31 protein-coding genes and 1 pseudogene are annotated in these 41100 nt (G+C 68.5%); 18 read left to right on the top strand and 14 right to left on the bottom strand.

The window, feature by feature from the left end; genetic code table 11:
- Positions 1-284: alpha-amylase family glycosyl hydrolase (locus tag ACYVKI_RS13310; protein ID WP_460690846.1), on the bottom strand; the 284-nt coding region annotated here is incomplete at its 3' end.
- 542 nt (positions 285-826) lie between these two features.
- Here ACYVKI_RS13310 and ACYVKI_RS13305 point away from each other — a divergent pair.
- From ACYVKI_RS13305 to ACYVKI_RS13280, 6 genes are all read left to right on the top strand, one after another.
- The gene (locus tag ACYVKI_RS13305; protein ID WP_460690845.1) at positions 827-1105 is read left to right on the top strand and encodes a LuxR C-terminal-related transcriptional regulator; all 279 of its coding nucleotides are present in this window, start codon (positions 827-829) and stop codon (positions 1103-1105) included.
- Between the two features lie 110 nt (positions 1106-1215).
- A complete protein-coding gene (gene gcvH / locus ACYVKI_RS13300; protein WP_460690842.1) occupies positions 1216-1602 on the top strand; it encodes a glycine cleavage system protein GcvH in 387 nt (128 codons plus the stop codon).
- A 31-nt stretch (positions 1603-1633) separates the two neighbouring features.
- Entirely contained in the window at positions 1634-2071 is a 438-nt protein-coding gene (locus ACYVKI_RS13295) for an FHA domain-containing protein (RefSeq protein ID WP_460690841.1), read from the top strand.
- Between the two features lie 89 nt (positions 2072-2160).
- Positions 2161-2904 (top strand): transcriptional regulator FtsR, encoded by a 744-nt coding sequence (gene ftsR / locus ACYVKI_RS13290; protein ID WP_460690840.1) that lies wholly within the window; start codon positions 2161-2163, stop codon positions 2902-2904.
- 220 nt (positions 2905-3124) lie between these two features.
- Entirely contained in the window at positions 3125-3745 is a 621-nt protein-coding gene (locus ACYVKI_RS13285; protein ID WP_460690839.1) for a bifunctional nuclease family protein, read from the top strand.
- 340 nt (positions 3746-4085) lie between these two features.
- Entirely contained in the window at positions 4086-4664 is a 579-nt protein-coding gene (locus tag ACYVKI_RS13280) for a MerR family transcriptional regulator (protein ID WP_460690844.1), read from the top strand.
- A 196-nt stretch (positions 4665-4860) separates the two neighbouring features.
- Here the strand turns inward: ACYVKI_RS13280 and ACYVKI_RS13275 are convergent, their stop codons facing one another.
- Complete coding sequence (locus tag ACYVKI_RS13275; RefSeq protein WP_460690838.1) at positions 4861-5646, bottom strand: ParA family protein; 786 nt, start codon at positions 5644-5646, stop codon at positions 4861-4863.
- 118 nt (positions 5647-5764) lie between these two features.
- Positions 5765-6094 (bottom strand): putative quinol monooxygenase, encoded by a 330-nt coding sequence (locus ACYVKI_RS13270; protein WP_460690837.1) that lies wholly within the window; start codon positions 6092-6094, stop codon positions 5765-5767.
- A gap of 210 nt (positions 6095-6304) precedes the next feature.
- On the opposite strand from ACYVKI_RS13270, the gene ACYVKI_RS13265 reads away from it, so the two are divergent.
- Entirely contained in the window at positions 6305-7777 is a 1473-nt protein-coding gene (locus ACYVKI_RS13265; protein ID WP_460690836.1) for a mycothione reductase, read from the top strand.
- A 142-nt stretch (positions 7778-7919) separates the two neighbouring features.
- A complete protein-coding gene (locus tag ACYVKI_RS13260; protein ID WP_460690835.1) occupies positions 7920-8522 on the top strand; it encodes a mycothiol-dependent nitroreductase Rv2466c family protein in 603 nt (200 codons plus the stop codon).
- A 67-nt stretch (positions 8523-8589) separates the two neighbouring features.
- Here ACYVKI_RS13260 and ACYVKI_RS13255 read toward each other — a convergent pair whose 3' ends face one another.
- Positions 8590-9357: an SDR family oxidoreductase gene (locus ACYVKI_RS13255; RefSeq protein ID WP_460690834.1), complete on the bottom strand. Its 768-nt coding sequence runs from the start codon at positions 9355-9357 to the stop codon at positions 8590-8592.
- A 117-nt stretch (positions 9358-9474) separates the two neighbouring features.
- On the opposite strand from ACYVKI_RS13255, the gene valS reads away from it, so the two are divergent.
- On the top strand, positions 9475-12174 hold the full coding sequence (valS, locus tag ACYVKI_RS13250) for a valine--tRNA ligase (protein WP_460690833.1): 2700 nt from the start codon (positions 9475-9477) through the stop codon (positions 12172-12174).
- A gap of 308 nt (positions 12175-12482) precedes the next feature.
- Here valS and ACYVKI_RS13245 read toward each other — a convergent pair whose 3' ends face one another.
- Positions 12483-13190 (bottom strand): MgtC/SapB family protein, encoded by a 708-nt coding sequence (locus tag ACYVKI_RS13245; protein ID WP_460690832.1) that lies wholly within the window; start codon positions 13188-13190, stop codon positions 12483-12485.
- A gap of 402 nt (positions 13191-13592) precedes the next feature.
- Here ACYVKI_RS13245 and ileS point away from each other — a divergent pair, with 402 nt between their 5' ends.
- From ileS to ACYVKI_RS13215, 6 genes are all read left to right on the top strand, one after another.
- A complete protein-coding gene (ileS, locus tag ACYVKI_RS13240) occupies positions 13593-16982 on the top strand; it encodes an isoleucine--tRNA ligase (RefSeq protein ID WP_460690831.1) in 3390 nt (1129 codons plus the stop codon).
- A 12-nt stretch (positions 16983-16994) separates the two neighbouring features.
- Positions 16995-18401: a bifunctional folylpolyglutamate synthase/dihydrofolate synthase gene (locus ACYVKI_RS13235; protein WP_460690830.1), complete on the top strand. Its 1407-nt coding sequence runs from the start codon at positions 16995-16997 to the stop codon at positions 18399-18401.
- Positions 18401-18907, top strand: coding sequence for a DUF4233 domain-containing protein (locus ACYVKI_RS13230; protein WP_460690829.1), 507 nt, complete (start codon positions 18401-18403; stop codon positions 18905-18907). The genes ACYVKI_RS13235 and ACYVKI_RS13230 overlap by 1 nt, the downstream gene beginning before the upstream one ends.
- A complete protein-coding gene (gene ndk / locus ACYVKI_RS13225) occupies positions 18908-19321 on the top strand; it encodes a nucleoside-diphosphate kinase (RefSeq protein ID WP_460690828.1) in 414 nt (137 codons plus the stop codon).
- Positions 19322-19521: 200 nt separating this feature from the next.
- On the top strand, positions 19522-21138 hold the full coding sequence (locus ACYVKI_RS13220) for a hypothetical protein (RefSeq protein ID WP_460690827.1): 1617 nt from the start codon (positions 19522-19524) through the stop codon (positions 21136-21138).
- Between the two features lie 76 nt (positions 21139-21214).
- On the top strand, positions 21215-21934 hold the full coding sequence (locus ACYVKI_RS13215; RefSeq protein ID WP_460690826.1) for a hypothetical protein: 720 nt from the start codon (positions 21215-21217) through the stop codon (positions 21932-21934).
- Positions 21935-21968: 34 nt separating this feature from the next.
- On the opposite strand, the gene ACYVKI_RS13210 is transcribed toward ACYVKI_RS13215, so the two are convergent.
- From ACYVKI_RS13210 to ACYVKI_RS13195, 4 genes are all read right to left on the bottom strand, one after another.
- Positions 21969-23024, bottom strand: a complete 1056-nt coding sequence (locus ACYVKI_RS13210; RefSeq protein WP_460690825.1) for an ABC transporter ATP-binding protein — start codon at positions 23022-23024, stop codon at positions 21969-21971.
- Positions 23021-23971 (bottom strand): ABC transporter permease, encoded by a 951-nt coding sequence (locus ACYVKI_RS13205; RefSeq protein WP_460690824.1) that lies wholly within the window; start codon positions 23969-23971, stop codon positions 23021-23023. Before ACYVKI_RS13205 ends, ACYVKI_RS13210 begins: the two co-directional genes overlap by 4 nt.
- 85 nt (positions 23972-24056) lie before the next feature.
- Positions 24057-26180 (bottom strand): acyltransferase family protein, encoded by a 2124-nt coding sequence (locus tag ACYVKI_RS13200; RefSeq protein WP_460690823.1) that lies wholly within the window; start codon positions 26178-26180, stop codon positions 24057-24059.
- 63 nt (positions 26181-26243) lie between these two features.
- Positions 26244-27371 carry a hypothetical protein gene (locus ACYVKI_RS13195; RefSeq protein WP_460690822.1) on the bottom strand — a complete coding sequence of 376 codons (1128 nt, stop codon included), beginning with the start codon at positions 27369-27371 and terminating at the stop codon, positions 26244-26246.
- Between the two features lie 140 nt (positions 27372-27511).
- Between ACYVKI_RS13195 and wecB the strand changes: the two genes are divergently transcribed.
- The 3 genes from wecB (at position 27512) to ACYVKI_RS13180 (ending at position 33809) form a co-directional block, all read left to right on the top strand.
- Complete coding sequence (gene wecB / locus ACYVKI_RS13190; RefSeq protein WP_460690821.1) at positions 27512-28660, top strand: non-hydrolyzing UDP-N-acetylglucosamine 2-epimerase; 1149 nt, start codon at positions 27512-27514, stop codon at positions 28658-28660.
- Positions 28661-28750: 90 nt separating this feature from the next.
- Positions 28751-32335 carry a chromosome segregation protein SMC gene (gene smc, locus ACYVKI_RS13185; protein WP_460690820.1) on the top strand — a complete coding sequence of 1195 codons (3585 nt, stop codon included), beginning with the start codon at positions 28751-28753 and terminating at the stop codon, positions 32333-32335.
- A 97-nt stretch (positions 32336-32432) separates the two neighbouring features.
- Complete coding sequence (locus tag ACYVKI_RS13180) at positions 32433-33809, top strand: MFS transporter (protein WP_460690819.1); 1377 nt, start codon at positions 32433-32435, stop codon at positions 33807-33809.
- Between the two features lie 40 nt (positions 33810-33849).
- On the opposite strand, the gene ACYVKI_RS13175 is transcribed toward ACYVKI_RS13180, so the two are convergent.
- The 5 genes and pseudogenes from ACYVKI_RS13175 to ACYVKI_RS13155 all read right to left on the bottom strand — a co-directional run.
- Positions 33850-35124, bottom strand: coding sequence for an ammonium transporter (locus ACYVKI_RS13175; RefSeq protein ID WP_460690818.1), 1275 nt, complete (start codon positions 35122-35124; stop codon positions 33850-33852).
- A 218-nt stretch (positions 35125-35342) separates the two neighbouring features.
- A complete protein-coding gene (ftsY, locus tag ACYVKI_RS13170) occupies positions 35343-36572 on the bottom strand; it encodes a signal recognition particle-docking protein FtsY (RefSeq protein ID WP_460690843.1) in 1230 nt (409 codons plus the stop codon).
- 61 nt (positions 36573-36633) lie between these two features.
- Positions 36634-37872, bottom strand: coding sequence for a UDP-N-acetyl-D-mannosamine dehydrogenase (gene wecC / locus ACYVKI_RS13165; protein ID WP_460690817.1), 1239 nt, complete (start codon positions 37870-37872; stop codon positions 36634-36636).
- Between the two features lie 214 nt (positions 37873-38086).
- On the bottom strand, positions 38087-40177 hold the full coding sequence (locus ACYVKI_RS13160) for an acyltransferase family protein (RefSeq protein WP_460690816.1): 2091 nt from the start codon (positions 40175-40177) through the stop codon (positions 38087-38089).
- 100 nt (positions 40178-40277) lie between these two features.
- Positions 40278-41100 (bottom strand): annotated as a pseudogene (locus tag ACYVKI_RS13155) (hypothetical protein); the annotation flags it as partial.

Genomic DNA, 41100 nt, shown 5'->3' with positions numbered 1-41100 from the left:
GGGCTGAGCCAGACGGCGTCGATGCCGAGGTTCTGCAGGTAGGGGACCCGGGAGGTGATGCCGGCCAGGTCGCCGATGCCGTTGCCGTCGGCGTCGGCGAAGCTGCGGGGGTAGATCTGGTAGACGGCGGCCTGACGCCACCACTCCGGGTCGACGCCGAGGACCTGAGTCTCTGGGGCGGTGGCGAGAGTGTCAGTGCTCAAGTGCTGGTCCTTTCCAGGGGAAGGTCGTGCAGGTGTGTCCCGGCGACGAGGGGAGTCGGCGGCCGACGCAGGCCACAGCATGGCTGTGAGCTGCGACACGATGAAGCCGCAGTAAAAATATAACTGATAAATAAACTCATGACAAGACGAGGGTCCCGCGGTGCGGAGACCTCAGCGATCCACCATGGGGGAGGACTCGCCATGAGTCCGCGAATCCCAGACGACGGGCCGCCGCCACGCTGTCGAACCGCCGTGAGGATGCCCGGCAGGTTCGCCATGCCGCCGAAGAGTTCGCCCAGTGCTCTCATCGCGAAGAAGGTGATCAGCCTGATCGCCCTGGCGGAGTTCGTCGACGGGGCCGAGGCGGCGATCACCTGGACCGGGGCCAGCGGCATGACCGGTCCGGGGTGTCCCGGACTGGTCATCCCGGCGTCGGCGTCACTGACGACCAGGCCTTGGTGCGGCACGGCATCCGCACACTGCTGGATCTGGCCGGGGTCATCGTGGTCGCCGAGGCGCCTGAGGTGTCCGACGGGGCCGAGGCGTCCGACGGGGCCCAGAGGCGGGAGGAGATCCTGCGGACCGCACCTGATGTGGTCCCCTGGACCTGCGCATGCCGCGTCATGACCGCCTGTGGCTGCTGCGTCGGCTGCTGGGGGCCCTCCGGAAGGGACATGGCCCTGACGGCGAGACCGCCGCCCCGATCCAGGAGCTGGCCCTGCGGGAGGTGGAGGTGCTCCGACTGGTCGCCGAGAGGAGGTGCGAACCGGCAGATCGCCGAGCCGGTGCACCTCGCCGAGGGCGCGGTGAAGGACCACATCACCACGGTCCTGCCGAAGCTCGACGCGCGGGACCGCACGAATGCCGTGCTGCGTGCTCGAATTGAGGGGATCCTCGGCTGACCTGGCCCGGAACAGGTGCTAAGTTGTCCATGGATCGTCTGCCTCGATCGTCTGCCTCGATCGCCGGTGAGGCGCCGAGGGGACCTGCCCGATGATGAGCGGAGTTGAACATGAGCACCATCCCAGCCGAGCTGAAGTACAGCGCCGAGCACGAATGGATCGCCACCACGGACACCGACGGTGTGGTCCGTGTCGGCATCACCGACTTCGCCCAGGACGCGCTGGGCGACGTCGTCTACGTGGAGCACCCCGAGACCGGCAGCATCGTCTCCGCCGGGGACGTCGTCGGTGAGGTCGAGTCCACCAAGTCGGTCTCGGACATCTACGCCCCGGTCTCCGGTGAGGTGGTCGCCGTCAACGAGGCGCTGGAGGCTGACCCCGGCGCGGTCAACAATGACCCGTACGGCGGAGGATGGCTGTTCGAGGTCAAGCTGGCGGACTCGGCGGATCTCGACGCGCTGCTCTCTGCCGAAGACTACGAAAGCCAGGTAGGCTGAGACGAGACCGCTGAAGGGAAGGGAGGTCGCCGTGTCCACGACGTCTGGCGCATCAGAAGAGCGCGAGAACATCGCCGAGACCACGAGCATCTCGCTGCCGCCGGCTGACGGACGGCCCGTGCCGCCGCGGCTGACGGAGGACGACCGCCAGGCCATCGCGGCCCTGCCACGCGGTTCGGCCCTGCTCGTGGCGCACTCCGGGGCGAACCAGGGTGCCCGCTTCCTCCTCGACAAGGACGTCACCACCGTGGGCCGTCATCCGGAGGCGGAGATCCTCCTCGACGACGTCACCGTCTCGCGTCGGCATCTGACCTTCACGAGGGCTGACGGCGGGTTCGAGCTGGAGGACCTGGGCAGCCTCAACGGTACCTATGTCAATCATGATCGGGTGGACCGCTATACGTTGAAGGCCGGCGACGAGGTGCAGATCGGCAAGTTCCGGCTCACGTACTACGCCGGAAGCAAATGAGCCGGGTTTGCTGCTGAACAGGTTATCCTGAGGCTGTTCTCTCTCCTTCCCCAGAACTCGAAAGAGGATGTGCCGTGAGTGTCTCACCCATGAGGAAGCCCAAGGCGTCTGCTGAGGACGTCGATCCGGCGACCACGCATGTCTTCACGATCTCCGAGGTCCTGCGGGAGCTGCAGAAGGACTTTCCGGATCTCACCGCCTCGAAACTCCGCTTCCTCGAGGAGCGAGATCTGGTCGAACCGGCACGGACACCCTCGGGGTACCGGAAGTACTGCGCCGCCGACGTCGAGCGCCTGCGCTTCATCCTGGCGCTCCAGCGCGACCGCTACATGCCGCTGGACGTCATCAAGAAGACGATGGACGCCCTCGACTCGGGCGAACAGCCCGAGGATCTGCCGGAGGCCGCCCCTGTGGGGCCTCGTGAGGTCACCACCGAGATGGCGGCGCAGATCACCGGGAGGATCCGCCCGCTGACACGGCAGGAGCTGCGAGCCCAGTCCGGCGCCACTCGAGGGATGCTCGACACGCTCGAGAAGTTTCGGATCATCCGCGCGGATGCGGACGGCACCTACAGTCATCACGACCTCAAAGCCGTGAAGGCCGTGCGCGTGCTGGCACGCTACGGACTTGAGCCCAAGCATCTGGTCAACATCCGACGCTCCGCGGACAACGAGCTCGATCTGATCGGTCGGGCGATGGCTCCCTACGCCGCCCGCAAGGATGCCGCGGCCCGGGCCCGCGTCGCGGAGTCCTCCAAGGAGATGCTGCAGTCTCTGAAGGACCTGCGCTCCTCGATGATGGATTCAGCCGTCGAGTCGCTCGACAAGGACTGAGGGCCGCACGCCCGGCGTGCGCTGTGCCCTCCGAGCCGCCCTGACCGGGATCGCCTGGGATCTTCAGGGATTCGCACGGATCGGCAGACTCTGACGTGCGGGCAGGTCTGGACAACAGCTCCCCGTGCCGGTGACTATGGAAGGGCACGGTCGTCGTGCGCGAGACCTCGCGCACGAACGAATAGGCGACGTGCACCGGAACTGGGGAGGTCGCAGTCCGATGACACAGCGGCAGATCCGACTCGACGTGGTGGGAGTTCGCATCGAGGTGCCCTCCCACCAGCCCGTGGTGATGCTCCGCGGTGCGGAGCCCGGCACCGAAGACCTCCACGTGGCCATCATGGTGGGCACCTCCGAGGCCACCGCGATCTCCATGGGGATGGACGGCCAGTCGCCGCCGCGGCCGATGACCCATGACCTGCTGGTGGACGCCCTCACCAGTCTCGCTGCCGGAGTGGAGTTCATCGAGATCGGGCTGCTCGACAGTTCCACCTACTACGGCACCATTCATCTGCACAGCGGTGAAGTATTGGACTCCCGGGCCTCGGACGCGATCGCCGTGGCTGTGCGGACCGGCTCCCGGATCACGATGGCCGAGTCCACCCTGCGCGCGGTGGCGGTGACACCGCGGTATCGCACCGCTGACGGCGGCGGTGACGCGCCTGGGGCCGCGGGCGGCGGTGGCGGAACCGGTGCCAAGCCCCCTGCTGCCCCCCTGGGCACCAGCCCGGAGGCCGCCGATGTGGCCAAACGGGGCCCGATCTCAGCGGATGAGATCAAGGAGTTCCAGAAGTTCCTCGACGGGGCAGAGCCCGAGGACTTCGGAGAGACCAATTCCTGAGTGACCAGGTCGTGCGCCCGGACACCGAGGGGAGTAGAGTGTGCGCGATGCCCGGTTGCGCTGACGATGGCGACAGGCTCATCCGGCGACACGCCAAGCGGCGGGACCGGATGTCTTTGACCCCCGGCTGTCGCCGTTCTACCGTCGAGGAAGAAGGTTTCCGCATGCGTCGTCCGGACTCGCTCGGCCCTCACCGTCAGGGGTGGTCCGGGGACGACGAACTTCCCCCGGCGGGGCCGCACCGAGGAGGGTATACGTGAGTCGTGAATCTCGCGCCGACGAGCAGCGGGCGCAGAGCAGAGCCCAGGAGGGTGCACACCGTGCTACCCCGCAGCCCGCGCTGCAGCAACGCCTGTTCGATGATGGTCTGCCGGACCTCGACGAGGAGCTGGGATATCGCGGCCCCATCGCCTGCGCGGCCGCCGGGATCACTTACCGGCAGCTGGACTACTGGGCGCGCACCAAGCTTGTGCAGCCGTCGTTGCGCAACGCCGCCGGCTCGGGGTCGGCGCGCCTCTATTCTTTCCGAGACATCCTGGTGCTCAAAGTCGTCAAACGACTCCTCGACACCGGTGTCTCCCTGCAGCAGATCCGCAGCGCCATCGAACATCTGCGTGAACGTGGTGTCGAGGACCTCGCCCAGATCACTCTGATGTCCGACGGTGCCTCCGTGTATGAATGCACCTCCGCCGACGAAGTCATCGACCTGGTCCAGGGCGGCCAGGGGGTGTTCGGCATCGCAGTCGGTCGGGTCTGGCGCGAAGTCGAGGGCAGCCTCGCGGAACTGCCGCGTGAGCGGTCCGACGCCGAGGAGGCCGTGCCGGCCGCCGATCAGCCGAACCAGCCGGAGCTGGCGGCCTTCAGCCAGCAGGACGAACTGGCCAAGATGCGAGCACGTCGGCGGTCCCAGGCGTCCTGAGCCGGCGGCGGCCAGGTCGAAGCGCCCCCTGGCACACGTCCAGGGTGCCATGCTGGCGGTGCTGATGTGCTGAGGGCGTCAGTTCACGGATGAGATGCCGAAGGGCCCGATGACCCGCGCGGGTCATCGGGCCCTTCGGCATCTCATCCTGCGGCACGCAGGACGCCCGAGAGGGGCGGCTGGGGACCGACGGGGATCAGATCAGCTGTTTGAGGAGCTCGTCGAAGGAGGTGGCCAGGTCTCGAGCCTGGTCTCCGGGCCACTGGTGCACCGGGTAGGCGGCCCCCTGGATCTGCTGCCAGAAGGCGTTCTCCTCCAGCACCGGGAGCATGAGCTTGTCCTGGTAGAGACGTTCCATCTCCAGCAGCCGGTACTCATGCTCAGTGGAATCGGCCCGGGCCCGGTTGACCACCACCCCGGCGGACTTCAGCTGCGGTGCGTACTCGTTCGAAAACAGGCGGATGGCCCGCATGGTACGTTCGGTGCCGGCTACGGAGAACAGGCTCGGCTCGGCGACCAGGAGGACCTGGTTCGACGCGGCCCAGGCGATGCGCGTCAGTCCGGCCAGCGAGGGCGGGCAGTCCACCAGGACCAAGTCGTAGCCGGTCAGGCCGGTCAGCAGAGTGCGCAGCCGCCGCATGTCCCGAGGGCGGATGTCCGGTCGGTCGAAAGTGGCCGAGAGGGCTGAGCCGACGACGACGTCGAGCCTGGCGTCGGCGCGCAGCTCCTCCGGCAGCAGGTCGAGCCAGCCCGAACGGACCACATGCTCGGAGACCCGCGTCCGGCGGGCGTCCTTGAGCAGCTGACCCGCCTCCGTGCCGGCCCCGCGGGAGACCGCAAGGCCTGTGGTGGAGTCAGCGTGCGGGTCGAGGTCGATGACCAGAGTCCTGACCCCTCGTTGCAGGGCGGCAGACGCCAACCCCATGGTGACCGAGGTCTTCCCGACCCCGCCTTTCAAGCTGGACACGCTCATGATCTGCACGCGTTCCATCATAGGGACTCCCTGCAGGTTTGTGGTGGCGACGTCCCGGGACGTCGGGGTATGTCGGGGCTCCGAGCATTCAGGCTGCGTCGCTGAGGTGCCGCTGAGGTGCCGCTGCTCAGTCGACGGCCATCTCGCCCATCTCGTCCCAGCCGTCGCCGTCGATCGTCCGCGAGATGATCTTCGGCGTCGACGCCAGGGCCTGGTGCATGGCGCCGCCCTCGGCGGTGGCCTCCTGGAAGTGGGCGCTGGTGACGTGGGCGGTGGCCGCGTCATCGTCGAAGGCCTCGACCAGCACATACTCGTTCGGGTCGTCGACGCTGCGGGACCACTCGAACCACTTGTTGCCGGGCTCGGCGCGGGTCGCCTCGGTGAACTCTCGGGTGATCTCCGGCCACTGGTCGGCCTTCTCCGGCTTGACCTGGAACTTCACGACGATGAAGATCATGGGCCTCTCCTTCGCAACGGGGCGGATCGGGGGACGAGGACGGCGGTCGGGCTGGGCCGACACCGTCGTGGCCCAGTATGGTCTGCCAGGGCCTATTCCTCAGAATCCGCCCTTCGGAATCCGCCGCGGAGGCATCTGTGCACTCCGCGGGCCACGACATCTCTGCCGCCAGCCGACGCTGACGACGAGTCGGCCGCCTAGGATGAGGGGATGACCGACTCCGCGCAGGGCTCCTCGCTCACCCCTGATCTCGCCATCATCGGCTCCGGCTCCGGAAACTCGCTCATCACTCCACATTGGGACTCACGCCCCGTAGTCCTGGCCGACCGGGGGGCCGGCGGCACCGCGGCCTTCGGCGGCACCTGTCTCAATGTCGGCTGCATCCCCACCAAGATGTTCGTCCGTCCCGCGGCCCTGGCGCACAGTCGTGACGAGGCCGGTCGCCTCGGTGTGGACCTGCGGGTCGAGAGCACGGACTGGCCCGCGATCCGAGACCGGGTCTTCGCCCGAGTGGACGCCATCTCCGCGGCCGGCCGCCACTATCGTGATGTCGAACTCGACCATGTGACCCTGCTCGAGGAGCAGGTGACTCTCACCGGGCCGAAGTCCTTCGTCTCGGCCGCCGGCACAGAGGTCACCGCCGACCAGCTGGTCATCGCCGCAGGATCACGCCCTGTGCTGCCAGACATCCCCGGTGTCGATCTGCCCCAGGTGCACACCTCGGACTCCGTGATGCGCCTCGAGGAGCTCCCGCGACGGGTGCTCATCGTCGGCGGCGGCTACATCGCCTGCGAGTTCGCGGGAATCTTCTCCGGGCTGGGCAGCGAGGTCATCCAGGTCAACCGCAGCGTGGGCCTGATGTCGGCACTGGACCCCGACTTGGCGAGCGCCTACTCCGCCGAGGCTGAGAGCAGCCGGACGGTGCTCTACGAACGCACCCTGGGCGCCGTCGTCGCCCGTGACCCGGAGGGACACGGCGGACCAGCAGGTGTCACGGCCCAGCTGGTCACCGCCGACGGCCGCCACGAGGACCACGAGGTCGACATCGTGCTCCTCGCCATCGGCCGGCGGCCCAACACCGACCTGCTCGGCGCGGCCGAGGCCGGGCTCGATCTGCACGAAGACGGTCGGATCGTGGTCGACCAGCACCAGCGGGTGCTCTCGTCGGGGAGCCCGGTCGAGGGTCTCTACGCGCTGGGGGACATCAGCTCGGAGCCCCAGCTGAAGCACGTCGCCAACCACGAGGCGAGGGTGGTGTCCCACAATCTGGAGAATCCGCAGGACCTGCGCTCCACCCGGCAGCATGCGATCCCCTCCGCCGTGTTCTCCCACCCGGAGCTGGCTCAGGTGGGACTCACCGAGCCGCAGGCCGCCGAACGCCTCGGTGCGGCTCACCTGACCGTGAAGGTGCAGAACTACGGCGACACCGCCTATGGCTGGGCCATGGAGGACTCGCACGGGATCTTCAAGATCATCGCCGACCGGCGCGACGGCGCCATCCTGGGGGCCCACGCGATGGGCTACCAGGCCTCCAACCTCATTCAGCCGATCATCCAGGCCATGAGCTTCGGACAGGATGCGCACACTGTGGCGCGTGGGCAGTACTGGGTCCATCCGGCCCTGATGGAGGTCGTCGAGAACGCGCTGCTCGGACTGGACGTCCCGGCCGGCCAGCGCCTCTGAACGGCCCGGTCCACAGTCCTGCGACCGGCGCAGCGCGGGGCCAGGAATTCCTCTGCGCCCGACCGGGTTGGGCATGGGTGGAAGTGGCGCTGCGGGCGGATCCGCCGCTCGCTGCAGACATCCCGACCGAGAGGAACCGACCATGGCTGAGCGTGTTGATTTCTGGTTCGACCCCCTGTGCCCCTTCGCCTGGGTGACGTCCCGCTGGATCCTGGAGGTCGCGCAGGTGCGTGACATCGAGGTGACGTGGAACGTGATGAGCCTGGGCGTGCTGAACGAAGCGAAGAACCCCTCGCCGGCCGAGGACGAGGAGCAGCTGGCCCGGTGGATCCCCTCGCGGGCGGCGACGGTCGTGCAACGCCTCCACGGTGACGAGGCGGTCGGTCGCTTCTACACGGCGGTGGGCACACAGATCCACGACCAGGACAACAAGGACTTCGCCGACGCGACCGCCACGGCATTGAGCGAGCTCTCCCTGGAGGAGTCGATCCTGGAGACCGCCAAGACCGACGCCGAGGACGAGGCGATGCGGGCCTCGCACGACAGGGGAATCGCCCTGGTGGGGCAGGACGTCGGCACCCCGATCGTGGCCTTCCAGGGCACGGCCTTCTTCGGCCCGGTGATCACGCGCATTCCGCGGGGGGAGGAGGCCGGCAAGCTGTTCGACGCCTCGGTGGCGCTGGCCAGCTATCCGCACTTCTTCGAACTCAAGCGCAGTCGCACGGAACGGCCCGTGTTCGACTGACCCGCATGTGAGGATTGGACCGAACCGCGGGGGAGGGGCCCCTGCGCCGGCATGGAAGCACGGGCCCTCAGCTGGTGCGGATGAGCTTGTGCTGGGCGGCCTGCGCGACCGGTCGCATCACGATCTGATCCAGGTTCACATGGTGGGGCAGGTTCACCGCATGGGCGATGACTTCGGCGACGTCCTCTGCGGTGAGCGGCTTCGCCACCCCCCGGTAGATCGCGTCGGCGGCGGCCGCGTCCCCACGCAGCCGTTTGGCGGCGAACTCTTCGGTCTGGACCAGTCCGGGCAGGACCTCGATGACCCGGATGTTGTGCTCGGCCTCCTCCAGGCGCAGGGCCGAGGTCACGGCATGCTGGCCGAACTTGGCGGCGTTGTATCCGGAGCCCCCCTCATAGGCGGTGATGCCGGCGGTGGAGGTGAGGTTCAGCACGGTCCCTTCACCGTGGGCGCGCAGCATCGGCAGGAAGGCCTGGGTCATCTGCAAGGTGCCGAGCACGTTGGTGCGGTACATCCACTCCCAGTCGTCCGCGCGGGCCTCCGCCACCGGCTCGACACCGAGCGCGCCGCCGGCGTTGTTGATGAGCGTGTCGATCCCGCCCTCGGCGCTGACCTGGGCCAGTGCCTCGGCGACCTGCTCACGGTCGGTGACGTCGCAGACGATCGGGACGATGCCTTCCTGCTCGGCGAGGTGCTCGAGCTTCTCCGCTCTGCGGGCCACTGCGAAGACCTGCCAGCCGTCGGTGGTGAGACGGTGAGCGGTGGCCGCTCCGATGCCGGAGGAGGCCCCGGTGACGAGGGCTCTGCGGGGCTCTGCGGACTGGGTCTGAATCATGACACCAGCCTAGTGAGGAGCCCGCTGGGTCACCATGGCCCTCCCGCATGCTGAGATGGTGGAGGTCGCCGCAGCGGGGTCCGCAGCGGGGTCCGCAGCCATGGAACAATGGGCGGCATGGCTGAACAGAACTTGGGCACAGACTCGCCCGTCATCGAGACCGGACGCACAGACACCCCCGAGGCGGCCACGGCTGCTCCGGAGGCCGCCTCGCCGGCGGTGAAGGTTCCGCAGGTGCCCGACCGGCCGGCATTGGAAGGGCTGGAGGCCAAGCTCTCCGCCGCCTGGGAGCGGGAGCAGGTGTACCGATTCCAGGAGGACACCGAGCGCTCTGCGGTCTATTCGATCGACACCCCGCCGCCCACCGCCTCCGGCTCGCTGCACGTGGGGCACATGTTCTCCTACACGCAGACCGATGTGCTGGCCCGGTTCCAGCGGATGCACGGAAAGAACGTCTTCTACCCGTTGGGCTGGGACGACAACGGCCTGCCCACCGAGCGTCGCGTGCAGAACTACTACGGGGTCCGATGCGATCCGTCCAAGCCCTACATCCCGGACTACACCCCGCCGGAGAAACCGGCGAAGAACCAGCGGGACTGGGACGTGATCTCCCGGCCCAACTTCATCGAGCTGTGCGAGAAGCTCACAGTGGAGGACGAGAAGGTCTTCGAGGACCTCTTCGCCCGTCTGGGACTCTCTGTGGACTGGACGCAGACCTACCGCACCATCGACGACAGCACCCGAGCGATCTCCCAACGGGCGTTCATCCGTGACGTGCGCAACGGCCATGCCTACACTGCCCTGGCCCCGACCATGTGGGACGTGACCTTTCGGACCGCCGTCGCGCAGGCGGAGCTGGAGGCCAAGGAACGGCCCGGAGCCTACCACCGCTATCCGTTCTTCACCGCCGACGGGGAGAAGGTCTTCATCGAGACCACCCGACCGGAGCTGCTGCCCTCCTGCGTCGCGCTCGTCGCCCATCCGGAGGACCAGCGGTACCAGCATCTCTTCGGCACCACGGTGACCTCACCGCTGTTCGACGTCGCCGTCGAGGTGAGGTCCCACCGCCTGGCCGATCCGGAGAAGGGCTCCGGGGCGGCGATGATCTGCACCTTCGGCGACATGACCGATGTCACCTGGTGGCGCGAGCTGCAGCTGCCCACCCGGGCTCTGATCGGCCGGGACGGCCGACTGTCCCGGGAGACTCCGGAGTGGATCACCTCGGAGCAGGGCCGGGCGAACTATGCGGAGCTTGCCGGCAAGACCGTCCACTCGGCGAAGGAAGCCGTGGTGGAGCTGCTGCGCGCGGCCGACCTGCTCGACGGTGAGCCGGAGAAGATCACCCATGCGGTGCACTTCTACGAGAAGGGTGACAAGCCCCTGGAGGTCGTCACTTCCCGACAGTGGTACATCCGCAACGGCGGGCGTGACGCGGACCGCCGGGATGCGCTGCTGCGCCGGGGAGCCCAGATCGACTGGCACCCGGGATTCATGCGGTCCCGCTTTGAGAACTGGGTCGAGGGCCTCAACGGCGATTGGCTGATCTCCCGTCAGCGGTTCTTCGGTGTGCCGATCCCCGTCTGGTACCCGCTCGACGCCGACGGCGAACCCGATTACGACAACCCGGTGCTGCCCGAGGAGTCGCAGCTTCCGGTGGATCCGACCACCGACACGGCTCCGGGATTCGAAGAGTCCCAGCGCGGACAGCCGGGAGGCTTCCTGGGCGAGGCGGACGTGTTCGACACCTGGGCCACCTCCTCCCTGACGCCGCACATCGCCGGTCGGTGGAGCCACGACGACGAGTTCTTCGCCAAGGTCTTCCCCTACGATCTGCGTCCGCAGGGCCATGACATCATCCGCACCTGGCTGTTCTCCTCCGTGGTGCGGGCCCACACGCTCAACGACGCCGCCCCATGGACCGACGCGGCGATCTCCGGCTGGATCCTGGATCCCGACCGGAAGAAGATGTCGAAGTCCAAGGGCAACGTGGTGGTCCCCGACGAGGTGCTTGACCAGTTCGGCTCCGACGCCGTCCGCTACTGGGCGGCCTCGGCCAAGCTCGGCGCGGACACCGCCTATGAGGTCGCGCAGATGAAGATCGGCCGACGACTGGCCATCAAGCTGCTCAACGCCTCGAAGTTCGCGCTGAACCTCGGGGTCACTGAGGAGCACATCGTCACCGGAGCTGAGGACGTCGAGGTGCTCACCGAGGCGTTGGACCGGGCGCTGATCGCCGAACTGCACGATGTCGTCGCCCAGGCGACGTCGGCCTTCGAGTCCTACGACTATGCGCGGGCGCTGCAGCTGGTGGAGTCCTTCTTCTGGCGGTTCACCGACGACTACGTCGAACTGGTCAAGGACCGCGCCTATGGCGCCCGGGGTGAGGAGGCTCAGGCCTCGGTGCGTGCTGCGCTGGCCACCACCCTGGACACGGTGCTGCGGCTCTTCGCTCCCGTGCTGCCCTTCGCCACCGACGAGGTGTGGCGCTGGTGGCGCCCGGGTTCGGTGCACAGTGCCGAATGGCCTACTGTCGAGACGCTGGAGGCGGTGCGCGGTGACGCAGCGATCCTGCCCTCGGTGGCCGAGGTGCTCGCCGGGCTGCGTCGAGCGAAGTCGGAGGCCCAGGTCAAGCAGCGCACCGAGGTGCTCTCCGCCCGGGTGACCGGGCCGAACGAAGCGCTGAGTCACATCGAGGCGGCGCTGGGCGACATCCGGGCCGCCACCCGCTCTCGGGCGATCGAGCTCGTCGGGGAGGGCGAGGCCGTCCACGCGATCACCGTCTCCGACGTGGACCTCGCCGAGCCCGAGCAGAGCTGAGATGCCGTCGAGCCGCTGAGCTGAGACGCCCGCCGCCTCGGCCCTCGGTCCGAGCCTCCTGTCGGAGGTGACGGCCGGGGTCCGGGGCGTCGGCCGCGTCCCAGCCGTGCAGGTCCTCCCCGAGGAACGGTGGGGTCGTCCCGGCCGCAGCGCAGGAAGACCTTCCGCGTCGTCGGCGGCTCGAGGGCACATGTGCTACGGGTGGGGCCGGGGAGAGATGGTTTCGACGATTGAGGTGGCGTCCTGGGCGTCCTCTGGGTGCAACGCGGTGACGTGGACGGCTGGCCAGGGGGATCGTCCCGGGTGCCTCAGTCGTGCTCCTCCTGGAGGGAGCGTACTTCGCGCACTCCGGCAATCTCGGACAGCGACCGGAACAGCTCGTCCTCGCTGACGCCCTGATGACGGGTGAAGCGCAGCGTGGCCTCGACGACGCGCTCGTCCTCTTCCTCCAGCTGACGGGTGCGGGACAGTGCCGAGGCGTACCCGAGGTCGGAGGCTCGGCCGAGCACATCGCGCAGCACACCCCGACCGTCGGCGTAGCGGATCTGGAACACCCGGCTGCGGCTGTGCCGAGGCAGCCGGCGCGCCACTCGGGTGATCAGGGTGACCGCCAGCAGATAGAACCCGACGGTGAGCCCGGCCATCACCGGCATGCCTGCCCCACAGGCCATGCCGACCGCGGCGGTCACCCAGATCGAGGCGGCGGTGGTCAGCCCGGAGACGATGTTCTGCCGCACGAAGATGACGCCGGCTCCCAGGAATCCGATGCCGGTGACGATCTGTGCGGCGATGCGCGAGGGGTCCAGGATGACCTCGTCGCCGAGCAGAGGGCCGAAGCCATAGGCCGAGACCAGGGTGAACAGGGCCGAGCCGAGCCCCACCAGGATGTGCGTCCGGGCGCCGGCGGACTTGAGTCGGACCTCCCGTTCGATGCCGATGACCGCGGAGAGCACGAAGGCGCAGAGCAGCAGCACGGCCTCCGTGGCCGCGGTCTCCGAGATCCAGGTGACCTCCATGGGGGCCTCCGCCTCTGTCAACGGACCGGATTGCGCCAGCAGGCACCACCGTAGTCCCGCGGTCGGTGGTCGGGAAGGGCTCTCCGCCGACGTCGGCGGCACGTGGTCGGTCGGTTCGGACCCGTGCCGGATGATCCCGTAGAATATGGTCAGCAGCGTCGACCCGGCCATCACCGGCGAGCTTCCGGAAGAACCGGCCCCGACATCGTCAGGCCGCAGTAGAACCGGACGGGACCAGCCCGTCACAGCTGTCATGGAGAGGTCCTCGGCCCTGTCGATCCGGCACCTGCGTCGGAGAAGGGACGTGGACAAGCGAGGTGGTACCGCGTCCGGCTCCGGCCGAGGCGTCCTTGCGGAAGAACGAGACGCCCACCAGTTCTTGAGCACCCAGGACGGACCTCCATGACCGAGCAGAACTCTTCTCCCGTGTACCCGCGCACGACGGCGGCGCCCGGCGCCTCGGAGACGGTGCCCGCCTCTCCGCAGTTCCCGCAGATCGAAGAGCGCATCCTGAACGGCTGGGCTGAGGACAGCACCTTCCAGGCTTCGGTGGACAACCGGTCCGCCGACGCCTCCGGCGGCCGAGGCGGGGAGTTCGTCTTCTATGACGGACCGCCCTTCGCCAACGGCCTGCCCCATTACGGCCACCTGCTGACCGGCTATGTGAAGGATCTGGTCGCCCGGTATCAGACGCAGCGTGGGCACCGGGTGGAGCGCCGCTTCGGCTGGGACACCCACGGTCTGCCCGCTGAGCTCGAGGCGATGAAGCAGCTCGGCATGACCGACAAGGCCGAGATCGAAGCCATGGGCATCGACACCTTCAACGACGCCTGCCGCGCCTCCGTGCTGAAGTACACCGCCGAGTGGGAGAACTACGTCACCCGCCAGGCCCGCTGGGTGGACTTCGAGAACGACTACAAGACGCTCAACGTCGAATACATGGAGTCGGTCATCTGGGCCTTCTCCCAGCTTCATGAGAAGGGCCTCACGTATCAGGGCTTCCGGGTGCTGCCCTACTGCTGGAAGGACGAGACCCCGCTGTCCAACCATGAGCTGCGCATGGACGACGAGGTCTACAAGGAGCGCCAGGACCCGTCGGTGACTGTCACCTTCCCCATCACCGGCGGCGGCGAACACGGTGACACTCTGCGGGGGGTGAACCTGCTGGCCTGGACCACCACGCCTTGGACCCTGCCGACGAACTTCTCCGTGGCCGTGGGCCCTGAGGTGGAGTATGTCGTCGTCGAGGCACCTGCCGAGGGTCCGCAGCCGGGTCGGCACCTGCTGGCCGCCGAGCTCGTAGGCGCCTATGCCAGGGATCTGGGCTTCACCGACGGCGACGACGGCACCGCCGCCGAGCATGCCGCCGCCGCCGTGGTGTCCCGCTATCTGGGCTCTGAGCTGGCGGGACTGGAGTACCAGCCGCTGTGGGACTACTACGCCGACGCCGACGCCTGGGGCACCCAGCACGCCTTCCGCGTACTGGTGGAGGACTACGTGACCACTTCGGACGGCACCGGGCTGGTCCATCAGGCCTCGGCCTACGGTGAGGAGGACCAGCGGTCCTCCGAGGAGGCCGGCATCCCGGTGATCCTCTCCATCGACGAGGGGGCGAAGTTCCTGTCGCTGTTCGCCGAGCCCACACCTGCCGGGGACACCCCACTGGCCGGGATCGCCGGGGTGCAGGTCTTCGAAGCCAACCGCACCATCATCAACGTGCTCAAGGAGGCCGGCCGACTGGTGCGTGAACAGTCCTACGTGCACTCCTACCCGCACTGTTGGCGCTGCCGCACCCCGCTGATCTACAAGGCGGTCACCTCCTGGTACGTGGCGGTCACCCAGTTCAAGGACCGCATGCTCGAGCACAACGAGGCGATCAACTGGATCCCGGGCAACGTCAAGCATGGGCAGTTCGGCAAGTGGCTGGAGAACGCCCGCGACTGGTCGATCTCGCGCAACCGGTACTGGGGAAGCCCGATCCCGGTGTGGGTCTCAGACGACCCCGCCTACCCGCGCACCGAGGTCTACGGGTCGCTGGAGGAGATGAAGGAGGCCTTCGGGGACTACCCGCGCAACGCCGCCGGCGAACCGGACCTGCACCGGCCCTGGATCGATCAGCTCACCCGCCCCAATCCGGACGACCCCACCGGCAGGTCGCAGATGGTCCGCGTGCCGGATGTCCTCGACGTCTGGTTCGACTCCGGATCCATGCAGTTCGCCCAGGTGCACTACCCGTTCGAGAACGCCGAGTGGTTCGAGGACCACCACCCGGCGGACTTCATCGTGGAGTACATCGGCCAGACCCGCGGCTGGTTCTACACCATGCACATCCTGGCCACCGCGCTGTTCGACCGGCCGGCGTTCACCAATGTCATCAGTCACGGCATCGTGCTGGGATCCGACGGGCAGAAGATGTCCAAGTCGCTGCAGAACTACCCGGACGTCAACGAGGTCTTCGACCGTGACGGTTCGGATGCGATGCGCTGGTTCCTGATGAGCTCTCCCATCCTGCGCGGCGGCAACCTGGTGGTCACCGAGGAGGGCATCCGTGAGGGCGTGCGCCAGGTGCTGCTGCCGATGTGGAACGCCTGGCACTTCTTCGCCCTCTATGCGAACACTGCCGACCACGGCACCGGCTACCAGGCGCAGCGGGTCACGGCCGCCGACGTCGACGCTGAGCGGCTGAACCCGCTGGACCGGTACATCCTCGCCGCCACGGGAGACCTGGTCCGGGAGGCGACCGCCGCGCTCGACGCCTACGACGTCTCCGGCGCCTGCGAGGCCCTGCGTTCCTTCTCGGAGACGCTGACCAACTGGTACATCCGGCGGTCCCGTCAGCGCTTCTACGAGGAGGACACCGCCGCCTATGACGTCCTCTGCACCGCCTTGGAGACCTTCGCCCGGGTGGCAGCCCCGCTGCTGCCGCTGATCAGTGAGGAGATCTGGCGCGGTCTGACCGGCGGTCGCTCCGTGCATCTGGCCGACTGGCCGGACCCCGAGGACTATCTGCGCGACGAGCGTGCGGTGGAGCTGATGGACCTCACCCGCGGCATCGCCTCCGCCGGGTCCTCGCTGCGCAAGTCCGCCAAGCTGCGGGTGCGCCAGCCTGTGGCGAAGCTGACGGTGGTGGTGCCCGAGGCCAGCGCGCTGGAGGGGACCTATCAGCAGATCATCGCCGAGGAGCTCAACATCAAGGAGGTCGAGCTCCTCGACGCCGCCGAGGTCTCCGCGGAAGACTGGGGGATCGGTCAGCAGCTGGTCGTCAACGCCCGGGCGGCCGGCCCCCGCCTGGGCAAGGACGTCCAGAAGGCCATCCAGGGAGCGAAGTCCGGCGACTGGTCGGTCTCCGAGGGCGTCGTCGTCGCCGGTGGGCTCCGCCTGCAGGAGGGTGAGTACACCCTGAGCACCACCGTCTCCGATGATCTGGCTGATCAGGCGGTGACCGTTCTCGACGGCATGCTCGACGGTGGCGAGGGAGGCTTCCTCGTGCTGGACACCCGCCTCACCGCGGCCCTGCGCGCCGAGGGCACGGCGCGGGACCTGATCCGCTCCATCCAGCAGGCCCGCAAGGAGGCCGACCTTCAGGTCTCTGATCGGATCCGCACCACGGTGACGGCTCCGTCGTCGGTCATCGAGGCGCTCCAGGACCACCGTGACCTGGTCACCGCGGAGACGCTCACCGCCCAGCTGCACCTGGTCAGCGACGATGCCGCCCGTGAGCCGCTGGTCTGCGTCGCCGTCGACGACGGCACCGAGGCTCGACCCCGCCGCGCCGCCACCCCTGTCGATTGAGGAGAGAGATCCATGTCTGATTCCGAGTCGCTGCACCCCGTCGAGGGACAGCCGGTCGACCAGTTCTCGGTGGCCAGCGTCTATGCCGAACTGCTCGCGCGTGCGCCGGAGAACAAGATGGAGCCGCGCATGGAGCCGATGCGCATGGCCATGGACATCCTGGGGGACCCGCAGCGGGCCGCGCCGGTGATCCATCTCAGCGGGACCAACGGCAAGACCTCGACCGCCCGGATGATCGAGGCCGGCCTGCTCGCCCACGACCTGAGGGTGGGGCGCTACACCTCCCCCCATCTGGCCAAGGTCACCGAACGCATCTGCCTCGACGGTTCGCCGGTGGATGACGAGACCTTCGTCCGCATCTGGGATGAGATCAGACCGCATCTGAGCATGGTGGACCAGCAGCTCGCCGCACGCGGCGAGGTGGCGCTGACCTACTTCGAATGCGTCACGATCCTGGCCTTCGCGATCTTCGCCGACGAGCCGGTGGATGTCATGGTCCTCGAGGTGGGGCTGGGCGGCATCACCGACGCCACCAATGTGGCTGACGGGTCCGTCAGCGTCATCACACCGATCTCTCTGGACCACACCGACCTGCTCGGTGACTCCGAGCGGGACATCGCTCTGGAGAAGGCCGGCATCATCAAGCCGGAGGGGTTCCTGGTCTCCGCCGCCCAGGTTCCCGATGCCGCCGATGTGCTGCTGGAGGCCGCGCGTGAGGCCGCGGTCCCCTTCCGCTTCGAAGGGGTCGAGTTCGGCGTCGAGGCCCGCGCCCCGGGTGTCGGTGGTCAGCAGGTCACCGTCCAGGGACTGGCGGGACGGTACCCGGATCTGCTCCTGCCGCTGCACGGGGCTCACCAGGCGGAGAACCTGGCGCTCGCCGTGGCGGCGCTGGAGGCGTTCATCGGCGGTGGCGAGCAGGAACTGAGTCTCGAGGTCCTGCAGCTGGCCTGTGAGCACATCACCTCCCCGGGGCGTCTGGAGGTGCTGCGCACCACCCCGTCGATGATCGTCGACGCCGCCCATAATCCCTCGGGGATCGAAGCCAGTGCCCAGGCGCTCAAGGAGTCGTTCGGCCTGGCTCAGCTGGTGCTGGTGGTGGGCATCCTGCAGGAGAAGGACGCTCGGGAGATCCTGACCACGCTCCGTCGGGAGTACGACGGCCTGGTGGAGGATGTCTGCTTCACCCAGTCGACCTCGCCGCGGGCGATCCCGGCCGGCCAGCTCGCTGAGCTCGCACTCGACGTCGGCTTCCCGGAGCAGGACCTCCACATCACCGAGCGTCTGGACGAAGCCATCGAGTGGGCCGTGGGTCGGGTCGACGCCTCCGCGGACGGGATCGGCGCCGGCGTGCTGATCACCGGGTCGATCACTGTGGTCGGTGAGGCGCGCACTCTGCTGGGCGGAGGTGAACCGGCCTGATGAGCGACCAGCACGACGACGCCCGCGCCGGGCGTCCGCGCCGTGAGACGCGGGCTCAGCGCGAGTGGCGCCCCGGGATGACTCGCCCGCCACGTTCGGTGCGGGTCCTGTTCGCCTCCGCGGTGCTCTGTCTCGAAGCGCTGCTGATGTTCTTCTACGGGCTGATGGCCTGGGGGCTCTACCAGAACGAATGGTTCGCCTGGTGGCTCTTCGGCGGGTCGCTGGCCGTCTCCGGTCTGCTGATCGCCACCTGCGCCCTCCTCACCCGCCCGGTGGGCTACGGGCTGGGCTGGCTGTTGCAGTTCGTGATCATCGCCGGCGGCGTGTTCGAGCCGTTCATGTACTTCGTCGGCGTGATGTTCCTGGCCTGTTGGTGGTACGCGGTGGTGAAGGGCCGTCAGCTGGACCGGGAGAAGATGGAAAGATGGAGGGCGGAGGAGCGCCTGGCCGCTGAGACGGAGGGTCGGCCGCCCGAGACTGAGCACACGCATCGTGAGGAGAGCTGAATGACTGAACGCACCCTGATCCTGGTCAAGCCCGACGGCGTCGTGCGCGGACTGACCGGCGAGATCCTGAGTCGAGTGGAGTCCAAGGGCTACCGGATTGCCGCCCTGGCGCAGCTGGATGCCACCACCGAGCAGCTGGCCGCCCACTACGCCGAGCACGAGGGCAAGCCGTTCTACCAGCCGCTGGTGGACTTCATGCTCTCCGGGCCCGTGGTCGCGGCGATCCTGGAGGGCGACCGCGTCATTGAGGGGTTCCGCGCGCTGGCGGGCACCACCGACCCCACCACCGCCGCTCCCGGAACCATCCGTGGGGACCTGGGGCGTGACTGGGGGGAGAAGGTCCAGAAGAACCTGGTGCACGGCTCCGACTCCGTGGAGTCGGCCGAGCGGGAGATCGGTATCTGGTTCGGCTGACCGGCCAGCCGGTTCGCACGCAGGGCCCGGGACGATTCGTCGTCCCGGGCCCTGCGTGTTCCCGGAGCCGAATGCCGGGTGCTCAGCGGTGCTTACGTCACACAACTATCCCGTGGGGACAAGGACCTGCGCGTGTCAGTGGCGGTCTATTGACTCGTTTCCGATCGGTGAGGATCGTATGACGAGGGGGACGATCATTGATGAAGACTGCATTGGGGAATACTGCAGGGCAGGTCACGGGACGGACCGATCTGCGCCGTCGTGTCGCAGGGCTCGGAGTCGGCACAGCGTCATTGGCTCTGGTGCTCTCCGGCTGCGGGGGTCTCACGGGCAGCGGCCCGACCACCGAGGATGGGGACCCGCTCGAGAACGCCGCCGAGTTCCTCCAGGAAGCCTCCGCGGAATGGGAGGAGTCCCGCCCGACGCAGAACGTGGAGGTGAGTGAGGACGCCGGCTGCTTCTTCGTGCTGGGAGCGGACGAGGACCTGACGGGCGAGTTCGCCTGCGGAGGCGTGCGCACGAGCACAGCCGAGGAGGGCGAGGTCTGGGACATCGGAACCTTCGAGATCCGCCCGAACTCGGACAGTGACATGGTAGCCCGTCTGCCGGAGGGGTGGACCGCCGGTCTGGAGCGCGGAAGGACCCGCCCGGATGGCCCCGTGGTGGATGCCGACGGCGACGAGGCACCCGACTCCATCGACGCCTTGGCGGCGCCGCCGATGCCGCAGACCGATTCGGGGTTCATCCTCAGCGGGGAGTCCCTGCCCGGGGACCTCGTGCAGCCCGGTGACGAGCAGGTCAGTCCGGGCGACGACGGCCTGGTCATCACGCCCGCAGGGCGTGTGACGATCACCTCGGTCGCGATGCTGGAGACCCTCCCGGTCGCCGGCGCGCCGACTCACGATGAGGGGATGGAGGACCACCTGGACGGCGACACGGATGACGGCGACTTCGGAGTCAGCCTGGACGGGGAGCCCCATGCACCTGCTGACGGTGAGACCTTCGTGTTCGTCGAATATGACTACCAGCCCACGGAGCGGCCCGGCGATGATGAGACGTCCACGGCGGCGCTGGCGCTGAACTCCGGCGGTCAGCAGAGGACGCTGGCGGAGTTCGGTGAGGACGAGGGCTGGGACGGACCCAGCGAGCAGTCGGGAAGCTTCCTGGCCTCCGTCCCGGAGGACGACGCGCACCTGGTCGTCTCGTCGGCGGGCCGAGACCAGATCGTGGACCTGCCGGAGGGCCAGCGGGAGGCGGACCCGGTGACCCGTGCTTACTACCGTGACGTGACCCAGCAGGACATGAACCACGAGTTCTCGGTCGCCGACCAGCCCTTCGTCCTGGACGAGAGGGACTATGAGGCCTCGATGTATCTGAGCCTGCAGTCGGCTTGGCTCACGGCCTACTCGGAGGTCGGCGGCGCTGACGGCTGGGCGGAGGAGGACGAGGCCTGGCTGCTCCTGGAGTTCGACGCGATCTTGGACAGCGATGATTTCAACCCCCGATTCAAGGAGCTCACCCCCAGCCTGACGGTGACCGACGGGGCAGGAGAGACCTACTCCTCCTCTCGGACGATCGACATCGACACTCGCACCTGGAACTCGACCTATTGGATGGCGGTGGCGATGCCCGCCGACGTCACGGAGGTCACGCTGAGCCAGACCTTTGAGACACGGGTCGAGGACTGGGATGACAACATCGCCACCCTGAGCTTCGAGACTGACTCTTCCACGGTGGACTTCCCGCAGTCGGAGCCGGCCAGCGATGACGAGGACCACGAGGGCCACGAGGACGACGAGGACCACGAGGACGAGTGACCCGAACTTGGCTCGGGATCCACGGGCGGAGGCCGGTCCCAGCACTGATCTGACGACACACCTGAGGGGGAGCTTGATGGCGACGAGGACCATGGCACGGAGGCACACGACCGGAGGAGCAGCCGTCGCAGCGATACTGCTGGCGGTGACCGCCTGCGGGAACGACCTTCCCAGCGGGCCGATGGACGAGCACGAGGTGGAGACGGTGTTCCTGACCGGACGGGCCGTTCCCGAGGGATGGGACCTGCAGGGGAGTCCAACGGGGCGCGATCGTTTCGGAGACTCCTTCGACAGCTTCGGTCCGCTTGACGGGCAGCTCGGCGAGACGTCGGAGGAGTGCACTGATGTCCGAGCGGCTGGCGATGAAGAGCTGGCCGCGATGGGGATGGTCGCCGAGGCCTCGGCCAGCTATGTCAATGGCGGGGCGCTCACCGAGGTGGAGGTCTTCTCCACTGATGGCGACGTCGACGTCGCCGGGCTGGCCCTCGACATGTTCGACGCCTGTGAAGGTGATCTCCTCGAGGACCTGGGCCGCAGCACCGGTTTGGACAGCGCCGCCTTTGAGGCATCCTCGGCCGACACCGAGGCGGACGGTGTCCGTTTCGTCAACGACGGCGCCCACGGGGGTGCCTTCCTCTTCGTCATGGCGAGCTATGGGAACAACCACTTCGCCGCCTTCGGCTTCTCCAGCGATCCTCGAGACGTGGAGAGCATGGAGGGGTTCATCGACGAGGCGCAGAATCGCTTCGAGCAGGGACCGGACGAGAGCGGCTCGGAGGGCGGCGCCGAGGACTGACCGCCGGTCGGACCGTCGGCTGACGCTGACGGCCTCAGCCCGCGCGCTTGGGCCGTGTGCCGCCGTCGAACCGGATCTGGACCGGGTCCAGCTGCAGCAGCGTGCGATCATAGACGATCTTCGCGGACCTGAGCCTGTCGTGTGACTTGTGCTCGGTGTACTCCCGGTACTGCTGGATCACCCATTCCGGATCCCCGTCGGCCAGCAGCCGTCCCTGTTCGATCCACATCACGCGCGAGCACATCTGCTTGATGGTCCCCAGCGAATGGGACACCAGGAAGACGCAGCCGGCCTGCTCCCGCACTTCGTCGAGGCGCCGTTTGGTGCGTGCCCGGAACTGGGCATCGCCGGTGTTCAGCGCCTCGTCGATGATCAGGATGTCCGGGTCCACCGCCGTGGCGATGGCGAACTGCAGTCGCGAGGCCATGCCGGAGGAATAGGACTTCAGAGGGAGGTTCAGCGATGCCTCCAGGCCGGAGAGCTCCACGACCATGTCGTACTTCTCGGCGACCTGCTTCGGGGAGAGACCCATGGCCAGACAACCGAGCTTGATGTTCTCCCGCCCGGAGAGCTGCTTCACCAGAGCCGCGTTGACGCCGAGCATCACCGGCGTCGAGGTCGCGTAGACCTCACCGGTGGTGGGCCGGATCTTGCCGGTCAGCAGCTTCATCAGGGTCGATTTGCCGGACCCGTTGGTGCCGATGACCCCCACGGACTCACCCTGGCGCACCACGAAGCTCAGATCCTGCAGCGCCGGCACGTGGGCCCAGCCCGAGCCGGTGACCTTCCGCAGCTGTCGGGAGATCTTCCCCTGGGAGTTCATGTACTCCGTGGAGGAACGGATCTTGTAGACCATCGAGGCGCGGTCCACCGCGACGGCGATCTCGTCGGCGTCGAGCCGCTCCACCGTGGGTTCCCGGGATTCCCCGGGCCAGGAGACCTCCTCGACGAGCTGCTCCTCATCCAGCAGGTCCAGTTCATCACCGCCGACCGCGCCCTCGACCGCACCGTCGGTGGGGGAGGAGTCGTCCGCGTCGTGATGCTGCCAGTTGACCCGCCGCGGAGTGTAGTTCGGCACCGAGGTGCTCATCGTTCCCTCCCGTACTTCTCTTCACCGTGCCAGAACACGAGGAATCCGACGACGAATATCGTCACCGAGGAGATGATCAGGACGGTCCAGCGGTAGGGGTCGGGCATCTCTCCGTACAGCCAGGTGGATCGGATGATGTCGAGCACGCAGAACATCGGGTTGTGGTACATGGCGAACTCGACGAACTCACCGCCGGGGCGCCCGGCGAAGCGGTCCACGGTGAAGAAGACCGCCGAGGTGTAGAACCAGATGCGCATCCCGAAGGTGATCATGTGCTTCACGTCGGTGTAGGCGGAGACGGCTCGGGCCAGCAGCATGCCTAGGCCGGTGCTCAGCAGGAAGTTCAGTGCCAGCACAGGGAAGATGAACAGCCACAGCCAGTCCACCGAGACCGGCGTCGGCTCCGTGTCCCCCAAGGGGATGTCCCCGATGGTCAGCACCAGCACCGCCATGACCACCAGCATGGGCACATTGGAGAAGAGCTCTCGGACGTTGATGGCGAAGGGCAGGCTCGCTCGGGGGAAGTTGAAGGCCTGCACCACTGATTGGTTGCTGACCATGGAGTTCGAGCCGGAGGAGACCGCGTTGGTCGTGTACCGGAACATGAACACGCCGATGATCAGATAGCCGATGAAGTTGCTGATGCCGCGGGAGAGGTCCAGCATCAGCCCGAAGACCAGGAAGTACGCGATCCCGCTGAGGATCGGGTTCACGACCATCCACACACGGCCCATGGCGTCGTTGGAGTTGGCCGTCTGCACTCGGGAGTGGGAGTCGTAGATGATGAAATGCCGGAAGGCCCACAGCCGACGGATGTAGTCGAGGAGGCGGGGACGGGCGCCGACCCGCACCAGTGACGCGCCGTCGAGCTGCACCACATGGGCAGGTTCGGAGGCGGTGGGCGCGCCGTTCTGGGCGGCCGCAGGCGCTGCAGTGGGAGTGGCCATCACCACGATCCTTCCTGGGACGTCGTCGCAGGTCCGGCCAGCTGCCGGGTCCGCCGTCGTGAGGCTCTCATGGGCAGGGGAGTCCTCATGGAGCGCCAGTCATTGTATCAGCGGGCCTGTCGGCGGCCGGGGCGCCGGCGGCCTGGGACTCCAGCTCGAAGAGCTGGGACATCGCTTCGCGCACTCGGTCCTCCAGGTAGGGCGCCGCCGTCTCCACGTACTCGTTGGTGAGGTGATGACTGTCTCGGTAGACCACCACGTTGCCGAGGATCGCCGCGCACTGCCCCTGGGGGCAGAACAGGTCGGTGAGGTCCACGGCGGCGGTGCCCTCGGGAAGGTCGATCTGCTCCAGCGGGTTCGTCTCGGCGAACTTCTCCCCGTCGGGGGCGCAGCTGAGCGCATCTCCGCCGGAGGCCAAACAGTCCGGGACATGGGTGGGCTGCCGCGGGGTGCCACGCAGCAGGAGCAGCTCGGCGCCGGCCTCGGTGATCTCCCGCCACCGGTCCACCGCACCGTCGACGATGTGCTCCTCACCCGACTCCCGGGGCAGCCGGGTGCCGGGGGTGACCACCACATCGGGACTCCGCTCCTCCACGACCTCGGCGAAGTCGGCGTTCCACCGGGCGCACTCGTTGCCCCCGAGATCATCGATGTGCCGGAACACGCATCCGCCCTTGGTGGCCACCAGGATCTCCCACTGGTGCTCTTCGGCGAGCATGAGCCAGGCGTGCTGCCAGTGTCCGGCATGGGAGCCTCCGGCCAGCATGATCGTGGCACGCGGATCCTGCGGAGCGCGCTCATCTTCGCAGATCAGCACCTCGCCGGTGCCGGGCCGGTTCCCCGTGCGCTGGTGGCAGTCACGCGTCGCGTACTCCGGGACGCGGTGATGCAGCCCCTCCAGCTCAGGGATCACTGAGACCTCCCCAACGTCGAGGAGGCTCGCCGGCGAGGTCCCGGAGACGGTCGCCGACGCACCTGGATAGAGCAGCCGGTCCACGCCTTCCATGGCGAGACCGGCGCCCTGCGGGGCGGTGATCTGGTGCAGATGGACGCTGGTGACGGCGGTGCCCAGCACCAGGGTCGAGGCGGCGAGTCCGAGCGTGAGACGCGGTGCACGGGCTGGCCGTCCCAGCCGCGCCAGCGGCCGTTCCACCCAGCGATGGGTGGCCCAGGCCGCCGCCAGCGAGAAGGCCAGCACGACGACGGCGCCACCGGGCCCCAGCCGCTGAGTCCCGGAAAGTTCCAGCAGCAGGATCACTGCCGGCCAGTGCCACAGGTAGAGGCCATAGGCGAGGTCCCCGGTCCAGGCCAGCGGACGGGAGGCGAGCAGTCGCAGCGGGGCGGGCCCCGTGCTCGGAGCCGGGGAGTCGGCTCGGGACTGTGCGGCGGCCAGGACCAGGGCCAGGCCCAAAAGCGGCCAGAGCGCCCAGGGTCCGGGGAACAGTGACGCCCCGTCGAGGACCAAACCGCAGCTGACGATCAGGCCCAGCCCCAGCCAGGCGGTGGGCCCCTGCCAGCGCGGAGGGATCCGCATCCGGACGGCCAGCAGCGCCAGCAGCCCGCCGAAGGCCAGTTCCCAGGCGCGGGTGGAGGACATCAGATACGCCTCGACCTGGTCCACCTGCTGCCGGTGCATCGCCCAGAGGAACGAGCTGACCAGGACGGCCGCGGTGGCCAGCGCCATCATCTCGGTCGCGGTGCGTCCTGTGCGGCGGGCCAGGTGCACCGCCAGCACGGCGAGCAGCGGCCACACCAGGTAGAACTGGCCCTGCACGGACAAGGACCAGAAGTGCTGAAACGGGCTGGTGTCCGGTCCGGCAGCCTCATAGGCGAGCTGAGAGCGGATCAGCTCCTGGTTCTCCAGCCACAGCAGGGAGGCGCGAGCTTCGGCGAGCAGCTGTCCGTGACGCGTGCTGGGCAGGATCAGCAGCCCCGCCGTCGCGGTGACCACGATGACCAGCACGGCGGGGGCCACGATGCGGCGCACCAGGCGCCCGAGATAGTCGGCGACAGCGATGCGTCCAGTTGCGGCGGCCTCCCGCAGCAGCATCCCGGTGAAGAGGAAGCCTGAGATCGCCAGGAAGATGTCGATGCCGCCGGAGACCCGGCCGGCGCCGAAGAGGTGGAACAGCACCACGCCGAGGATCGCCAGGCCGCGGACACCGTGGAGCTCAGGCAGGTGCCGTCGTGGCGGCAGCGCGTCGGTCACCGCACGCGAGCGCCTGCCGGGCGGCCGTGTGGGCCGGGCCTCGAGGTTGCGGACGGGCACAGCTCAGCGCCTCGCTCGCAGGATCATCTGCTCGAGCACTGCGTCCGCGGGCCGTCGGATCGTCCCATGGGACGGGTAGCGATGCACCGACAGGTCGGCCTCGTCGCTGAGGTCGGTCACGACTGCGCCCTCCGAGGCGCCCAGGGAGGGGACCAGCAGGTCGACGGCGGCGGCGCGCAGCCCCGGCAACGCCCACATCGCCTCCACGGCGAGCTCACAGTGCGCCGGGCTCAGCTCGGCCGTGACGTCGACGGTGATCCCCCCGCCCATCGGATGGGAGGTGCCGCTGATGTCTCGCATCTCTCCTGAGGCGAGGACGGCGGAGGCCTCAAGGCCCAGCTCGGCCAGCGCCTCGTCGTCGACCTCCGGGGGGTGTTTGGCGAGGTAGGCGTTGCGGCTGCGGGCGGCGACGGCGTCATCGACGAGCCGGCGCACTGTGGAGCGGCCGTCTCCGACGATGAACAGGGGCAGCCGGGCGATCGCCGCGACCACCTTCTCCCCGACCACATAGGTGCGGACGTCCATGCCTGCGACATGCTGTTCGACCACCAGCTCCACGCTGCGGTGCAGCGGGGAGGTGCGTGCGGCGCGGGCGTACTCCCAGGCGAGGCGGAAGTCCTCCTCGGTCTCCACCCCCCAGGACACCCCGATCCCGGACTCACCGGTGCCCGGTCTGACGACCACCGGCCCGTCGAGGGAGGCGACATGATCCACGGCCTCGGTGACGGCGGAGACGGAGAAGGCCCGCGACGCGGGAGTCGGCACCTCCATGAGCTCCAGATGGCGCGTGGCCAACGGCCTGGCCCGGCACGCCCGCTTGGCCTGATCGCTGACCAGGGAATGGGTGCGCTGATGCAGTCCGCCGATGACGCCGCCGTTGAGGGTGAAAGTCCTGAAGCCGTGCTGGACGTCATGCCGGGTGACCTTCTTGCGCCGAGCGGCGGAGGCCAGCTGCCGGCCCGCCGAGAGGGCGCTGGAGAACTCCCGGGGAGCCGACCAGTCGACATCGGCGAGGTCGGCGATCAGCTGACGGGTCGGGGAGTCCGGGGTCCGGAAGGCCTGCGCGTGGCGCGCCCGCTGGCGTCGACGGCCTTCCCGTGCCTCCCCGGTGAAGTCTGCTGCACTGCTCATCAGGACCACATTAGCGCAGGAGGCCGTCGTCGCCCGGTCTGCCTCTGCCCACACGCGTGCCGCACCGGATAGGCTGGCCACGGCGAGCACACCGGTGAACGAGCACAGCAGGTCCACCTCGGAGGAGACGAACAGCGGCGATGAAGCGGATCATGCCGATCTACGGAACCCGGCCCGAAGCGATCAAGATGGCCCCGATCGTCAAGGCCCTGCAGGCCAGCGAGCTGTTCGACTGCCAGGTCACCGTCACCGGCCAGCACCGCGAGATGTTGGACCAGGTCAACGCGCTCTTCGGGATCATCCCGGACCACGACCTGAACATCCTCCAGCCGCGACAGACCCTCAACGGCGTGCTCACCCGCACGGTCACCGGCCTGGACGCGCTCTTCGCCGAGGAGAAGCCGGACGCCGTGCTCGTCCAGGGAGACACGACCACCACCACGGCGGGGGCAATGGCGGCGTTCTACACCGGCATCCCCGTCATCCATGCTGAAGCGGGACTGCGCTCCTTCGATCTCTTCTCCCCGTTCCCGGAGGAGGCCAACCGGAAGATGACCTCGCAGATCACGTCGTTGCATCTGGCCCCGACCGGCCGGTCGAAGGCGAACCTGCTGCGCGAGGCCGTCCCGGAGAAGGACGTGGTCGTCACCGGCAACACCGTGATCGATGCACTGTTGCAGGTGGCGGACAAGCAGGTGCCGTTCTCTGACCAGCAGCTGGAGCAGGCGGCCGCCTCGGGCCGGGAGGTGCTGCTGGTGACCACGCACCGCAGGGAGAACCAGGGCGCGGCCATGGAGGGGGTCGGGCGGGCACTGGCCAGACTCTCCGAGCGTTACCCGGAGAAGCTCATCGTCCTGCCGGCGCACCGGAACCCCGTGGTCCGTGAGGCGATCCTCCCGGCATTGGCCGGCCACGACAACGTCGTCGTCACCGAACCGCTGCCCTACGGGGAGTTCACACGACTGATGAACCTGGCCACAGTGGTGCTGACCGATTCCGGAGGCGTCCAGGAGGAGGCCCCCAGCTTGGGCAAGCCGGTGCTGGTGATGCGAGCCAATACGGAGCGGCCGGAGGCCGTCGACGCCGGAACGGTCCGCCTCATCGGCACGGAGGAGGACCGGGTGGTCGCCGAGGTCTCCGCACTCTTCGACGACGCCGAGGCCTATCGTGCCATGGCTCATGCGGTGAATCCCTACGGCGACGGCCGCGCGGCCGCCCGCACCACGGCCGCGCTGGAGGAGCTCTTCGGCCTCGGGGAACGGCTGCCCGACTTCGCCCCGCAGGGCTGATCCCGCGGCCGCTCAGCCGCAGAACACACCCAACAGAACACACCCAACAGAACAGCGAACTCACCCGAGGCAGAAGGAGGAGGACCGGGCGTGCATCTGAAGACACTGACCATCCGGGGCTTCAAATCCTTCGCCTCGGCGACCACCTTCGAGTTCGAACCTGGGGTGACCGCCGTCGTCGGACCCAACGGATCCGGGAAGTCCAACGTCGTGGACGCGCTGGCCTGGGTCATGGGGGAGCAGGGGGCGAAGTCCCTGCGTGGGGGGTCCATGGAGGACGTGATCTTCGCCGGCACGGTGGAGCGGCAGCCGTTGGGCCGTGCCTCGGTGAGCCTGACCATCGACAACTCCGACGGCGTCCTGCCCATCGAGTACACCGAGGTCACCATCAGCCGGACCATGTTCCGCACCGGCGGTTCGGAATACACCATCAACGGGCAGAAGTGCCGGCTCCTTGACATCCAGGAGCTGCTCTCGGACTCGGGTCTCGGCCGGGAGATGCACGTCATCGTGGGCCAGGGGCAGCTGGACCAGATCCTGCACGCCACTCCTGAGCAGCGTCGCGGGTTCATCGAAGAGGCGGCCGGCGTGCTGAAGCACCGGCGACGGCGTGAGCGCACGGTCCGCAAGCTGGAGTCCATGCAGGGGAATCTCGACAGGCTCGAGGACCTGATCTCGGAGATCTCCCGCCAGCTGGCGCCGCTGGGGCGCCAGGCGAAGGTCGCTCGCCGGGCACAGCGCATCCAGCACGATGCCCGCGACGCACTCTCCCGCCTGATCGCCGACGACCTCGTCCAGGCGGCGACCGCGTTGCACGAGTCGGGACGCGGCGAACAGGAGGACCGTTCCCGCGCGGAGGAGCTGCGCGCCTCGCTGCAGCAACAGGATGAGCGGATCGTGGCCCTGGAGGAGCAGTCTCGGGCACAGCGCGGGCATGCAGAGAAGCTGCTCGCCGGTCATCACCGGCTCGCTCAGGTGCAGGAGCGGCTGCGCTCGGTGGCCTCTGTGGCGGCCGAACGCGCGCGAAGCCTCTACGCCGCGGCCACTGTCGACACCTCCGGAAGGGACCCCGAGCAGCTGCGGGCCCAGGCCCAGCAGGTCACGGCCGAAGCAGAGGCCCAGCAGGCGGCGGTGGAGCAGGCCCGCTGCCGGCTGGAGGAGGTCAGCCGCCGTCGAGCTGCCAGTGAAGAGGCCCTGACGGCCGAGGAGTCCCGGGTCACTGAGCAGCTGCGCGCCGTCGCCGACCGACGCGCCGGCCTGGCGACGCTGCGCGGACGCGTCGACGCCGCCCAGGGCCATATCGACGCCGCCGAGGCTCGACGTCGTCGCGCTGAGGACCAGCGTCAGCGAGCACTGACGGTGCGCGAGAGGTCCCGCGGCGATTTCGCCGACCTGGAACAGAAGGTCGCCGGCATCGAGACCGGAGAGGCGGATCTCGACGCCGCCTATGAGCAGGCCCAGGCCCGGTACGACGAGCTGAAGAAGCTCCACGACGAGCTCCAGGCCGAGCGGCGCCGCCTGGAGTCCGCCGTGAACGAGTACCGTGCCCGGCTCTCCGGACTCTCGGCGGCCCGTACCCCGCAGGACGGCTCCGCGGCCCTGCGCCGGGACAGAACGGACCTGACCCCGCTGGCGGACCGCCTCAGCGTCGCCGGTGGCTGGGAGAAGGCCCTGGCGGCCTGCCTGGGGTCCTTGGACACCGCGCTCGTCGCCGAGGATGCGGAGCAGGCCGCCGCCGCGCTGGCCCAGCTCGCCGAGGTCGACGGCGGACGGGCCCACCTGGTCTACCCCACACCGAGCGCTGAGGCGCCCGAGGAGACTCAGGCGACCGCCCGGAGGAAGAGCCTCGCCGACCGGCTGCCTCAGCACACGGTCCCCGCCGGTGCCGCGATCACCGGTCCCGCCGAGCTCAGCAGACCCCTGGACCATGCGCTCGACGGCGTGGTGCTGTGCCCCGATCTCCCGACCGCCCGCGAGGTGCTCGCCCTGGAGGGCGTGCACACCGCGATCACCGCCTCCGGAGACGTGCTGCGCACCGGTGAGCACATCGGCGGCACCGCCCTGGAGAACTCCGATGTGGCGATCACCGCGCAGATCAGCGAGCTCAGCGACACGCTCCGACAGGCCGAAGACGACCTGGCGGACGTGTCGGCACGGGCACAGACCCAGGCCGCCGAGGTGAGCGCCGCCGAGCTGGCGGTCGAGCAGAGCCTGGAGGCGTTGCACGCCAACGATGCGGAGATGACCGCCACCACTGAGCAGCTCGGCAGGCTCAGCTCCGAGGTCTCGCGGGCCGAGGAGAGCATCCACTCCGCCGAGGCGGAGATCGCCGAGGCCGCCGAGGCGCGGCATCAGGCGCAGGAGGAGCTCGACGCGGCCACCGCACGGCTCGCCGCAGCCGAGAGCGACGACATCGACGAGGATCCCTCCACCGAGGAGCGTGACCGGCTCTCCGCGCAGGCCTCCGCCGACCGACGGGAAGAGGTCGATGCCCGCCTGAGCCTCCGCGCCGCCGAAGAGCAGCATCACCAGCTGCAGGAACGTGCCACCGGCCTGCGCCGCAGCGCCGAAGCCGAAGAGTCCCGACGGGAGGACGCCCGGCGGGTGGCCGAGGAGCGCAGCCGTCGCGGCCAGGAGGCCGAGGCCGTGCAGGCCGAGGCCGAGGAGGCGGTGGCGCATCTGACCGCAGTGCTGCAGCAGGCTCAGGACTCCCACGACGCCGCCCAGCAGCGTCACCGGCAGCTGACCGATCAGATCCAGCGTCTGCGCCGGGCACGACAGGCCGAAGCTGAGGAGCTGGACGCCGTCACCGGCCGGCTCCACCAGGCCGAGCTCACCCGTACGGAGCTGCGGCTGAGCCTCGAGGCGGCCGAGCAGCGCGGGAAGGAGGAGCTCAGCCTCAGCCCTGAGTACCTCATCGAGCACTACGGGCCGGACCAGGGCGTCCCAGACCCCGAGGACGAGGACGCCGAACCCCGCCCCTACGAGCGGTCCGAACAGCAGAACCGCCTCGACCGTGCGCGCCGGGACCTGAAAGCCCTGGGGAAGGTCAACCCGTTGGCGCTGGAGGAGCACGCGGCACTGGAGGAGCGGCACACCTACCTGCAGGAGCAGCTGGCAGACCTCAAGGCCTCCCGTCAGGATCTGCTGGACATCATCTCCGACGTCGACCAGACCGTGGAGCGGGTCTTCACCGAAGCCTGGAGCGACACCAAGGAGCAGTTCGAACGCGTCTTCTCCCGGCTCTTCCCCGGAGGCGAAGGACGGCTGGAGCTGACCAATCCTGAGGACATGCTCAACACCGGCATCGAGGTCCAGGCCCGGCCTCCGGGCAAGCGGATCCGACGGCTGTCGCTGCTCTCCGGCGGGGAACGCTCGCTGACCGCGGTGGCCCTGCTGGTGGCGATCTTCAAGGCTCGCCCGAGCCCCTTCTACGTGATGGACGAGGTCGAGGCGGCCCTGGACGACACGAACCTCTCGCGTCTGCTGGTCATCTTCGAGGAGCTGCGGGAATCGTCGCAGCTGATCGTCATCACCCACCAGAAGCGCACCATGGAGATCGCCGACGCCCTCTACGGGGTGTCCATGCGCCAGGACGGCTCCACCCGGGTGGTCTCCCAGCGACTGGCCCGCGCCGGCGAGGAGGTGGGGGCAGACCCACAGCCGGCGGTCTGAGAGCGGGGAACAACCCTGCCCGATGCATCGTTGAGCACCAGGTCAGGAACTTCACGTCGCCCGGCCGGTGGTCGGCGCCTGCCCAGGAGTGTGATGGATGCCCGTCGATGATCGCCGCAGCGAATCCGGGGAACAGGCCCGAGCGGCCGTGCCGGAGACTGGAGACGACGACGTCGCCTCCAGCTCCCCGGATGATCGTCAGCAGGCGGGGCAGTGGGCGGACAGCACGCGTCTGCCGATCCCCAACGAGCTGCGGGTGCTGATCCTGGCGGCCTTCGTGGTGGCGATCGGATTCGGCATCGTGGCGCCGATCCTGCCGCAGTACGCGTCCGACTTCGGTGTGTCCGCCTTCGCCGTCTCCGCAGTGGTCTCGGCCTTCGGGCTCTTCCGCCTGGTGTTCGCACCGGCGTCGGGAAAGCTCACGCAGGCGCTGGGGGAGACACCGGTCTATGTGGTGGGCCTGCTGATCGTGGCGGCCTCGATGATCGCCACCGCCTACGCCCCCACCTATGAGTTGCTGCTGGCCTTCCGCGCGGTGGGAGGCATCGGCTCCACATTCTTCACGGTCTCGGCGATGACGTTCCTGGCGCGCAAGTCACCGCCGAGCATCCGCGGGAAGATCTCCGGGGCCTACGCCTCGGCCTTCCTCATCGGCAACGTGGCCGGGCCCCTGGTGGGCTCAGGTCTGCTGGTCTTCGGCCCGCAGGTGCCGTTTCTGGTCTATGGGGGAGCACTGGTCGTCGCAGCGATGATCGTGTTCGTGATGCTGCGTGGCTCTCGCCTGGAGGATCGCGGACGCCGAGACGGTCGCGAACGGGCCACCCTCAAGGAGGCCTGGTCTGTCCGCGGCTACCGGGCGGCGCTGACCGCCGGGTTCGCCAACGGCTGGGCGACCTTCGGCCTGCGCAACTCCCTGGTGCCGCTGTTCGCCGCCTCGGCATTCGTCGGTTCGGGATTCGTGATCGACTCCTCCCAGCTGGCCGGTGTGGTGCTGGCGACCTTCGCAGCGGGCAATGTCACCGCCGTGCTGCTCTTCTCCCGCCGGACGGATCGCTTCGGGCGGCGTCCCCCGATCGTCCTGGGCCTGACGATCACGGCGATCTCCACCGGGGCACTCGGACTGGCCCCCGACCCCTGGGTGCTGATCCTGCTGAGCCTCGTCTCCGGCGCGGGCACAGGTCTGGTCAACCCAGCACAGCAGGCGGCGATCGCCGATGTCGTCGGGGAAGGGCGCAACGGCGGACCCGTGGTCTCCACTTTCCAGATGACCCAGGACCTCGGCGCCATCATCGGGCCGCTGCTGGCCGGGCTGATCGTCGACCACTTCGGCTACGCCTGGGCCTTCGGTCTCACCGGGGTGATCCTCATGGTCGGGGCGATCGCCTGGACGCGGGCCCCGGAGACCCTCGAACGGTCCGGACGAACGTTCCGTGACAGCGGAGACGACGACGGCGGGCCGGGTGGAGACGCATGATGCGCTCCGTCCGGCCCGCCGCTGGGGTCCTGCGCGGGTGTCAGCTCGAGATGTTCTGCTCCTCAGACGCCGCGGGGACGGCCTCGCTGGAGTAGGCCTCGGTGTGGTGGGCGACAGTGTCGATGCCGCCGCGCTCCACCTCAGGCTCCACACGGAAGCCCATGGTCTTGTGGATGACCATCGCGATGAGGTAGGTGGCCACGAAGGCGAAGACCAGGGTCACCAGGCAGGCGACGATCTGCGCCCACAGCAACGAGAAGTCGCCGTCGAGGAAGAGGCTGCCGCGGCCGTCCGCGATGAGCTCCTCGCGGCCGAACAGGCCGATGGCCAGCGTGCCCCAGAGGCCGGCGACCAGGTGCAGGCCGACCACGTCGAGCGTGTCGTCGAACTTGCCGTACTTGAACTCCACGGCGAAGCAGCAGACCAGACCGGCGATCAGGCCGATGATGATGGCACCCAGCGGGGAGACGAAGGCCACCGCGGGGGTGATGGCGACCAGACCGGCCACGATGCCCGAGGCCGCACCCACCGGGGTGGGCTTCTTGCCGCGGGCCCACTCCGTGAGCAGCCAGGCCACCAGGGCGGCGGCCGGGGCGAGCAGCGTGTTGATCCAGTTCAGCGAAGCCTCGGAGACGTCAGCGGCCTCACCGATGTTGAAGCCGAACCAGCCGAACCACAGGATGGAGGCGCCCAGCAGCACGAACGGCACATTGTGCGGCTTGTGCGGAGCGAACTTCTGCCGCGGTCCGATGACGAGCACCAGGGCCAGGGCGGCCACACCGGCACACATGTGCACCACGAGGCCTCCCGCGAAGTCCACGGCTTCACCGACGGTGTCACCGATGAATCCGCCCTCGACGAGCAGTCCGCCGTCGCCCCAGACCCAGAAGGCCAGCGGAGCGTAGACGAGCGTGATCCAGACGGGGACGAAGACCATCCAGCCGGCGAACTTGGCACGGTCGGCCACGGCGCCGGAGATCAGGGCGGTGGTGATGATGGCGAAGGTGGCACCGAAACCGACCCACACCAGCGAGTCACCGCCGGCCGCCAGCGACTCATAGAGTACGAAGTCCGAGGTCGGGTTGCCGAACAGGCCCCCGGCGACCGGCTCCGCCCCGGCGATGGCGTTGCCCCACAGTGCCCAGGTCAGGGCGACCAGGCCCATGGCCGCGAAGCTCATCATCATCATGTTGACCGCAGAGCGGGTCTGCGAGAGGCCGCCGTAGAAGAGGGCGAGGCCCGGGGTCATGAACAGCACGAGCGCTCCGGCGACGATCACCCAGATCACGCCGACGTCTTCGATCACGATTTCCATGTGTCCCTCCAGGAAACAAGTACTCACCGATGTCCTTCACCGATGCGAGCTGGTTTCCATGGTTGTCGCTCCGTGTTTCCCCGACGCCGCCCGCATGTTTCGGAGACGTAAAAGCTCCCGCTCCTCGATCGGATCTTCGGGGATCGGGATCAGGAGCGGGAGCTTCGACGGGGCCTCAGCCGGGCGTAGGGACCGGACGGGCCGGAAAGGGAGTGAGCTCAGCGTTCCTCGAGCAGGGCGTCGACGAAGCTCTCGGCCTCGAAGGGCGCGAGGTCATCGGGGCCTTCGCCCAGTCCCACGAGCTTCACGGGGACACCGAGCTGGCGCTGGATGGCGACGACGATGCCGCCGCGGGCCGTGCCGTCGAGCTTGGTGAGCACGATGCCGCTGACATCGACGACCTCGGAGAAGACCTTGGCCTGGTTCAGCCCGTTCTGCCCGGTGGTCGCGTCGAGGACCAGCAGCACCTCGTCGACCTCGGAGAGCTTCTGGATGACCCGCTTGACCTTGCCGAGCTCGTCCATCAGGTTCGCCTTGTTCTGCAGGCGGCCGGCCGTGTCGACCATGACGACGTCGACCTCATGCTCGATGCCGGCGGAGACCGCCTCGTAGGCCACGGAGGCCGGGTCGGCACCCTCGACGTCGGACTTCACCGTCGGGACCCCCACCCGTGAACCCCAGGTGGTGAGCTGTTCGGCCGCGGCCGCGCGGAACGTGTCGGCGGCGCCGAGGATCACATCCTTGTCTTCGGCGACGAGCACACGGGCCAGTTTGCCGACCGTGGTGGTCTTGCCGACGCCGTTGACCCCGACGACGAGCATCACGGAGGGGCGCCCGGCGGCGGTGACCTGCAGACTGCGGTCCAGCGACGGGTCCACCAGCGCGATGAGCTCTTCGCGGAGCATCGCGCGGACATGGTCATGGTCGCGGGAGCCCTCGACCTTGACCCGCTCACGCAGCTTGTCCATCAGCTCCATGGTCGGCTCCGTGCCGAGGTCGGCCATCAGCAGGGTCTCTTCGATCTCGTCCCAGACATCCTCGTCGATCGAGTCCGAGGAGAGCAGCGCGAGCAGCGACTTGCCGAAGACGTTGTTCGACTTCACCAGGCGCGCGCGCAGCCGCGCCAACCGCCCGGCCACCGGTTCAGGGGTCTCGAGCGCCGGTGCGGCCTCCTCAGGGGCCTCCTCGGCCGTGTCGACGGCGTCGGCCTCCGCCGCGGCCCGCTCCTCAGTGGTGGGCGCCGCAGCGTCGGCCTCGGTGTCTTCGAGGACACCGACACCGCCGACCCCGCCGGGGCCGTCGGCCTCGGGCCGATCATCGGCGTCGCGAGTCTCCGGGTAGGTTCCCTCGGGCAGTCGTCGACCGCCCCTGAGCAGGAGGAAGCCGACCGTGCCGGCCAAGATGACTGCCAGGACGATGAAGAGGGTCAGAACGTCGAAATCCACCAGACCAGTGTGCCACAGTCGGCGGCCCCGCCAGGGCGGATGTCGTGCGTGCCAGGGATGAAGGTCAGCGCCAGATGCCGCGGGAGTCGATCAGCGTGTGCCCGGTCAGCCGGTCGGCGTCGATGGCCTTGAACTGGGCATGATCGACCAGCAGCACCAGGATCTGCGCCGTCTGAAGGGCCTCCTCGACACTGGCCAACGTCACATTCGACGCCCGCGCCAGCTCGTTCGGCAGCTGCTCGACATGCGGCTCCACCGCCAGGATCTGGGCCTCGGGGGCCCGCTCCGCCAGGCGCTGGGCGATCGCCAGTGACGGCGACTCCCGCAGATCGTCGACATCAGCCTTGAACGCCAGCCCCATCAGCGCCACTGTGGCCTCACGGCCGTGATGCTCCAAAGCCTGTTCGATCCGCCCCAGCACCCATTCGGGCTTGGCATCGTTGGTCTCTCGGGCGGTGCGGATCAGCCGCGCCGCCTCAGGCGCGGCATCGACGATGAACCAGGGATCCACCGCGATGCAGTGCCCACCGACCCCGGGACCCGGCTGCAGGATGTTGACCCGCGGATGGTGGTTGGCCAGCTCGATGAGCTCCCAGACGTCGATGCCCAGCTGGTCGCAGATCACCGAGAGCTCATTGGCGAAGGCGATGTTGACGTCACGGAAGCTGTTCTCGGTCAGCTTCGCCATCTCGGCGGTCTTGGCATCAGTGAGCAGCACCTCACCGGTGCAGAAGCGCTGGTAGAGCGTCTTCGCTGCCTCCGCCGCCTGGCGGGTCAGGCCACCGACGATGCGATCATTGCTGATCATCTCCGCCATGATGCGTCCGGGCAGCACCCGCTCCGGGCAGTGTGCGACGAGCAGATCTGAAGCGGCCAGGTCCGGGCGAGCCTTCAGGATCCGCTGGGCCATGTGCTCCGTCGCCCCCGGAGGCGAGGTCGACTCCAGGATCACCAGCTCTCCGCCGGTGAGCCGTCCAGCGATCCCGTCTGCGGCGGCCTCGATGAAGGACAGGTCCGCCGAATGGGACTCGGTGAACGGTGTGGGCACCGCCACGACATAAGCATCCGCAGTCGGCGTCTGCGTGGAGGCAGTCAGCTGCCCAGCCGCCACAGCTCGTTCGAGGACGTCGCGCAGGCCAGGCTCCACGAAGGGCACCTCCCCGTCGTTCACGGCCTCCACGGTCTCCTCGGAGACGTCCATCCCATGGACCCGCACGCCATGGTCGGCCAGGATCGCCGCAGTGGGCAGGCCGATGTATCCCAGCCCGATCACACCGACTGTCGAGAACTCCCTCGAAACCACAGACACTCATTCCCTCGAAACGACATGACATTGAGCTGCGCGGGGGCTCCTCACGACCCGGCCCCGGCGTCGCACGGTGCGGGAACCGCCCCAGCGGGATCCACCGGAGGGGGTGGGCCCCGGTACGGAGCACAGCAGTGCCAGCAACTCTATATCACGGCATGATCACGGGCCCGTCCAGTCGGTGCTCACGCCGCGCCGTGTGACGAAGCGCTCAGCGGAACAGCTGAGGAACCTCCTCGTGGAGCTGCTCGTCCAGGAAAGGGGCGAGGGTCTCCACGTAATACGTGCTCAGATGGCTGTCGTCGTACCAGACAGGGAGGTTGCCGACGACGGCGGAACACGTCCCCTCCGGACAGATGTGATCGGTCAGGTCCACAGTGTGGACCCCCTTGGGAAGGGAGAGGCCCCGCAGGGGATCGGTCTCGGCGATCTGGGAGGGATCGCTTCCGCAGTCCTGGGCGGACCGCCCCTCGGCGAGGCAGTCGGCGACCCGGTGGGGCGGGCGAGGGGTGCCGCGGATCAGCAGCACCTCGGCCCCGACGTCGACGATCTCCTGCCACCGGTCCGCCGCACCGTCCTCGATGAACTCCTCCTGCCGGTCCATCACTGTGCCGGGGGTGATGACCAGATCTGGGGAGCGCTCTTCCACGGTGTCGATGAGGTTCTCGTTCCATGCCGCGCAGGCATCGGACTCCGCACCGACCGTGGACTGCAGTCGGCATCCGGACTTGTCCGCGATGATCAGCTCCCACCCGTAGGCGTCGGCGAGCATCATCCACGCGTGGTGCCACTGTCCAGCGTGGGAGCCTCCGGTGAGCATCAGCGTCCGGGAGGGCTGTGCCGGTGGGTCGGGATCCTCGCAGACGAGGACCTCGGCGGCGTCGGCGGGACCACCCGGAGGCTGCCGGCAGTCCCAGTCGTAATACTGCGGTCTGTCCGCCGCCAGGACCTCGGGAGAGGGGAAGAGCTCCACTGAATCAGGGGCCGGATCGGCGCCGTCGCGCGTCACCGCGGCTCCAGGGTGCAGGGCGCGATCCACCTCGACCAGGGAATAGCCCCCGGGCAGCTGCACCGCAGTGCCGATCATCGCGATGGTGGTGGCCACCGCCGCGATCATCAGTGCACCGCCGCCTGCGATGAGTGCGGCGCCGGGTGGGAGCCCACGGCGCGCCGCCGAGGGGCGTTCGACCCAGTGGAACGTGGCCCAGGCGGCCACCAGGGACACGGCCAGCAGGACGAGCCCGTCCAGCAGGCCGACTCGGTCCTGGCCGGAGAGGTGGAGATGGAAGACCAGGAGAGGCCAGTGCCACAGGTAGAGGCCATAGGCGAGATTGCCGACCCAGGCGAGGGGACGGGTCGAGAGCAGACGGGCCGCGGTGATCGGAGGGTCCACGTGACCGCCCTCCGGTCCCGCTGAGGCCAGCACCAGCGCGAGGCCGACCAGAGGCCAGAGCGCCCAGGGCCCGGGGAACAGCTCGGCTCCTTCGAGGACGAAGCCGCAGGAGACGATGAGCAGCAGACCGGCCCAGCCGGCCGGTCCCCGCAGGGGGCGCGGCAGGGACAGCCGGGCCCCGAGCAGGGCCAGCAGTCCTCCGAAGGCCAGCTCCCAGAGCCTCGTGCGGGTCATCAGGTAGGCGGCCTCCTGATGCTGGTGATGCATCACCAGCGCATAGCTGAGGGAGCCGAGCAGCACCAGGGCGACGAACAGGGCCATGACGTGGACCGCCGGACGTCCGATCGCCCGTGCTGCGAGGACCGCCAGCACGGTCAGCACCGGCCAGATCAGGTAGAACTGTCCCTGGACGGAGAGAGACCAGAAGTGTTGGAAGGGGCTGCTCGTGGGGCCGGCGGCCTCATAGGCCAGCTGTGAGGCGAGCAGCTCGATGTTCTCCATGTAGAGCAGCGAGGCCCGGGCCTCGGCGAACATCTGATGGTGCTGGGTGCTCGGCAGGATCACCAGCGCCGCCAGTGTGGTGACCGCCACGGTGAGCACAGCCGGGGGCAGGATGCGGCGGGCCAGGCGGGCCAGGTAGTGGAGCAGATCGATCCGTCCGCCCCTCGCCGCGGCTTCGCGCAGCAGCATCGCGGTGAAGAGGAACCCGGAGATCGCCAGGAAGATGTCGATCCCTCCGGAGACACGGCCCTGTCCGAAGATGTGGAACAGCACCACGCCGAGGATCGCCAGCCCGCGTACTCCGTGCAGCTCGGGGCGGAAGCGGCTCGTGGGGATCCCACGCAGGAACTTTCTCTGCGCAGGCGGCGATGGCGGCGTGACATCGGCGGTGGAGGGGGACAGGGCCACGGTGTGCTGCTCCTGGGTTCGTGAGTCGGCAGTCCACTGTAGTCCGCCAGCCCTGATCGGCAGAGTCTCAGCGGGATGCCGACGAGGTGTCAGCGGTGACTCAGCGCCGTCCCGTGGCGCGTCGTCGTGCACGGTCCAGGTCGTCCCAGAACTCGAGTGCCGCCGGAGCCGTCCACTCATGGTCGCCGTAGCAGGCGAGCAGCTCTGCCAGGTTCTCGGCGGCCTCGAACCACTGCTCCGGACGGACCTTCCGCAGCTTGGGGAGATGCCAGGAGACCAGGAACTGTTCCAGCCGCTCCCGCCGGTAGGCCACCAGGAGATCGACCTGGTGCAGCCACTGGGCCCGCGCGCTGTCCAGGGGGAGATACTTCCTGAAGAACGTCGGGTTCACCGTGTTGATGGTGGAGTTGCTCACGGCCGCATAGTAGGCATGGACCCCCACGTCGACAGGACGGATGCGCTGCGCGTAGTGGAACATCTGCTGGAAGAAGTAGGAGTCCTGGCCGACGGCGCCGACCGGCTGACTGATGCCCAGATTCTTCAGCCAGTCGGTGCGGGCGATGATCGTCTGGATGCCCAAGGGTCGGAATCTGAGCGCTTCCAGGGCTCGGTCGGGGAGCACGAGTGTGCCGTCCGGAGCCACATCGTCGGCGAAGATCTGCTGCAGCAGCTCCGCATAGGACAGCTGCGTGTGCCGCCGCGCCCACTGCGACATGTTGCCCAGGACGAAGTCGACGTCCGGGTGGGCGGTGATCTCCTCGAACAATCGAGCGTAGCCGTCTTCGATGGCCTCGTTGTCGGGGTCGAGGTAGGTGACGTAGGGGGTGTGGGTCAGGGTGAGGCCGGTGTTGCGCGGGCGGGAGGCGGAGCCGGATCCTCCGCGGCGGTGATGGTAGGCGGTGACGTTGGGCCAGCTGTGGGCG

It is taken from the genome of Nesterenkonia suensis (assembly GCF_054782935.1).
The sequence above is the reverse complement of the archived record's forward strand: the minus strand, read 5'-3'. Positions and strand labels throughout refer to the sequence as shown.

Excerpts from the sequence above, each read along its gene's own strand:
- ileS (WP_460690831.1), top strand. The coding sequence starts at position 13,593 with ATGACCGAGCAGAACTCTTCTCCCGTGTACCCGCGCACGACGGCGGCG.
- ACYVKI_RS13230 (WP_460690829.1), top strand. The coding sequence starts at position 18,401 with ATGAGCGACCAGCACGACGACGCCCGCGCCGGGCGTCCGCGCCGTGAG.
- ftsR (WP_460690840.1), top strand. The coding sequence starts at position 2,161 with ATGAGGAAGCCCAAGGCGTCTGCTGAGGACGTCGATCCGGCGACCACG.
- ACYVKI_RS13270 (WP_460690837.1), bottom strand. The coding sequence starts at position 6,094 with ATGATCTTCATCGTCGTGAAGTTCCAGGTCAAGCCGGAGAAGGCCGAC.
- ACYVKI_RS13210 (WP_460690825.1), bottom strand. The coding sequence starts at position 23,024 with ATGAGCACCTCGGTGCCGAACTACACTCCGCGGCGGGTCAACTGGCAG.
- ACYVKI_RS13175 (WP_460690818.1), bottom strand. The coding sequence starts at position 35,124 with ATGGAAATCGTGATCGAAGACGTCGGCGTGATCTGGGTGATCGTCGCC.
- ACYVKI_RS13285 (WP_460690839.1), top strand. The coding sequence starts at position 3,125 with ATGACACAGCGGCAGATCCGACTCGACGTGGTGGGAGTTCGCATCGAG.
- ACYVKI_RS13195 (WP_460690822.1), bottom strand. The coding sequence starts at position 27,371 with ATGAGCAGTGCAGCAGACTTCACCGGGGAGGCACGGGAAGGCCGTCGA.
- ACYVKI_RS13215 (WP_460690826.1), top strand. The coding sequence starts at position 21,215 with ATGGCGACGAGGACCATGGCACGGAGGCACACGACCGGAGGAGCAGCC.
- gcvH (WP_460690842.1), top strand. The coding sequence starts at position 1,216 with ATGAGCACCATCCCAGCCGAGCTGAAGTACAGCGCCGAGCACGAATGG.
- ACYVKI_RS13265 (WP_460690836.1), top strand. The coding sequence starts at position 6,305 with ATGACCGACTCCGCGCAGGGCTCCTCGCTCACCCCTGATCTCGCCATC.
- wecB (WP_460690821.1), top strand. The coding sequence starts at position 27,512 with ATGAAGCGGATCATGCCGATCTACGGAACCCGGCCCGAAGCGATCAAG.
- ndk (WP_460690828.1), top strand. The coding sequence starts at position 18,908 with ATGACTGAACGCACCCTGATCCTGGTCAAGCCCGACGGCGTCGTGCGC.
- ACYVKI_RS13205 (WP_460690824.1), bottom strand. The coding sequence starts at position 23,971 with ATGGCCACTCCCACTGCAGCGCCTGCGGCCGCCCAGAACGGCGCGCCC.
- ACYVKI_RS13255 (WP_460690834.1), bottom strand. The coding sequence starts at position 9,357 with ATGATTCAGACCCAGTCCGCAGAGCCCCGCAGAGCCCTCGTCACCGGG.
- ACYVKI_RS13220 (WP_460690827.1), top strand. The coding sequence starts at position 19,522 with ATGAAGACTGCATTGGGGAATACTGCAGGGCAGGTCACGGGACGGACC.
- valS (WP_460690833.1), top strand. The coding sequence starts at position 9,475 with ATGGCTGAACAGAACTTGGGCACAGACTCGCCCGTCATCGAGACCGGA.
- ACYVKI_RS13260 (WP_460690835.1), top strand. The coding sequence starts at position 7,920 with ATGGCTGAGCGTGTTGATTTCTGGTTCGACCCCCTGTGCCCCTTCGCC.
- ACYVKI_RS13180 (WP_460690819.1), top strand. The coding sequence starts at position 32,433 with ATGCCCGTCGATGATCGCCGCAGCGAATCCGGGGAACAGGCCCGAGCG.
- ACYVKI_RS13305 (WP_460690845.1), top strand. The coding sequence starts at position 827 with ATGACCGCCTGTGGCTGCTGCGTCGGCTGCTGGGGGCCCTCCGGAAGG.
- ACYVKI_RS13245 (WP_460690832.1), bottom strand. The coding sequence starts at position 13,190 with ATGGAGGTCACCTGGATCTCGGAGACCGCGGCCACGGAGGCCGTGCTG.
- ACYVKI_RS13235 (WP_460690830.1), top strand. The coding sequence starts at position 16,995 with ATGTCTGATTCCGAGTCGCTGCACCCCGTCGAGGGACAGCCGGTCGAC.